Source organism: Deinococcus sp. YIM 77859 (assembly GCF_000745175.1).
In the GTDB taxonomy this organism is placed as follows: Bacteria; Deinococcota; Deinococci; order Deinococcales; family Deinococcaceae; genus Deinococcus.
Genome location: NZ_JQNI01000002.1, coordinates 1 through 51721, shown reverse-complemented (window position 1 = coordinate 51721; position 51721 = coordinate 1). Strand labels below are relative to the sequence as shown.

76 protein-coding genes (1 of these 76 cut by a window edge) are annotated in these 51721 nt (G+C 69.7%); 13 read left to right on the top strand and 63 right to left on the bottom strand.

Features of this window, described 5'->3' with window-relative positions; all coding sequences use genetic code 11:
- Positions 1–338: the start of a DNA mismatch repair endonuclease MutL gene (gene mutL / locus EI73_RS00415; RefSeq protein WP_034383040.1), read on the bottom strand. Its footprint begins 1321 nt before the window's first position; only the first 338 of its 1659 coding nucleotides appear in the window; the start codon lies at positions 336–338; the stop codon falls past the left edge of the window.
- Positions 335–2806, bottom strand: coding sequence for a DNA mismatch repair protein MutS (gene mutS, locus EI73_RS00410; protein WP_051935537.1), 2472 nt, complete (start codon positions 2804–2806; stop codon positions 335–337). Before mutS ends, mutL begins: the two co-directional genes overlap by 4 nt.
- A gap of 15 nt (positions 2807–2821) precedes the next feature.
- Here mutS and EI73_RS16160 point away from each other — a divergent pair, with 15 nt between their 5' ends.
- On the top strand, positions 2822–3127 hold the full coding sequence (locus EI73_RS16160) for a hypothetical protein (RefSeq protein ID WP_156103421.1): 306 nt from the start codon (positions 2822–2824) through the stop codon (positions 3125–3127).
- Positions 3124–3360: a hypothetical protein gene (locus tag EI73_RS16155; RefSeq protein WP_156103418.1), complete on the top strand. Its 237-nt coding sequence runs from the start codon at positions 3124–3126 to the stop codon at positions 3358–3360. The genes EI73_RS16160 and EI73_RS16155 overlap by 4 nt, the downstream gene beginning before the upstream one ends.
- On the opposite strand, the gene EI73_RS00405 is transcribed toward EI73_RS16155, so the two are convergent.
- The 7 genes from EI73_RS00405 to EI73_RS00375 form a co-directional block, all read right to left on the bottom strand.
- A complete protein-coding gene (locus EI73_RS00405; protein ID WP_034382952.1) occupies positions 3332–3871 on the bottom strand; it encodes a hypothetical protein in 540 nt (179 codons plus the stop codon). The two genes, EI73_RS16155 and EI73_RS00405, sit on opposite strands and share 29 nt — an antisense overlap.
- Positions 3872–3934: 63 nt before the next feature.
- Positions 3935–4123, bottom strand: coding sequence for a hypothetical protein (locus EI73_RS00400; RefSeq protein ID WP_034383039.1), 189 nt, complete (start codon positions 4121–4123; stop codon positions 3935–3937).
- Positions 4124–4352: 229 nt separating this feature from the next.
- Complete coding sequence (locus tag EI73_RS15515) at positions 4353–5114, bottom strand: M23 family metallopeptidase (protein WP_051935336.1); 762 nt, start codon at positions 5112–5114, stop codon at positions 4353–4355.
- Positions 5111–5494, bottom strand: a complete 384-nt coding sequence (locus tag EI73_RS00390; RefSeq protein ID WP_034382947.1) for a hypothetical protein — start codon at positions 5492–5494, stop codon at positions 5111–5113. The genes EI73_RS15515 and EI73_RS00390 overlap by 4 nt, the downstream gene beginning before the upstream one ends.
- The gene (locus EI73_RS00385) at positions 5487–5954 is read right to left on the bottom strand and encodes a hypothetical protein (RefSeq protein ID WP_034382944.1); all 468 of its coding nucleotides are present in this window, start codon (positions 5952–5954) and stop codon (positions 5487–5489) included. Before EI73_RS00385 ends, EI73_RS00390 begins: the two co-directional genes overlap by 8 nt.
- Positions 5954–6271 (bottom strand): hypothetical protein, encoded by a 318-nt coding sequence (locus tag EI73_RS00380; protein WP_034382941.1) that lies wholly within the window; start codon positions 6269–6271, stop codon positions 5954–5956. Before EI73_RS00380 ends, EI73_RS00385 begins: the two co-directional genes overlap by 1 nt.
- A 9-nt stretch (positions 6272–6280) precedes the next feature.
- A complete protein-coding gene (locus EI73_RS00375) occupies positions 6281–6607 on the bottom strand; it encodes a hypothetical protein (protein ID WP_034382938.1) in 327 nt (108 codons plus the stop codon).
- Between the two features lie 213 nt (positions 6608–6820).
- Between EI73_RS00375 and EI73_RS00370 the strand changes: the two genes are divergently transcribed.
- Together EI73_RS00370 and EI73_RS00365 are read left to right on the top strand one after the other, a co-directional pair.
- Positions 6821–7111 (top strand): hypothetical protein, encoded by a 291-nt coding sequence (locus tag EI73_RS00370; RefSeq protein ID WP_034382935.1) that lies wholly within the window; start codon positions 6821–6823, stop codon positions 7109–7111.
- Positions 7111–7350 (top strand): hypothetical protein, encoded by a 240-nt coding sequence (locus tag EI73_RS00365; protein ID WP_034382932.1) that lies wholly within the window; start codon positions 7111–7113, stop codon positions 7348–7350. Before EI73_RS00370 ends, EI73_RS00365 begins: the two co-directional genes overlap by 1 nt.
- 161 nt (positions 7351–7511) lie before the next feature.
- On the opposite strand, the gene EI73_RS00360 is transcribed toward EI73_RS00365, so the two are convergent.
- The 5 genes from EI73_RS00360 to EI73_RS16915 form a co-directional block, all read right to left on the bottom strand.
- Positions 7512–8285 (bottom strand): hypothetical protein, encoded by a 774-nt coding sequence (locus EI73_RS00360; RefSeq protein WP_034382929.1) that lies wholly within the window; start codon positions 8283–8285, stop codon positions 7512–7514.
- 1 nt (position 8286) lies between these two features.
- Entirely contained in the window at positions 8287–9090 is an 804-nt protein-coding gene (locus tag EI73_RS00355) for a hypothetical protein (RefSeq protein WP_034383036.1), read from the bottom strand.
- Positions 9091–9152: 62 nt separating this feature from the next.
- Positions 9153–9863 carry a hypothetical protein gene (locus EI73_RS00350; RefSeq protein WP_156103420.1) on the bottom strand — a complete coding sequence of 237 codons (711 nt, stop codon included), beginning with the start codon at positions 9861–9863 and terminating at the stop codon, positions 9153–9155.
- Positions 9860–10318: a hypothetical protein gene (locus EI73_RS00345; RefSeq protein ID WP_034383030.1), complete on the bottom strand. Its 459-nt coding sequence runs from the start codon at positions 10316–10318 to the stop codon at positions 9860–9862. Before EI73_RS00345 ends, EI73_RS00350 begins: the two co-directional genes overlap by 4 nt.
- A gap of 44 nt (positions 10319–10362) precedes the next feature.
- Complete coding sequence (locus EI73_RS16915; RefSeq protein WP_369699468.1) at positions 10363–10791, bottom strand: zinc ribbon domain-containing protein; 429 nt, start codon at positions 10789–10791, stop codon at positions 10363–10365.
- Here EI73_RS16915 and EI73_RS16635 point away from each other — a divergent pair.
- Positions 10783–11025, top strand: coding sequence for a hypothetical protein (locus EI73_RS16635; RefSeq protein ID WP_051935342.1), 243 nt, complete (start codon positions 10783–10785; stop codon positions 11023–11025). The two genes, EI73_RS16915 and EI73_RS16635, sit on opposite strands and share 9 nt — an antisense overlap.
- Here EI73_RS16635 and EI73_RS00335 read toward each other — a convergent pair.
- Genes EI73_RS00335 through EI73_RS16900 form a run of 6 tightly spaced genes read right to left on the bottom strand, consistent with a single transcriptional unit; the run spans position 11012 to position 22629 of the window.
- Positions 11012–13096 (bottom strand): hypothetical protein, encoded by a 2085-nt coding sequence (locus tag EI73_RS00335; RefSeq protein ID WP_034383027.1) that lies wholly within the window; start codon positions 13094–13096, stop codon positions 11012–11014. The genes EI73_RS16635 and EI73_RS00335 overlap by 14 nt on opposite strands.
- Positions 13087–13260: a hypothetical protein gene (locus EI73_RS16475; RefSeq protein WP_197050726.1), complete on the bottom strand. Its 174-nt coding sequence runs from the start codon at positions 13258–13260 to the stop codon at positions 13087–13089. The genes EI73_RS00335 and EI73_RS16475 overlap by 10 nt, the downstream gene beginning before the upstream one ends.
- A gap of 26 nt (positions 13261–13286) precedes the next feature.
- The gene (locus tag EI73_RS00330; RefSeq protein WP_034383025.1) at positions 13287–16514 is read right to left on the bottom strand and encodes a fibronectin type III domain-containing protein; all 3228 of its coding nucleotides are present in this window, start codon (positions 16512–16514) and stop codon (positions 13287–13289) included.
- Positions 16515–16526: 12 nt separating this feature from the next.
- The gene (locus EI73_RS00325; protein ID WP_034383022.1) at positions 16527–16859 is read right to left on the bottom strand and encodes a hypothetical protein; all 333 of its coding nucleotides are present in this window, start codon (positions 16857–16859) and stop codon (positions 16527–16529) included.
- Positions 16856–17233 carry a hypothetical protein gene (locus EI73_RS00320; RefSeq protein ID WP_034383019.1) on the bottom strand — a complete coding sequence of 126 codons (378 nt, stop codon included), beginning with the start codon at positions 17231–17233 and terminating at the stop codon, positions 16856–16858. Before EI73_RS00320 ends, EI73_RS00325 begins: the two co-directional genes overlap by 4 nt.
- On the bottom strand, positions 17233–22629 hold the full coding sequence (locus EI73_RS16900; RefSeq protein ID WP_034383016.1) for a phage tail tape measure protein: 5397 nt from the start codon (positions 22627–22629) through the stop codon (positions 17233–17235). The genes EI73_RS00320 and EI73_RS16900 overlap by 1 nt, the downstream gene beginning before the upstream one ends.
- A 41-nt stretch (positions 22630–22670) precedes the next feature.
- On the opposite strand from EI73_RS16900, the gene EI73_RS00310 reads away from it, so the two are divergent.
- Complete coding sequence (locus tag EI73_RS00310) at positions 22671–23327, top strand: hypothetical protein (RefSeq protein WP_034383013.1); 657 nt, start codon at positions 22671–22673, stop codon at positions 23325–23327.
- Here the strand turns inward: EI73_RS00310 and EI73_RS00305 are convergent.
- The 30 genes from EI73_RS00305 to EI73_RS00160 form a co-directional block, all read right to left on the bottom strand.
- A complete protein-coding gene (locus EI73_RS00305) occupies positions 23324–23791 on the bottom strand; it encodes a hypothetical protein (RefSeq protein WP_231557243.1) in 468 nt (155 codons plus the stop codon). The genes EI73_RS00310 and EI73_RS00305 overlap by 4 nt on opposite strands.
- Positions 23792–23800: 9 nt before the next feature.
- On the bottom strand, positions 23801–24154 hold the full coding sequence (locus EI73_RS00300) for a hypothetical protein (protein ID WP_231557242.1): 354 nt from the start codon (positions 24152–24154) through the stop codon (positions 23801–23803).
- Positions 24151–24477 carry a hypothetical protein gene (locus tag EI73_RS00295; RefSeq protein ID WP_231557241.1) on the bottom strand — a complete coding sequence of 109 codons (327 nt, stop codon included), beginning with the start codon at positions 24475–24477 and terminating at the stop codon, positions 24151–24153. The genes EI73_RS00300 and EI73_RS00295 overlap by 4 nt, the downstream gene beginning before the upstream one ends.
- 149 nt (positions 24478–24626) lie before the next feature.
- Positions 24627–25292 (bottom strand): hypothetical protein, encoded by a 666-nt coding sequence (locus tag EI73_RS00290; RefSeq protein ID WP_034383007.1) that lies wholly within the window; start codon positions 25290–25292, stop codon positions 24627–24629.
- 9 nt (positions 25293–25301) lie between these two features.
- The gene (locus EI73_RS00285; RefSeq protein WP_034383006.1) at positions 25302–25742 is read right to left on the bottom strand and encodes a hypothetical protein; all 441 of its coding nucleotides are present in this window, start codon (positions 25740–25742) and stop codon (positions 25302–25304) included.
- Between the two features lie 3 nt (positions 25743–25745).
- On the bottom strand, positions 25746–26111 hold the full coding sequence (locus EI73_RS00280; protein ID WP_034383003.1) for a hypothetical protein: 366 nt from the start codon (positions 26109–26111) through the stop codon (positions 25746–25748).
- Positions 26108–26488, bottom strand: coding sequence for a hypothetical protein (locus EI73_RS00275; RefSeq protein WP_034383002.1), 381 nt, complete (start codon positions 26486–26488; stop codon positions 26108–26110). Before EI73_RS00275 ends, EI73_RS00280 begins: the two co-directional genes overlap by 4 nt.
- A gap of 2 nt (positions 26489–26490) precedes the next feature.
- Complete coding sequence (locus tag EI73_RS00270) at positions 26491–26739, bottom strand: hypothetical protein (RefSeq protein WP_034383001.1); 249 nt, start codon at positions 26737–26739, stop codon at positions 26491–26493.
- Between the two features lie 2 nt (positions 26740–26741).
- The gene (locus EI73_RS00265) at positions 26742–27815 is read right to left on the bottom strand and encodes a hypothetical protein (RefSeq protein WP_034383000.1); all 1074 of its coding nucleotides are present in this window, start codon (positions 27813–27815) and stop codon (positions 26742–26744) included.
- The gene (locus tag EI73_RS00260; protein ID WP_034382999.1) at positions 27815–28213 is read right to left on the bottom strand and encodes a hypothetical protein; all 399 of its coding nucleotides are present in this window, start codon (positions 28211–28213) and stop codon (positions 27815–27817) included. Before EI73_RS00260 ends, EI73_RS00265 begins: the two co-directional genes overlap by 1 nt.
- A gap of 9 nt (positions 28214–28222) precedes the next feature.
- Positions 28223–28876, bottom strand: a complete 654-nt coding sequence (locus EI73_RS00255; protein WP_034382998.1) for a hypothetical protein — start codon at positions 28874–28876, stop codon at positions 28223–28225.
- Between the two features lie 105 nt (positions 28877–28981).
- The gene (locus tag EI73_RS00250; protein WP_034382997.1) at positions 28982–30433 is read right to left on the bottom strand and encodes a hypothetical protein; all 1452 of its coding nucleotides are present in this window, start codon (positions 30431–30433) and stop codon (positions 28982–28984) included.
- A gap of 11 nt (positions 30434–30444) precedes the next feature.
- Entirely contained in the window at positions 30445–31809 is a 1365-nt protein-coding gene (locus tag EI73_RS00245) for a DNA-packaging protein (RefSeq protein WP_081908924.1), read from the bottom strand.
- Positions 31806–32231 carry a hypothetical protein gene (locus EI73_RS00240; RefSeq protein ID WP_051935341.1) on the bottom strand — a complete coding sequence of 142 codons (426 nt, stop codon included), beginning with the start codon at positions 32229–32231 and terminating at the stop codon, positions 31806–31808. The genes EI73_RS00245 and EI73_RS00240 overlap by 4 nt, the downstream gene beginning before the upstream one ends.
- Positions 32232–32447, bottom strand: a complete 216-nt coding sequence (locus EI73_RS00235; protein ID WP_034382994.1) for a hypothetical protein — start codon at positions 32445–32447, stop codon at positions 32232–32234.
- A gap of 103 nt (positions 32448–32550) precedes the next feature.
- Positions 32551–33201: a hypothetical protein gene (locus EI73_RS00230; RefSeq protein ID WP_034382991.1), complete on the bottom strand. Its 651-nt coding sequence runs from the start codon at positions 33199–33201 to the stop codon at positions 32551–32553.
- Between the two features lie 69 nt (positions 33202–33270).
- Positions 33271–34194, bottom strand: a complete 924-nt coding sequence (locus tag EI73_RS00225) for an ATP-binding protein (RefSeq protein ID WP_034382988.1) — start codon at positions 34192–34194, stop codon at positions 33271–33273.
- A complete protein-coding gene (locus EI73_RS16150; protein WP_051935340.1) occupies positions 34191–35165 on the bottom strand; it encodes a hypothetical protein in 975 nt (324 codons plus the stop codon). The genes EI73_RS00225 and EI73_RS16150 overlap by 4 nt, the downstream gene beginning before the upstream one ends.
- Entirely contained in the window at positions 35162–35440 is a 279-nt protein-coding gene (locus EI73_RS00215) for a hypothetical protein (protein ID WP_034382986.1), read from the bottom strand. The genes EI73_RS16150 and EI73_RS00215 overlap by 4 nt, the downstream gene beginning before the upstream one ends.
- Positions 35437–36105: a hypothetical protein gene (locus tag EI73_RS00210; protein WP_034382983.1), complete on the bottom strand. Its 669-nt coding sequence runs from the start codon at positions 36103–36105 to the stop codon at positions 35437–35439. The genes EI73_RS00215 and EI73_RS00210 overlap by 4 nt, the downstream gene beginning before the upstream one ends.
- Positions 36105–36788 (bottom strand): Rha family transcriptional regulator, encoded by a 684-nt coding sequence (locus tag EI73_RS15495; RefSeq protein ID WP_051935339.1) that lies wholly within the window; start codon positions 36786–36788, stop codon positions 36105–36107. Before EI73_RS15495 ends, EI73_RS00210 begins: the two co-directional genes overlap by 1 nt.
- Before the next feature lie 51 nt (positions 36789–36839).
- On the bottom strand, positions 36840–37619 hold the full coding sequence (locus tag EI73_RS00200; protein ID WP_034382981.1) for a hypothetical protein: 780 nt from the start codon (positions 37617–37619) through the stop codon (positions 36840–36842).
- The gene (locus EI73_RS00195) at positions 37619–37984 is read right to left on the bottom strand and encodes a hypothetical protein (protein ID WP_034382980.1); all 366 of its coding nucleotides are present in this window, start codon (positions 37982–37984) and stop codon (positions 37619–37621) included. The genes EI73_RS00200 and EI73_RS00195 overlap by 1 nt, the downstream gene beginning before the upstream one ends.
- Positions 37985–37987: 3 nt before the next feature.
- Complete coding sequence (locus EI73_RS00190; protein WP_034382978.1) at positions 37988–38167, bottom strand: hypothetical protein; 180 nt, start codon at positions 38165–38167, stop codon at positions 37988–37990.
- Positions 38168–38267: 100 nt separating this feature from the next.
- Positions 38268–38486 carry a hypothetical protein gene (locus EI73_RS00185; RefSeq protein ID WP_034382975.1) on the bottom strand — a complete coding sequence of 73 codons (219 nt, stop codon included), beginning with the start codon at positions 38484–38486 and terminating at the stop codon, positions 38268–38270.
- Positions 38486–38680 (bottom strand): hypothetical protein, encoded by a 195-nt coding sequence (locus EI73_RS00180; RefSeq protein WP_034382972.1) that lies wholly within the window; start codon positions 38678–38680, stop codon positions 38486–38488. Before EI73_RS00180 ends, EI73_RS00185 begins: the two co-directional genes overlap by 1 nt.
- Positions 38677–38916 carry a hypothetical protein gene (locus EI73_RS00175; RefSeq protein ID WP_034382970.1) on the bottom strand — a complete coding sequence of 80 codons (240 nt, stop codon included), beginning with the start codon at positions 38914–38916 and terminating at the stop codon, positions 38677–38679. The genes EI73_RS00180 and EI73_RS00175 overlap by 4 nt, the downstream gene beginning before the upstream one ends.
- The gene (locus EI73_RS00170; RefSeq protein WP_034382967.1) at positions 38913–39344 is read right to left on the bottom strand and encodes a hypothetical protein; all 432 of its coding nucleotides are present in this window, start codon (positions 39342–39344) and stop codon (positions 38913–38915) included. The genes EI73_RS00175 and EI73_RS00170 overlap by 4 nt, the downstream gene beginning before the upstream one ends.
- A gap of 65 nt (positions 39345–39409) precedes the next feature.
- Positions 39410–39610 (bottom strand): hypothetical protein, encoded by a 201-nt coding sequence (locus EI73_RS00165; protein WP_034382964.1) that lies wholly within the window; start codon positions 39608–39610, stop codon positions 39410–39412.
- A complete protein-coding gene (locus EI73_RS00160) occupies positions 39607–39849 on the bottom strand; it encodes a helix-turn-helix transcriptional regulator (RefSeq protein ID WP_034382961.1) in 243 nt (80 codons plus the stop codon). The genes EI73_RS00165 and EI73_RS00160 overlap by 4 nt, the downstream gene beginning before the upstream one ends.
- Positions 39850–39988: 139 nt before the next feature.
- Between EI73_RS00160 and EI73_RS15490 the strand changes: the two genes are divergently transcribed.
- The 4 genes from EI73_RS15490 to EI73_RS00140 are packed head-to-tail and all read left to right on the top strand — an operon-like array spanning position 39989 to position 43818.
- Positions 39989–40666: a S24 family peptidase gene (locus tag EI73_RS15490; protein WP_156103419.1), complete on the top strand. Its 678-nt coding sequence runs from the start codon at positions 39989–39991 to the stop codon at positions 40664–40666.
- 14 nt (positions 40667–40680) lie between these two features.
- A complete protein-coding gene (locus tag EI73_RS15485; RefSeq protein WP_051935337.1) occupies positions 40681–41142 on the top strand; it encodes a S24 family peptidase in 462 nt (153 codons plus the stop codon).
- Positions 41143–41151: 9 nt separating this feature from the next.
- Positions 41152–42360, top strand: coding sequence for a stalk domain-containing protein (locus tag EI73_RS00145; RefSeq protein WP_034382959.1), 1209 nt, complete (start codon positions 41152–41154; stop codon positions 42358–42360).
- Between the two features lie 42 nt (positions 42361–42402).
- The gene (locus EI73_RS00140; RefSeq protein ID WP_034382894.1) at positions 42403–43818 is read left to right on the top strand and encodes a recombinase family protein; all 1416 of its coding nucleotides are present in this window, start codon (positions 42403–42405) and stop codon (positions 43816–43818) included.
- A 235-nt stretch (positions 43819–44053) separates the two neighbouring features.
- Here EI73_RS00140 and EI73_RS00130 read toward each other — a convergent pair whose 3' ends face one another.
- Positions 44054–44350, bottom strand: a complete 297-nt coding sequence (locus tag EI73_RS00130) for a hypothetical protein (protein ID WP_034382955.1) — start codon at positions 44348–44350, stop codon at positions 44054–44056.
- 128 nt (positions 44351–44478) lie between these two features.
- Here EI73_RS00130 and EI73_RS16145 point away from each other — a divergent pair, with 128 nt between their 5' ends.
- Positions 44479–44715: a hypothetical protein gene (locus tag EI73_RS16145; RefSeq protein ID WP_156103418.1), complete on the top strand. Its 237-nt coding sequence runs from the start codon at positions 44479–44481 to the stop codon at positions 44713–44715.
- Here the strand turns inward: EI73_RS16145 and EI73_RS00125 are convergent.
- From EI73_RS00125 to EI73_RS00095, 7 genes are all read right to left on the bottom strand, one after another.
- Positions 44687–45226, bottom strand: coding sequence for a hypothetical protein (locus tag EI73_RS00125; RefSeq protein WP_034382952.1), 540 nt, complete (start codon positions 45224–45226; stop codon positions 44687–44689). The two genes, EI73_RS16145 and EI73_RS00125, sit on opposite strands and share 29 nt — an antisense overlap.
- A gap of 65 nt (positions 45227–45291) precedes the next feature.
- On the bottom strand, positions 45292–45711 hold the full coding sequence (locus EI73_RS00120) for a hypothetical protein (protein ID WP_034382950.1): 420 nt from the start codon (positions 45709–45711) through the stop codon (positions 45292–45294).
- Positions 45711–46472, bottom strand: coding sequence for a M23 family metallopeptidase (locus EI73_RS15480; protein WP_051935336.1), 762 nt, complete (start codon positions 46470–46472; stop codon positions 45711–45713). Before EI73_RS15480 ends, EI73_RS00120 begins: the two co-directional genes overlap by 1 nt.
- Positions 46469–46852, bottom strand: a complete 384-nt coding sequence (locus EI73_RS00110; RefSeq protein ID WP_034382947.1) for a hypothetical protein — start codon at positions 46850–46852, stop codon at positions 46469–46471. Before EI73_RS00110 ends, EI73_RS15480 begins: the two co-directional genes overlap by 4 nt.
- A complete protein-coding gene (locus EI73_RS00105; RefSeq protein ID WP_034382944.1) occupies positions 46845–47312 on the bottom strand; it encodes a hypothetical protein in 468 nt (155 codons plus the stop codon). Before EI73_RS00105 ends, EI73_RS00110 begins: the two co-directional genes overlap by 8 nt.
- On the bottom strand, positions 47312–47629 hold the full coding sequence (locus EI73_RS00100; protein ID WP_034382941.1) for a hypothetical protein: 318 nt from the start codon (positions 47627–47629) through the stop codon (positions 47312–47314). The genes EI73_RS00105 and EI73_RS00100 overlap by 1 nt, the downstream gene beginning before the upstream one ends.
- 9 nt (positions 47630–47638) lie before the next feature.
- Positions 47639–47965 carry a hypothetical protein gene (locus EI73_RS00095; RefSeq protein WP_034382938.1) on the bottom strand — a complete coding sequence of 109 codons (327 nt, stop codon included), beginning with the start codon at positions 47963–47965 and terminating at the stop codon, positions 47639–47641.
- A 213-nt stretch (positions 47966–48178) separates the two neighbouring features.
- Between EI73_RS00095 and EI73_RS00090 the strand changes: the two genes are divergently transcribed.
- Together EI73_RS00090 and EI73_RS00085 are read left to right on the top strand one after the other, a co-directional pair.
- Positions 48179–48469 (top strand): hypothetical protein, encoded by a 291-nt coding sequence (locus EI73_RS00090; RefSeq protein WP_034382935.1) that lies wholly within the window; start codon positions 48179–48181, stop codon positions 48467–48469.
- The gene (locus tag EI73_RS00085) at positions 48469–48708 is read left to right on the top strand and encodes a hypothetical protein (RefSeq protein WP_034382932.1); all 240 of its coding nucleotides are present in this window, start codon (positions 48469–48471) and stop codon (positions 48706–48708) included. The genes EI73_RS00090 and EI73_RS00085 overlap by 1 nt, the downstream gene beginning before the upstream one ends.
- Before the next feature lie 160 nt (positions 48709–48868).
- On the opposite strand, the gene EI73_RS00080 is transcribed toward EI73_RS00085, so the two are convergent.
- The 5 genes from EI73_RS00080 to EI73_RS16140 all read right to left on the bottom strand — a co-directional run bounded on the left by EI73_RS00080 (position 48869) and on the right by EI73_RS16140 (position 51608).
- Complete coding sequence (locus tag EI73_RS00080) at positions 48869–49642, bottom strand: hypothetical protein (protein WP_034382929.1); 774 nt, start codon at positions 49640–49642, stop codon at positions 48869–48871.
- Between the two features lie 27 nt (positions 49643–49669).
- Positions 49670–50149 carry a hypothetical protein gene (locus EI73_RS00075; RefSeq protein ID WP_034382927.1) on the bottom strand — a complete coding sequence of 160 codons (480 nt, stop codon included), beginning with the start codon at positions 50147–50149 and terminating at the stop codon, positions 49670–49672.
- Between the two features lie 162 nt (positions 50150–50311).
- A complete protein-coding gene (locus EI73_RS16810; RefSeq protein ID WP_255344487.1) occupies positions 50312–50443 on the bottom strand; it encodes a hypothetical protein in 132 nt (43 codons plus the stop codon).
- Positions 50444–50525: 82 nt separating this feature from the next.
- Positions 50526–51161, bottom strand: a complete 636-nt coding sequence (locus EI73_RS00070; protein ID WP_156103417.1) for a hypothetical protein — start codon at positions 51159–51161, stop codon at positions 50526–50528.
- Positions 51162–51209: 48 nt separating this feature from the next.
- Positions 51210–51608 carry a hypothetical protein gene (locus tag EI73_RS16140; protein WP_156103416.1) on the bottom strand — a complete coding sequence of 133 codons (399 nt, stop codon included), beginning with the start codon at positions 51606–51608 and terminating at the stop codon, positions 51210–51212.
- Between the last annotated feature and the right edge of the window lie 113 nt (positions 51609–51721).

The window sequence follows — 51721 nt, the reverse complement described above, 5'->3', positions numbered from 1 at the left end:
GTGATGATGTGCAGCTCTCCGGCCTGCGCGGCGGCCCAGAGCGCCTCTCCTCGAAAGCCCAGGGTGGTGACCCGCTCGACCGCGCCCGTCTCCGGCGCGAGCTTACTGGTGGCGTGCCGCAGGGGAGCAAGGCCCGCCACCTCTGCCGGAATCCCCGCCCCGTTGTCGCGCACTCGGGTCAGACGGAGGCCGCCCTCCTCCAGCTCCACCTCGATGCGGGTAGCACCCGCGTCCAGAGCGTTCTCCAGCAGCTCACGCACCACGTCAAGCGGCCGCGAGACCACCTCTCCGGCGGCAATCAGCCGAGCGACGTGGGGGGGCAGAAGCCGAATGGTCACTGCTCCTCCACCAGGTTCCGCTGCCAGCGGTGCAGCAGCTCCAGGGCCTGAAGCGGTGTGAGCCGGCCCAGGTCCAGGGCGGCAAGCTCACGGGTCACCTGCTGGTCATCTCCCCTGGCCTGGAGGGCGGTCAGCAGCCGCGCGGCGCGGCCCGTGACCGAGGCGGGCAGCCCCGCCAGACGAGCGACCTCCACCCCGTAGCTCTGGCGGGCTGCACCGGGAATCACCTGGTGGTAAAAGGTCAGGCCGCCGGTCTCCTCCTCCTCGGCGGCAACATGCAGGTTCACCAGGCCCGGCAGGTCCGCTTCCAGGCGGGTGAGCTCGAAGTAGTGGGTGGCAAAGAGGGTATGGGCTCCCGCCGCGTGCAGGTGCTCGAGGGCCGCCTGCGCGATGGCCAGGCCGTCCAGGGTGGAGGTGCCGCGCCCCACCTCGTCAAGAATCACCAGGCTGCGGGGGGTCACCCCGTGCAGAATGGCGGCGAGTTCGCTCATCTCGACCATAAAGGTGGAGCGTCCTCCGGCGAGGTCGTCGCTGGCCCCGATGCGGGTGTGAATGGCGTCGTAGATGGGAAGCTCGGCGTGGTCGGCGGGCACAAAAGAACCCATCTGGTGCAGGAGAGCGCAGAGGGCCACCGTCCGCAGGTAGGTGCTTTTGCCCGCCATATTGGGTCCGGTCAGCAGCAGGGTATGCCGGTGCGGGCCAAGTTCAGCGTCGTTGGGCACGAACCTCCCGCCCGCCGCCCGCTCCACCACGGGATGCCGGGCCTGTACCAGCCGCGCCGTGCTCGGGGCGGTGCTGGGCCGCACCCAGCCGCTCTCCACCGCGATCTCGGCCAGCGCCGCCAGCACGTCGAGTTCGGCAAGCGCTCCAGCCGCCTCCGCGAGGGCTTCGGCGTGTCCTGCCAGGCCGTCACGCAGCTCGGTAAACACCTCGAGTTCGAGCCTTTGAGCGGCAGCCTCCAGCCGGACGATCTCGCGTTCGCGCTCGCGCAGATCGGGGCGGGTAAACCGGGCGCGGTCCTTGAGGGTGGCGATCTGGCGGTAGTCGGCCGGAACCCGGCCCAGGTTGGCGCCACTCACCTCCAGGTAGTAGCCGAACACGTTATTAAACCCCACCTTGAGGCTGCTGATCCCGGTGCGTTCGCGTTCGCGAACCTCCAGCTCGGCCAGCCAGGCGCGGTGCCCCAGGGCCTCGGCTCGCAGGGCGTCGAGCTCGGCATGAAAGCCGTCGCGAATCAGGCCGCCCTCGCCGAGGCGCAAGGGCGGGTCGTCCACCAGCGCGGCCCGGATCTGCGTGACCACCTGGGGCAGGCCCGCCAGACGGGCACGGATGCCCGCGAGCAGGCCGTCTTGGTCGCCCAGCAGCGCGGCGGTCTCGGGCAGCAGTTCCAGGGTGCGGGCCAGGGCCGCGACCTCACGGGGGGTGGCCCGGCGGGTGGCCACCCGCGCGGCAAGCCGTTCGAGGTCATGGGCGCGGTACAGCAGGGCCCGCACCGCTCCGCGCAGGTCGGCCCCACGGGTAAGCGTCTCCACGGCGTCGAGCCTGGAACGAATGCTGAGTTCGTCCAACAGGGGCGCCCGCAGCCAGGCGCGCAACCGCCGCCGTCCACCGGCCGTGCGCGTTTCGGCCAGCACGTCCATCAGGGTCATGCCCTGGGGAGACTGCGGGGTAAACACTTCCAGCGCCCGCACCGCCGCGTCGCTCAGGCGCATATGGGCCCCGGGTTCAAAGCGCACCACCCGCCGGACCATCTCCAGCCGGCCCTGCTGGGTGCGGCGGGCGTACCCCAGCACCGCGCCGCAGGCCCGCACCAGCGCGGCCGTCGTCAGCGAGCCGGGCACCTCGGCCAGGGTCTGCACGAGTTCTTGCCGGGCCGTCTCCGCCTCAAAGTTGGCGGGCGAGAGCATCACCGGAAAGCGGGCCTGAAAGTCGGCGAGCAGGGCCCCGTTGCTGGCGAGTTCGGGGGCGAGCAGCACCTCGCGCGCGCGGTGCCGAGCGAGTTCATCGTAGAGGGCCGCACGAGTATGAAAGGCCGCGCAGCGAAACTCGCCGGTCGAGACGTCAAGGAGGGCGAGCCCGTAGCCGTCCCCGGTCGCCACCGCCGCGAGATAATTCTCGTCGGCCGTGAGGAGCCGCTCTTCGGTCACCGTGCCGGGCGTGAGCAGTTGGGTCACCTTGCGGTCAACCAGGCCGCCGCCCGGCTCTTCCAGTTGGTCGGCGACGGCCACGCGCACGCCCGCCGCAAGCAGCCGCTCGACATTCTGGTCCAGCGCCCGCACCGGAATGCCCGCCATCGGCGTCGAGAAATCCTTGCTGCTCTTGTGGGTGAGGGCGATCCCCAGCAACCGCGAGAGCCGCTCGGCGTCCTCGCCAAAGGTCTCGTAGAAGTCTCCCACCTGAAACAGGAGGATGGTGTTAGGAAGTTCCGCCTCCACCTCATCCCTCATCCGGACGTACTGTTCCAGCATCGGCGGGAGCGGGCCGTGGCCGATGCCCTTCAGGATGCTCACGATCTCCAGGCCGAGGGCGTCGAGGATGGCCTGCCAGTCGCTCCGCGGGTCAACCGGAGAGCGGGCCAGTGTGCGGCTGATGCTGGCCCGCTCTTTGCCGAGCTGCACCGCGAGCTGGGCCGCCTGGGCTACCGCAGCGGCACGCACTACGCCCTAGCGGAGCAGGCCCTGGAGCGCCCGGTGAGCAGCCTGGCCGCCCTGAGTGCGGAGGAGGCGGCCACGGTTCGCAGCTACGCGTACGGCCAGCTCGGGCTAGCGACGGGGAGCGTGGCGGCGTGAGCGCCCTTCCCCGTCACCCCCCCACCGCCTCCACCCTCGACAGCGCGCGCAACCTGCGCGACCGCTACATGGCCTCCGATGAACGCCGCGCCGGGTACGTGATCGTGCTGGGCGAATGCGCCGGGGACCGCCAGACATACTACGTCTGTACCCGCCGCGAGGCCCCCCCGTCCCAGCCGAAGCCGAGGGGGAGGGGGCGTGCTCTCAGACCTGCGGATGACCCGTCAGTCTAGCCCCCGAACCGCGCAGCCTGGGGCGCACCCACTGGTCGTAGGCCCACTCCAGCCCCCGCACCAGCGTCCGCAGCGTCTGCGCCGTCAGGTAGGGCCGCACGAGGGCCGGGAGGTGCGGGCTGACGTACTGGCGCAGCAGCACGCTCAACACCAGGATGACCAGCTCGCGGGCGGACGTGCCCTTCACCTGCGGCAGCATCTCGCCTACCACCAGGGACACGATGTTGCGGATCTCCGGCGCGAGGGCCAGCGCCTCGGCCAGGCTGAGCCGGCCGTCCCCCCGGATGTTGGTGATGGCCTGACGGACCAGCGCGTCGATGCGCGGCAGGATGCCGTCCAGCAGTGCGGCCAGCTCGGAGTCGTCGAGGGGCACCTCGGCGGGGGTGGTCGGGAGGTCGAGTTGGGGGACCGTGGGCGTGGACTGTGCGCGGACCTGCGCCGTGCGGGTGATCGTCACGCCCTGCTGGGCACGCTGGCGCAGAATCTCTGCAATTCGGGGATCAACGGGCATACGGCACCTCCAAAGGGCGCGGCCCGGCCGGTGCAGGCGCGGGGCGGGGAGAGGGCGGTCGGCTCAGAGCGGCCGGGAGGGGGCCAGGTCCTCCAGCCCGGCCGGTTCCCACTCATCGGCAGGTGCCGAGGTGGGGGCGGGGGGCGCGTACTCCGCCTGCGCCCTGGCCTGGGCCTTCGCGCCGTCCATCTGCACGCCAGTGACCAGGGCCTTGCCGCCGGACGCCAGCAGGCCCGCCAGCAGCCCCAGCACGGCCCCGGACCCGGTGGGGGATAATCCGCCAGGACCCGCAGCTCTCCGATGCCCCCCTGCGCGAACACCGCGCCGAGAATCATCCCCAGAACGGCAGACAGGATGATGGTGGCCCAGCCTTTGAGACGGCTCGGTGCGCCCGGCTTGGGGCGCGTCCGGTCCTTGACGAGTTGCACGAGGGCGGCCACGAATGCGGCCAGCGCCCCCACGGTCAGAAACAGTTCTGCCATCAGGCCAACCCCTTTTCCCGGAGCTTCCGCGCCCCGACCTTCACGATCCGCTTCTCGCCCGTGCGCGTGTTCTCGACGATGCTGACCCACTCGCCGGGGAGGGGCCGCATGGCTTCGTCGTGCAGTTGGTACCAGTTCAGCGGCGCGGCCCGCGTTCCCACGTCCACCGCGACCCCGCCGCCCCGCCGCTCGCCCCGCGCGGCCTCCACCTCGGCCAGGGTCCGCAGGGCCTGATGCTCGGCCAGCCACGCCTCTGGGTCGAGGTAGTGCTCGCGGATGTAGGCCTCGGCCAGCCGCCGCGTCTGCGCTGCCGCGCGCCCCTTCGCGTTGAAGCGGTTGGAGGCCCAGAAGTCAGGCGGGAGCAGTGAGCGCCGGACCTCGAAGTGCAGGTGCGCCCAGTACTGATTCCGCGCCCCCTTGCCGATGTGCCCCACCAGGTCGCCCATCGTCACCTGCTGCCCGGCCTGCACGGGAATACCAGTCAGGTGCGCGTACTGGGTCCACACGCCGAGCTGCGGGTGATGGACGAGCACGATGCCGCCCCAGTCGGGGTAGTGACCGGCAGCTACAACCGTGCCGTCGGCCACGGCGCGCACCCGGTTGCCGAGGTCCGAGTCCCCCCCGCGAACGTCGTTGAGGTCAATGCCGGGGTGCGCGTGCCGAGTGCCGGGCATGTAGCGCGGGTCGAGAAACCCGCCGCCGGGCTGCACGCTGTAGCGGATGGTGGGGGTTTCGAGGACGGGATTGCAAACGCGGCTCATGGGTGCTCCTTCCCGCCGGGCGACGGCAGTTGCCCGCCCGGCTCCGGGGGCCAGACGGTGCGGGGGCTGACACTGTGCAGTTGCTCCAGGAACTCCACCCGGATGCGGGCCTGGTCGCGCTGGTAGCGCATGGAATGGACCAAATCCAGCGCCCGCTCCAACTCGTTTTCCAGCCGCAGCATCCCCTCGTTGAGCGTGGCGACCTGCGCCTCCAGCGCGGCGACTTTCGCGGTCAGCCCCGCTTTTTCGGCCTCCCCGACCTTCCCGCCACGCACCTCCCGCACGAGCATGGCGAGGCCGTACGTGACGGCGAGGATGATGGCCGCCGGTCCGCCCTTCGTGACGATGCCGATGAGGCTGGAGAGGTCCACGTCAGCCACGTCCGTCCCCGTACTCACCGACTCCAGCGAGCCACCTCAGCCACCGTGGCGGGTGTTCCACCAGCCGCCGCCACCACCCCCGCCCGGATTGCCAGTACACGGCGGACCGGACGAGCAGCAGCAGCGACACCCACGACAGGATGCTGTAGGTGGTCGTGGCGCTGGTGATGCCCGCCCCCATCCCGAAGGCCGCGGCGAGCGCGGCGAGATAGAGCGCACTCGCGGCGTGCCCCGCTATCCGCAGCAGGCTCTCCCTCGGCGAGAGCAGCAACCACAGCGCGATGACGAGCGCCCCCCACCCCCACGCGGACCAGGGGACGATGTCGTCAAACCGCGAGTACGGGGGCAACACCTCCGGCAGGTAGGGGCGGTGATAGACGCTCAACGCCCAGCCCAGCAGCACGGCGGCGATGATGTTGGTGGGGCTGAGCGGGTCCCAGCGATTCCAGCCGGGGGCCATCAATGCACCTCCAGCCGCCGCCAAATGCGGTCGTCGAGCGTGTAGTAGAGGCGGTGAGTGAACACCCACACGCGCTCGGCACTGCCGGGCGGCACGAGGCTGGGTTGGCCGATGATTGATTTGGTGAACAGATTTTCCTTCCGCACCTTTGCGGCCTTGCGGCAGCCCGGCGCGGCGCGGATGACGGCCTCATAGCCGACCGGGGTCACGCGGTCGCGGTAGGCCACGGGCTGGCAGTAGCGGGCTGGAGCGCCCTGGGGAGCGCTGACCCCCGCCCCCAGCGTCAGCGCGAGGGCCAGCAGGGTGGATAGATGCATAGGGCCTCCTCAGCGGCAGCGGACGAACCCGCCAGGCCGCCGCTCCTCGACCTGCACGGTGCCCGCGAGGTTGAGGCCCTGGGGGGGGATGGCGACGCCGCCCTCTCCGCCCAGGCCGTAGCCCCCGCCGGGCAGGATGACGCGGATGGTGGGTCGCTCGCCCTCAGTGACGGGGGTAATCAGGGTGCTGCCCCCCAGCGCCCGCACGGTGACGAGCTGGCAGGCGGGCAGGGTGGGGGCGACGACGACGGGCGGCTGAGCCGGGGACTGGGGCACATGGGTCGAGCAGGCGGCGAGGGTGAGGGTGAGGGCGGGCAGGGTGAGCAGGTGACGCATGGTGTACCTCCGGGGGCACCGGCTGGCAGAGCGCGGCTCCAGCACGCCGAGGGATGCTGGGGCCAATGGGAAACCCCCGCGCGGGGCGGGGGCTGGGCTTTGCATCAGGTGTGTCGCAGGGGGTGGGCGATTACGGGGCCGATTCCGGCACGTATCGGGGAGTTATCGCGTTTCAAAGTTGACAGATTCCAAAAAAGGGAGTAACCTCTGGGTATGGACACGCACGCCTTCACCGCTCAGATCGAACTCGGCTACAACCTCGCCACTTACCTGCGCGAAGACGCCGAAGAACTTGGTCTGGTGCTGGAGCAGAAGGGGAACGCCTGCGGCATCATCAGCATCATCCGCAACAGCAGCGAGCTGGACGCACGCGGCAACGGCGAGCCGTATCTAACCATCTACACCTGCGAAGACGCGCAGGCGTGGGGCACGGTGAGCGCGTTCAAGACGCTGGAAGACGCGCGGGCGCACATGCAGCACGTCTGGGAAGCCATCAGCGCCTGATGGCAAACCCCAACCCCCCCAAACGGCAGCCCGGCGAGGGCGAACCGTGGCGTCCCAGCATCTACCTCCCCCGCGAGGTGGGCGAGGCCATCCGCGCCGCCACCGAGGGCATGACCACGCAGGAGCGCAGCCGCGCCCTAGGGCGGTGGCTCATGCTCGGCTGGGAGATGGAGCGGCAGTTTGAAGGAACAAGTCAAAGGAATAGCCCTGCGCAAACAGCCAAAAAACTCCGCAAGTAGCCTGCGGAGCCTTTCGCCAGTCGCACGTAAGTACGCCTAAGAGTGGACGCCTCAACCCTACCATCTGGCCGCCCAAAAAGCAACCCCCGCTCAGGCGGGGGTTTCTGGTGGCCGCTAATGTGTGCTTTATGGCGTGCGGGTGCGGGTGCGGGGAGAGGGGGCTACTGGGGCGGCAGGCCGGGAGTCAGGGGCAGGTGGTATTCCACGCCGTTCCCGTTCCCCTCGCTGCCCTGCCGGAAGACGTGCAGGTAGGGGGTGCCGTTCGGTGGCCACACGATTTCCATGCCCTGCACCGGCCCCACGGCGCTCAGGTTGTTGTTGCCCTGCACACGAGTGGGTGCCGGGACGAGCGGCATATTGCCCGCTTCCAGAAAGCCGAACGTCCCCGATGCGCGGCGGCCCATCGTGGTGATGGCGAGCATGGTGTCGATCACCTGCCCCGCCGCGTCCTTCGCCGTGAGGGTCACGCCGGGATGACTGGTGGTCGTGAAACGGGTTCCCGCCTGAAGCTTGGTGGTGCCATTGCCGCTGAACGTCAGGCGGACGGTATGCCCGGTGAGGGGGAGAGCCTGAAACGCCTCGGAAAGGGCGATGACGGTGTTTCCGATACCGCCCGCGTTGTTGCGGAGCCGGCTCACCCATTCTGGGAGCGGGTCAGGCCCGTTCTCCGGGAACACCAGGATTTGCCAGCCCTGCCGGGGCAGCCACGGGGTGTAGGGTCGCGCGGGACTGTCCGGGCCATTCGGGAGAATGTCCAGGCTCTCGATGTCGTCGGACGTGAGGGTTTCGCCTGCCCGCACCTTCAGCGCCAGCGCCTCGAACATCACCGGAATGCTCTCCCAGCGCAGTTCCAGCGTCTTCACCGGGGCCGGGGTGGTGGTGCCGTCTGTCACGACAGCGTTCTGGAGTTCAATGCCGATCTTCTGGATACCCATGTCAGACCCCCTTCGTGTAGGTGATGCTTACCCCCTTCGTGTAGGTGATGCTTAGCTTCGGAGCGCCGGAGGCGGTGACTGCCCGCAGCGCCAATAGGTCGTCCCGGCCACTGATCTGCCACACGCTGCCGTCGCCCCACCGCTCGCCGTCGTTGGCGGTCGGCTCAGGCGCGGCGGTGGCGACGCGGGCCACGCCGCCCTCGACGGCGATCCGGGCAGCGGTCGCCCCCTCGGGAATGTCCGGCAGACCCTGGGCCTGGTCGGTCAGGACGAGGCTGGTGCGGGCAGGCAGCCCGGCCACGCTCTCCGGGTGCCTTGGCATCGGCCCCCCAGCGAGGTCGGTCACGCCGGGCAGGACATGCAAGCGGACCTCGTGGAAATGGGGGGCAGCGACGTACCCGTGCATCACGAGCGAGAGAGTCTGCCCCGCCTGTACTGGGACCCTGGCCCAGCTCTCTGGAGCCACCGAGATCACCGGGGTCGTGCCCTCGGGCGGATCAGCCAGCATGGGGGGCTGATCCGTGTACGCCTCGAAGTAGCAGTCGCGGCACAGGTTCTGGATCAGCAGCGTCCCGTCCTGCGCGGGGGTGTACCCCGTGTTCCAGAGCGCTTCGGGGTCGAGCGGAACGCCCGCATGGGTCGCGCCGCCGCCACCGCCCACGCTGCCGCCAATCACCTCGACCGGGAGGGGGGCGGCGCGGCTGACCGGCACGGCGAACTCGGGGTCGCTCGGGTCCTGCACGCCGAGGAGGGCGCGGTTGTAGCGCCAGAGGTTGAGCAGGCTGACTCGGAGATTGGTGAGCATAGGCACCTCCAAAGCGTCGCCCCAGCCGGGTGCAGGGGCTGGGGCGGGGAGAGGGCAGGGGGTTATTGCGGCTCGCCCGGCGTCAGAACGAGGTGGAAGGGGTTGCCGTCCGAGTCCCGGTACAGCAGGTACGGGGCCTGGGGCGTGGCCCGCGTCACCAGCGCCAGCCCCTCGGGGAGCACGTCGCCGGGAGAGGCGACCACCGGCAGGTTGCTGGACAGGAGCTGCCCCAGGGTCATGACCGGGTCCGGGTACCACAGCTCCAGATCAGGCACCCAGTCCGCGATGATTTGGTTGCTGCTGTCCCTGGCACTCAGGGTCCCGAATTGCGGGTCGATGGTGGCCGCCGCCCGCGCACTGCCGGTCCAGCGGACCGGCGTGCTGAACTCCAGCGTCAGGGCGCCGTAGGGCAGCATCGGCATCGGCCCCGGAAACTCCAGCGCGTACCCATCGGCGGCGAGCGTGGGTTTGGCCCCCGAACTCCCCCCCCCGTACTCGTAGTAGGGTTCGCCACTGGGCAGCAGCACCACGGCGGAGGTCAGGCGCTCGTGGAGTTGCGTGAGGTTGACGGCCCCCAACAGGCGGATGAAGGCCGCGCCCCCGCCCCGCCCCGAGAACTCGACATACAGGCGGCTCACGTCCTGCTGCGGGCTGGGGTAGCCCGCGATGACGCGGGCGCTGCGGGCGCCCCCCCGGCCCAGGAAGAGGGGGCCGCCCACACGCTGCTCCAGCCGCTTGAACATCTGCTTGGTCGGGTATGGTCCTGCGGTCATGGCGTGGTCCTTTCAACGGTCTCGAAGCCCTCGGCGTCTGCCGTGGCCGTGCCGTTCTCGATGGTCTGAAAGCCCTCGGCGTCGGTGCTGATGGCGGCGCCCTCAATGGTCTGGAAGCCCTCAGCGTCGGTGCCGACCGTGAACGCCCCGCCGATGGGCAGCTCGGGCTCCGGCTCCGGTTCGGGGGCCTCATCCACCGGGGCCAGAGCGGTGATGGTGGTGGCCGTGGCGGAGGGGTCGGTGCGGGTCAGGCCGAGCTGCTCGCCGGGCTGGAGGGTGTGGGGGTAGGTCACGGCCTGCCAGGTCGCGCCGTCCGCGCTGACCTCCACCGTGCAGGGTGGGCCGGTCTGCCCGGTCAGGATGTAGCCGTTCAGGCCGCCCCTCGCGGCCGTCACGGGCAGGACGAGGCGGCCCCCGGTGGCGTACGCCACCAGCAGCGGGTTGGGAATGAGCATCGGGCCTGTTCCTTTCTTCCTACTCATTCCTGAGCAGGTCGAGGTTATTCGCTCTCCGTTGATAGGGGTCGACCCTGCAACTGGAGTCCGGGCTGGACAGTCTCAGCCACACGGCGGGCTCGTTCGAGCAGGATGGACTTGACCTGTTCGGCCTTCATCCAGAGGGGTATCTCGGTATCCTCATCCCGGTCCCGAACGTTCCTCGCAGCGTTCACGTCTGCCTGCAATACGACCCCGTCGAAACAGTGAAACGAATCCCCGACACGCTGACCCAGAAGGGCGCAGTCGTGCCTTGAATCCCCTTGCGACGTATATGCGGCGTTGACGGCACGCAGCGGCACACCGTACCGCTGAGACACACTTTCTAGAGCTTCCTGAATCATCCCCTTGACCCAGCCCGCAAGGCGGCGATTGGTATTCTTGCCGCGCTGCTTCTTGGATTTGATGGAGATCTTCAGATCTTCGTGAACGATGACCGACGCCTTACGAGCGACGCCGTGCGCCGCCTCGTGGACGATGGTCTTGACGACTTGCGTATGCTTGGACTTACGGCGATCAGCTTTCTTCCTGCCAAGGTTGTGCTTCTGAATACGGGCAGCTTTACTGGCTTGCTTTTTGGCGAGGGCCTTCTCTGCAACGGCGCGAATCTTATTCCGCCGACCATTCTTAGCCTTCAGAAAATCGGACTCTCCTTCAGGCTTCGATGAGGTCGGGGGCGTCCAGGCGCAGGACGCGACTCAGGGGGGCGTTGGCGGTCAGGACCAGGGTCGGGTCCCGCTCGCGCGTCTCCACGAGATAGGGATGCCAACCGCGCTTCTCCAGCGCGTTGTGGCCGAGCCGCCGGGCTGGGTAGACGGCGCCGTTGACGCTTACCTCCAACGGCCGTCCTGCCTGGGGTTTGGCCCGCAGTAGCAGGACGGCCTCCCCGGCGCTGCCCTCCCAGGTCAGGCGCACGGGGCCGCGCACGTGGGTGCGGTCGTCGAGTTCCTCGGGCCACCCGGCAGGGGCGTAGAGGACCCGCTTGGCGAGGGCGGCCAGGGCACCGGGGGACGCCTCCCACTGGCCGCCCCGCTGCACCTCGGCCGCCACCGGCACGCGCAGCGGGGCCGCCCCGCGCGGCAGGGGCTCGTCGCGGGGCACTGGCCCCAGCACGTCCGCGAGGGTGACTCCCAGGGGAGCGCGGGGAGCGGAGGCGGGCAGCGTGCGGGGGCGCTTGGCCGGGCGAGCGGGCCAGGACCAGGACGCGGGCTGATCGTCTCCCCGCCGCTTTCTCGCGTCCCGCCAGGGGTCCCAGGCGACCAGAGCGCGAGTGTCCTGCTCGCACAGCGCAAAAGCCCACGGCGGCGGCCAGGAGTGGTGCCCCAGGCCGACCGGAGAGAAGCGGCTCAGCAGCGCCCCCCGCAGCGCCTCAGCCTCGAACACGGCGCGGCGACAGGACTCGGCGCGGCCGTCCGACCGCACGGCGGTGACTGTGCCCCCGGCCTCGTGGAGGACGACCACACGGTCAAAATCCCAGGTGCCGTCCTCGCGCTGGACAGGGTGGTCGCGCAGTCCGGCCCAGGTGCCGCCCTGGAGCACCACTCCGTAGGCGGTGAGGGTGGCATTCGTGAGGTCCGCAGGGTCGTCGATCAGCGGGCCTTCCACCGTGACCTCTCCGTCGGGGCTGCGCCAGCGGAGGCCGGGGGGAGGCTCGCTCCCGGCCCAGTCCGAAACGAACGTCTGGGCTTCCAGGGGGCCAGTCCTGTCCTCGAACGTTTCTGACCCCGCCGGTTGCAGCTCGTCGCCCCAGTCCACGTTCGGGCGGGTCACGCTGCTGAGGAGCATCAGGGTTTGCCACTCGGGAAAGTCCGGTACGCGGCGGCCCTGGAGGTAGCGCACGCGGGTCCGGCTGGAGGCCGCCGCGCCGCCCCCGCCGAATGGCTGCGTCCAGGCGGTCCACACCCGATAGTCGGTGAGGAGCAGGCCGGGCGCCTCCGGCCCCATCCCCACCTTTGCGCTCACCACGGTGCCGGGCTGGACCTGGGTGTCAGTGACCTCCTCGGCACGGTGGCCGTCCCAGCCCAGCGTGACGCGCAGGGTGTCCCGCGACTGCTGCCCGCCGGGGCGCTCCACGAAATCGCGCAGCCAGTACGGCCGCCCCTGGAAAGTGAAAGGATACGGGGATAGGCGGTCCTGATCACTGCGGCTGTCCACCGCCGTAGCAATCAAGGGGACGTATGTGCTGTCAACGGACAGTCCCGTCACCACTCGGACACCAGAAAATTCGGAACTCACCACGACCCGCTCGCTGTGGTCGATGAACGGGGAGGGCGGCAGAAACGCTAAGCGCCCGTCGTCGAGGAGCAGCGTGCCCTCTGGAGGAGCCGTACCTATCTCGCCGATGAACTCGCCGTCCTCGTCAGCGTCGGGGAGGCGCAACAGGCCGCCAAACAGGGCGGGCCGCTGCGGGGAGTCGTAGGAGGGGGTGGGGGGCACGAAGACCGTTTCCTCCCCGTGCGTCCCTCGCGGCTGATGGGTCTGCCCGTGCCACACGATGCCGGGCCGGGGGTCGATCACCACCGTCTGCCCAGGCCGGGGGGCGCCGCCGGGAGGCCTGCGGAACACCCGCCCGTCGGTCAGCACCACCCGCTCGGGCGTGACCCGCAGCACTGTCCCCTCGCTGTACCCGCTGTCCCCCGCGTCCCGGCAGGGCTCGCACAGCTGCCCGCACAGGCAGCCGTCACAGCCCCCCCGCAGGAAGCGCAGCACGGTCGAGGCGGGGCCAGGACTCAGCCCCACGACACCACCCACCAGCCCTGCCCAGGGTTGACCACCAGGGCCTCAGTGCGGGGACGCGGCGTGATGCCGGGGCACCTCGCGGTCACGTCCTGGCCGTTCACGCGCACGACGACCCGCTGGCCGGGCAGCACGCGCAGCACCCGGCCCACCTTTTCATTCGCCATCTGCTACCTCGTTTCGGTCACGACCGTCATGGAGAATTGCCCGTTGCTGCCGCTCGCGCTGATGCTCTGCACGGCGTCGAGGGAGGGCGGCGTGGTCGGGAGGATGTAGGTCCGGGTGATGCGGAGGCGCGGCCCGCCCTGCTGCGCCATGTAGGCGGCGTAGCGGGCCAGGCCCTCCGCCGTGCGGACCCAGGGCAGGGTCGCGGAAAGGACCGCGCCGTTGCTGCCTGCTCCCGGCGCGGGTGCCCGGTACTTGACCGGCTCGGTCTCCGTCCAGCTCCGGGGTTTCTCCGGCTCCGGCTGGCCGCTGGGGTCGCCGCTGCCGCCGGGCGTGGAGATGGGGTCCTCCGGCCCGCCCGGCGCCCGCTTGGGGGGGGTGGGCCGTCGTCCCGGTCGTCGCCCTCGCTGTCCTCGTCCCCCTCGCCGCCGCCTCCGGGACCGGAACTGGGGGGCGTCTCAAACCAGGGCTTGTCGAGCGGGTAGCTCTCCAGGGCTGGGCTGGAGGTGTTGCGGGGCAGAGGCGGCGGGGCCTTCTTCCGGTCGCGCTCGGAGGGCATGGTCGCCTGGGGCGGGGCCTGCTCGCTGACGCTGGTCTCGGAGGGGGTCGCTTTGAATCCTGCCTCCACGTCTTCCCACTCGTCGTCCACCAGGGTGGGCAGCAGGGTCGTCATCACGCCGCTGCGGTTGTAGTACCAGAGACCGTCCCCGATCGGCTGCCACTGCTCGCGCACGGTTTCGTGCATGTTGCCGTATTTGCGCTCCGTGACCTCCCCGTCATCGTCCTTCTTCACCTTCACGACCGAGGCCTTGCTGCGCCAGGTCGTGCGGCGATTCAGCCAGCCCTGGGGGGACCACTCCTGGTGGACTTTCTCCTGCTCGCGCCCGATCTCGATGTCGCTCCGCCCCTTGATCGCCTCGGTGTTGTAGAGCACCGTTTCCTCCACGGAGGCCGTGAGAGTCCGCGGCCAGCCGGGGATCTCGTACAGGTAGCGGGCTGTGGTCGTTTTCAGCCGCCCCCAGAGGTTGCGCTCGACGACGCGCTCGCCCCTTTCGTCCTTCTCCCGGCGGTAGATCGGCACATCCCCCCACAAATCGACCTGCGTGGCGTCCACCCGGCTCCCGGTTTTCCAGATGGTGGTGTACTCGGTCTGAGTTTTTGTGCTGCGGTAGAGGCGCAGCACGCGCTTCTTCCCCGATTCGAACTCGTCGGCCTCGGGGTCCGGCTCCGGCTGCGGCGGCTCGGAGTCGGTGAGTTCGTAGGCGGCGTCCGACCACACGCCCGCCCCCACGTCGTTCGTGCCGCGCACCTGCACGGCGTATCGGGTGGCCCAGTCCAGCCCCGTCAGGGCCACACTGGGGCGCACGCGCTCGCCGTCCTGGGGCACGGTGGGGACAGGCACAGGCGGGAGGAGTTTCCAGTCCAGCCCCGCCTCTGCCGCCCCCACCGGGGCCAGCGCCCAGCGCACCTCGAAGCCGGTCGCGCCGCTGGCCCGCTCCCACTCGGCGGTGAGGGTGCGGTCTTCCGCCTTCAGGCTCAGCCCCTCCACCGGCCCCGGCGGGAGGTTGACGAGCTGCACGTCCAGCAGCGCGGGCTCGCTGTCCCCCTGCTCGTTGATCGCGTAGACCTGTACCCGCACCTGCCCGCCCACCGGGAGGCCGTCCGGCACCGCCCAGGTCTGCGCGGTCTCCACCCGCCGCAGCAGCGTGGCGTCCGGGGTCAGGGTCCGCACGTCCACCCGGTAGCGGTCGGCGGGGCCGCGCCGGGGGGACTCGGCCTCCTCGGGGTCCGCCTTCGGCGCTTCCCACTTCACACCCACGGCCGTGCTGCTGCGGGCGTAGGCGGTGAGGTTCTCGGGCGGGTGCGGCGGCGCGTCCACGTCTGCGGGCGGCGTCACCACGAGGGCCCACTCGCTGGGCTGCCAGATGGTATTCCGCCGCTCATCCCCCGCGATGGCCGTCGCGTTGACCCGGAGCCGATACGTGTAGGTCGTCAGGGGCCGCACCGTGTCGTCGGTGTAGCGGGTCGCGGTGGTGATGGCGACCCGGCTCCAGAGGGTGTACGGCGTGGCCTGTCCCTCCACCCGCTCCAGCACGTACTGGCTGGCGTGCGGCACCGCCTCCCAGGAGAGGGGCACGGCGGTGGCCGCCACCTCGCCCGGCTGGGGCGTGGGACTGATGCCCTCCTCGAAGCCGCTGCTGCCGTTGCCGTCCCGCTCGTCGGGGTCGGGGGAGTTCTCCGGGCGGTCGGGGTCAGTGGGGTCGGTGGGGTCCCGGTCCCAGTCGGGGTCCTCGCCGTTGGGAATGCCGTCGCCGTCGTCGTCCCCGTTCGGATCGGCACCTGCAGGCTCGCCGCCCTCCAGCTCGATCACGGGCGCGTCCAGGGTGATGCGCTCGATGCGCTCGGACTCGACCGGCGCGGGCAGCAGCACGTCCCCGGTGGGGCCGGGGGCGCGGATGGTCAGCAGGCCGTCTTCCCAGCCCGCCGTGATGCCGATGCGCCCCCAGATGTCGGCCACGACCTCCTGCGCCGTTTTGCCCGCCGTGGAGTAGGTCGGCCCGCCGTCCGCCCGGAAGTCGTAGCCGGGAAAAGGGGCGGGGATCAGCAGCCGGTGCGGCACCGTGGCGAGCGCGGCCAGCACCACCGCGTCCACCGCCATGCGCCGCCCGTCGCGCAGCGCCGCCGCCCGCTGCGCTTCCGGCACTTTCGCCGCCCGCAGCGCCTGCTCCTGCGCCCTTCTCGCGTCCTTGGCCTCCTGGGTTTCCCAGGGCACCAGCTCCGGGAGGGTGGTCTGCGGGATGAGGGCGCGGTCGGTGGCGTGCAGGGTGGTCGTCCAGCCCGCCGCCGTGCGCTCGGCCTCCCACTCCGGGAGGGTGCCGGGCACCGCGAAAACCGCTCCCAAACCGCCCGCCATGACGCTAATGGGCGGGACTGACGCACCCCGCGCGTCCCCAATCACGGTCACGTCCAGGCGAGCGCCCTGGCCTCGCTCGGCGCTGTACTGGAAGGACTCCACAGCCATCCCGCCCGCCGTCATGACGAGGTCGAGCACCTGGCCGACATGGGCCGCGCTGGGGGCGCCGGGCACCTGGCCGGTGAGATAGGTGTCGAGCACCAGTTCGCGCTCTGGCACCCGCCCGGTGAGCATCTGGGAGAGTTCGAGGAAGCCCCCGACCCGGCCGGTCAGGGCCTCGTTCATTTCCAGCGCGACGGGGCGCTCAGCGGCGGGCTGGGACGCCATCAGAATGATCGGCAAGGTCTCACCTCCTCAGGTCAGGGCGCGGATGCGAAGGAAGGCCCGGAACACGCCCGGCTCGGCGTCCGGCGGCACGGTCCGGGAGTAGGTCACGTCCAGGCTCTCGCCGGGCGCCAGGCCGGGGGCGGCGTGCATCTGGCCGGGGGTCAGGGGCGTGTCGCCCACCGTGACCGTGACGCCGGGGAGGTCGTCCACCAGCGTGATCTGCACGGCGCTGAGAGGCTGATCCCCGATGTTCTTGAGCTTGCGGCTGACGGTCTTCGTCTCGCCCGGCTTGACCTCGCCCAGGTCGGGGCCGGGGGCGGGGGTGCCGTCGGGGAGCGTCCAGGCAGCGCGGTAGGTCATGTGCCCCCCGCCTGCGGGATGTAAATCGTCATGGCATACCTCCGGTAAAGGGGGTCCGAGGTGGGCGGGAAGCGGGGCGGTTCCTCAAAGGTGCAGCCGCTGAACACACCGGACGGCTCGTAGCCCTCCAGCGTGACCGTGAACGGTCCGTCCCCCAGGGCGCGGATGGCTTCGGCGTCGGCGGCGCTGATAACGAACCCATCGGGGGCGTTGATGACGAGGCGGCGTGAGGTGGGGAGTGGGGGCCTAGTGGCGACGACCCGCCCGTCGAGGGCGACCCGCTCATTGATGGCGCGTGCGCCCCCCTCGGCGCTCACCGCGTCCGGGGGCGGGAGATAGCGGAGGGTCACCCCGCCGATGGTCAGGCTGTACATCAGGCGTTCCTCCGGCGGCACTCAGCCTCGGCTTCGTTAGCAAGCGCCCGAAGCAAGGTTTTCATGTTGCCCCCTACCTGCCCAGTAATGTCCTTGTTATTGAAGACAAAGGTCTGGGTGATGTTGGTGACCGCTGGACGGGTGGCGGGCAGGCTGGGTGTGCCGGGGGTGGTGATGCCCGGCAGCTTCACGGCCTTGAGTTGCTTCTGGAGCTGAGCCATGAACTGCTTGCCCGCGTCGGCCCCCGCCTTCCCGGCCAGCGCGGGAACGCCCTTGAACGCCCCTTCCAGGCTCTGGCGCATCCGGTCGGCGCTGCTCCGCACCTCCTTCTCGGATTTCTGGACCTGCTGCCCCAGCTCGTCCACCTGACGCCCGGCGGTGGCCGCCCCGCGCCCCACCCCCTGGAGGAGCTGCTGGAGGCCCTTCGTTCGCTCTGAGAGGGCATCCTGGGCAGCCTTGCGAGCGGCCTCAGCACGGCCTTCCAGTTCGGCCACCCGGCGCTCGGTGTCGCGGACGATGGTGTCGCGCTCGCGCTCCAGCGCCGAGGTGTCCAGGCCGGACCTTTTGGCGGCCTCAATCTGCTCATCGAGGCTTTTGAGCCGGGCATCCGACTCCTTTTTGATGCGGTCGCGCTCGCGTTCGTATTCGCGGGCGCGGGCCTCGCCCAGGGCGACGACGGCGTCCTTGAGGCCGCCGTAACTCTGCTGGAGGTTGCGGGTTGCCTCGGCGAGCTGCGCGGCGTCGTATTTCCCCCCCTTCAGCAGCGTGTCCAGGGCCGTTTTTGCCTGGTCGTAGGTCGATTGATTGAAGGCGATGGCGTTGTTCAGCAGGCTCTCGTCGCCGAACTCCTGCCCGAACCCCTTGAGCACGTCCTGCACGGATTGCAGGGCGTCGCGCTGGCGGGTGTACTCGCCCCGGAGCTGCTCCAGTTTCTGCCGCTGTTCCTCCAGGGCGGTGATGAGGCCGCCCAGGGCGTCCTTCGCCCGGTTGAAATCCTCCGGCTTGAGGCTCTGGTCGCGGAACTGCTGGAGGTACGGCAGCGCCCGGCTGTAGGCGTCGCCCACTCCAGCCGTTGCCTCTGCCAGCTCGCGCTGCGCGGCGGCGACACCCGTTTCCGTCCCCGTCAGCCGGAGGAACTGGCCGTAGAGGTTGACAATCTCGCGGGCCTCTCCGGTGAGTTGGTCCTGGAGTTTGACCTGCTCGCGTTGGGAGAGGGTGACCTCGTGCTGCGCATCTTCGAGGCGGCGGGTGAGGTCGCGCCGCTCATCCTCGGTCAGTTTGAGGCGGTCTGCTCTCGCGAGGGCCACGCCGAGGGCCGCCGCCTCTTCCTGACGCCGACCGGTGATTTTTCCCTGGAGTGCCAGGCGCTGGGCAGTGCTCTCAGCCAGTTGCTGCTCTCGCTGCAGGGCCGTGACCGCCTCCGCCGCGTCCTCGGCGGGGCGGAGGGCCGTTTTCAGGCGGGCCTGCCGGATGCGTTCGGCGGCCTCGCGCTCGGCCTGCTCGCGGGCGGCGATGCGCCCCAGTTCGTCCGCCTGGTAGCGGCGAGCGAGGGCCTGCACCTGGGCGAAATGCCTGGCCTGGAGAGCGCTGCGCCGCTCGGCGCTGACCCCCTCTGCGCTGAGGGCCTCCGCGAGGGACGCGTCCAGAGCCGCCCGCTCCTGGCGGAAGCGCTCGCGGGCCACCCGGTCCGCGTGGGCCGCCCGGTCCCGGATGGCCTGGGCCTCCAGGCGGGCGACGGTCTCAGCGTTGTCGCGGGCGGCGGCGAGGTTGCGCGAGAGGTTGAGTTCGTATTGGGCGGCCTCCTCATCGAGGGCGGCGAGGCGGGCCTGTCCCTGGGCCTCTCGCGCGTCGCGCCACGCCTGGGCGATGCGCAGGGCGGCCTCCCGCGCGGCGCGGGCGTCATCCTCTGCGCGTTTGCGCCGCTCTTCACTCGCCCGCCGCTCCGCATCGGCATCCTCGCGGCGATAGCGGGCCAGCACGGCGGCCACCTGGCGCTGTCCCTCCTCGTAAATCCGCCGCTGAGCCTCTGGGAAGGCGGCCAGCGTCCGGATTCTCTCGTTGATGCCGCGCACCAGCTCGTCGAGTTCGAGCTGCCGCTGGGCGCGGAGTTTCTCCTTCCCGTCGGCCATCGCCTCGATTTCCGCTCGCCGGGCGGAGAGGGTCGCGTCCCGGATGGCGTCGACCTGCTCGCGTTGCTGGCGCTCCAGTTCCTCGCGGCGCTCGCGAGCTTCCTCGGCCTGCCGCTGGAGGTCCTCGCGGTGCCAGCTCGCCCGCAGCGCGGCAAGCTCCCGGCGGCCCAACTCCTCGATTCGGCGCTGCTCGGCGGGGAAGCCCTTCGCGGCCTCGACCTTCTCGCGGATGCTGCGCTGGAGGTCGGCCAGTTCGAGCTGCCGCTGGGCGCGGACTTTCGCCGCACCTTCGGCCATCGCCTCTACCTCGGCCCGCTGGACCTCCAGCGCATAATCGCGGGCGGATTTGGCGGCCTCCTGAGCCTGCTCCCGGCGCTCGCGGGCGGCCTCTGCCGCGTGACGGCGGCGGATGGCGGCGCTCTCCCGGCCAAACTGCTCGTCCAGCTCGCGCAGGGCGGCCTGGAGCTGGGGGTTATTCAGGTCCAGCTTCCCCTTGACGATAAACGGCTCTTTGACTTTCTCCCGGAGCTGGTCAAACTCGTCCTGGAGAGAGGCCAGGTCGCGGCCCAGTTCGGAGAGGCCCTCCACCTGGAGCCGCCGCGCCCGTCCGCCCAGTTCGCGGCGCAGCTCCCGGAGCGCCTTGGTCTGGTCTTCAGTGAGGCGGGTTTCGGCCACGGTGGCCGCCGTCCCTGCTGTCGTCGCCCTGGCGCGGGCCTGCTGAGCGGCACGAACACGGCCCAGTTCCTCGCGCTGGCGCTTGTACTCGGCGGTTGCGCGGGCGACAGCGGCCTCATCGACCTCGTACTCGCCCGTCCAGAACGTTTTCCAGGTGCGCTTGCCCTGTTGGGCGCGGGTGAGTTCATCGAGGGCGGCCAGGGTGCGGGCCTGCTGGCGACTGAGTTCGTCCCCTTCCTTCCGCAGGGCGGCCACCCGGTCCATGATGGCCCGCGAGCTGGCGGCATTGGCCTCGTCGATGCGGTTGTAGGTGGTGGTAATGTCGCTCGACAGTTTGGTCACGGCCACCCCCGCCGCCGTGACCCCCGCGATGACGAGCAGCCACGGGTTGGCAGCGATGAACGCGGCGCTCGCGGCGGCGGCGGACCCCAGGGCGGGGATGAGCTTGGTGGTGATGGCCGCTGCCGCCGTGGTCGGGAACGCGGCCAGGGCGGCCCAGGTGTTGACCGCGAGCATCCCGACCTGCGCCCGCTTCACGTACAGAATGGCCGTGCCGACGCCCGTGAGGGCGACCCCCAGGGGCACCAGGTACCCCCGGAGGGTCTGGGCGTTGTTACCCATATCGCCCAGGGCCTCCACCGCAGCACTGACGCCCCTCACAATCTCCGTGAGAGCAGGCAGCAGCGCGAGGCCAATCTGGGCCGTGAACCGTTCCCAGTTGGCCCGCAGCACCTGCACCTGTCCGGCGAAGGACTCCATGCGCTCGCGGGCCACGCGGGCCGCCTCACCTTGCAGGCCCATCGCCTTGATGTTCTCGTCGATGGCGGCAGCAGACGCCTTGTAGAGGATGGTCGCGGCGCGGATGCCGTCGGAGCCAAAAATGTCCTTGAGGTACCCGTTGCGCTGCTCTTCCGTCAGCCCCGCCAGCTTGGCCCGCAGGTCGGCCAGCACGTCCGCGAGCGGGCGCATGGCCCCGGAGGCGTCGTACACATCGAGGCCGAGTTGCTCCAGCGCTGCCGCCGCCGTGGTGCTGGGGGCCTGGAGCGAGAGCAGCATGGTTTTCAGCGACGTGCCCGCGTCGGACATGTTTTTGAAGCCGCCCTGCGCCAGGGTCGCCATGTAGCCGGAGAACTCGTTGAGGTCCAGCCCCGCCGATTTCGCCACGGGGCCGACGGCGGCGATGGCCTGCGCGAGGTCATCCGCGCCGAGGGTGGTTTTGTTGGCGAAATTCGCGAAGGTGTCCGCCACGCCGGGGAGGTCCTTCGCGCTCAGGCCGAACGCGGTCATGGCGGACACGGCGAGGTTGGTCGCCTGACCCGCCTCTATCCCGGCGGCCTTCGCCAGGTTCAGGGCACCCGCCAGCCCGCCCCCGATGGCGTCTGAGGCGGAGAGGCCCGCTTTGTTCAGCTCCAGGATAGCGGCAGCGGCCTCACGCGGCCCGACCCCGATGTCGGTCCCCAGGTTGAGGGCCGCCTCCTGGAGCTGCTCCAGTTCCTGGGCCGTCGGTTGGGTCAGGGCTTTGATATTGACGAGCTGTTCCTCGAACGCGGCCCCGGAGCGCACGGCGGCGGCCAGCCCGGCCCCCAGGGCGACCACGGCCCCCGTGGCCGCACCCGCCGCGAAGGTGATGGCCTCGGCGGAGAGGGCGAAACGGCTCGCCTGGGCGGCTCCATTGTTTGCCTCGCGGGCGAACCCCCCGAACGCGCCCCCGCTCACGCGCAGGCTCTCGCTCAGTTTCTGCCCGAAGTTGCCGCCCAGCCCAGCCGAGATGCCGTTTTCCGCCGATTTGCCGAGGTCAAACCCGGCTTTAGCGACCTGCGCTTGGCCCGATTTCATCCCAATGGCCAGGCCATCGGCGGCGTACTGCCCGAACCGGGCGGTGACGCGGGAGGGAGAGCGGATTTCCAGCTTGGTTTTCAGGCTGTTGATGACGGCCTCACCGATGTCCTCCGCGCCCTTCCCGACCTGGGGCTTGCTCGCCCGCAGGCCGGAGAGGATGCCGGAGTTGACCATCTGCCCGATGCCCGCCGCCGCCGCCCCCACCGGGCCAGCGACGCGGCTCAGGGCGTCGAGGATGCCCACGCTCGCGGACGCGGCGAAACCTCCCTTGGTCAGGGTGCCCCGCGCCGCGTCGAGTGTGCGCTGGGCGCTGGCGGCGGCCTGGGTGGCCTTGACCACCGCGTCGGCACTCGCGCCCTCAGCGGCGGCCAGTTTGAGGAGTTTGTCGCGGAGCTGCTCGGCGCTGCGGGCGGCCTGACCGTCGGTGATGATCTGCGTCTGCCACAGGTTGCGGGTGGCCCGCACGGTGCCGGACAGCTCGCGGATGGCGGCGTCGATGGCGTTGATTTCCCGCGTGCCGCGCCCCACCTTGACGGGGACCTCGATGGGCTTGCTCGTTTTGCCGCGCAGGTCATCGAACTCGCTCCGCAGTTTGCGGGTGGCCGAAAGGTCCGCCGTGACGCGCACGGTGCCCACCTTTTTGCTGAGTTCTTGGATAGAGCGCAGGTCCGCGAGGATTTCCTGCGCCCCTTTGCGGAACGGCGCGGTGTCGAGGGTGGCGGTCCCCTTCAGGGGCGGCAGGCTGTCAGACATATGTGCAACTCCTGAAAGGCGGTACCGGGTAGGGTGGGGGCATGGGCGACAACAAGCGGCCCCTCGGTCGGCACGAGTTGACCGAGGAAGAAAAAGCTCGGCTCAGGGCAGAGGCAGAAGCCCGTTACCGCGAGGAAGTGGAAGCGGAGCTGCGCCAGCGGCAGGGAGCGCCCTCCGCAGCCCCCGAAGAGGGACCCCCAGGGGCCGCCCCCGCCAAGCCGAAAAGTGCAGGGCAGATTGCCGCTGAGAAGGAGGCAGCCCGCCGAGCTGCGCTCACTCCCGAAGAGAGGGCGAGGGAGGACCGGAAAAATCGCATCGGGTGCCTGGTGTTCACCATCGTGATGATTCCGGTGGCGCTCATCATCCTGCGGTCCTGTGGCGGTGCTTACCTGCAATCCAGGGCCGCAGAGAAGGCCCAGCGTGAGGCGGCGGCGGCGCGGGCGCTGACTCTGGAGGGGCAAGACCCCTACCTGATTCGCGAGGCGTGTCTCACGAGCGTTCGCAACAAACTCAAATCCCCTACCAGCGCGAAGTTCTATGACGACGCGCTCCCCAGCTACAGCGGCTCCGCTTGGAACTGGAGCAGCTATGTCGATGCCCAGAACAGCTTCGGGGCCATGATTCGCACGCCCTTCTTATGCACCGTGACGGGCACCTCTAGGGAGGATGCACGGGTCGCCACTGTGTTGCTGGATTAAAGGACCCCCCGCACCTTCTCCACGAACAGCTCCCGCATCCGGTACAGGGCGAACGCCTGCGCCCCGGTGAGGATGGGGCCAGGCAAAAACCACCGCTGCCCGCTGCGGCCCAGCGTGAGGGGGCTACCGGGGTCCGGCTGGGCGAGGGCGAGGGCCTGAAGCGCCTCGTACCCCAGACCTGTGCGCCCCAGCTCCACATAGGGGGCATAGGGCGTGCTGTTGCTGACCGTCACCGTCGCCGTGGTGCGGCCCGCGCGGCCCTGGGCGTCCAGCCCCCGCAGGTACTCCTGGGTGCGCTGGTAGGCCCCCGGCGTGGTGTTGTAGATGTTCGCCCGTGCCCCCAGGATGGCGTGTCCCAGCGCCTCAGCGCGTGCCCGCTCAGCCACCTCACTGAGGTCATCGCAGGCGGCCAGCAGTCGGGTGAGGGCGTCGGTCGTGGCCCGTCCGTCTATCGTGATGCCCACAGCCACCCCCTAGGCCTGGAGCGCTCCGAACAGGCGTGCATATGCCTGGTCCTGCTCCCAGTCGAGCCGGGCCTGCACCGCCTCCGGGGTGTGCACCCAGGGTCGAGCCGCGCGGTCCAGCGCCGCCTCTATCTGCTCCAGCGGTTTCAGGGTGTAGTAGGGGTCGTCCGGCTTGCGGCTCTTCGCCTTCGGGTCCACGTACTCCTGGCCCAGCTTCAGCCCGGCGGCGAGCTTCAGGTCCGCGAGGCGGTCCAGCCGGGCCTGCGCTTCCCGCTCCCGTCCGATTTGCGCGGCACGGAGGATGAGGCGGCGGGGCCAGGTCATCACCTCGGCATAGAGAGCCGGGCCAAACTCGCGAATCACGAACTCGTCGAGGGTGTCGTCTGGAGGCCCTGGCTCAGGCGGGCCGTCATCCGCGCCACTCGCTGCGCCAGGGCCGTCAGTTTTGGGTCGGCGTCCTCCAGGTCGTTCAGGTCCCACAGGGCGGTGAGGAGGGTCAATCGGTCATCCCAGGTCAGCGGACGCGGGAGCACGCTGCCGCGCTCCAGGCTGGCATGTACGAGCCGCCAGAACGCGGCCCACACGCCCGGCTCGGCGTCAGTGCGGTCAAACTCGTGCCACGCCTCGCGCATGGCTCCCAGGGTGGCGGTGAGCGTGAGCAGGTCGGTGAGATGGGCCTCTGCCACAGACTCCCCCCACGCCCGCAGGGTGACGCTGCCGGAACTCAGTCGGACGGTCTGGCGAATGGGGAGCAAGGGGGGACCTCCAGGGTCAAAGGGAAATCTGCTGTTGCGAGAAGGAAAGCCCGCCCCCAAACGGGAAGCGGGCCGGGGGGTTATTCGGGCAGCGCCTCGTCGTCCAGTGCCGTGAGCAGCGCGTCGAGGGTGGCCGCGTCGGGCACCTCGAAGGCCACGCCGTACTGCCCGATGGCGGTCGCCATGCCCGCAAAGGCGGTGCCCGACTCGTAGCTGTACGCCTGCACGGTCGCCACGAAATTCAGCACCTCGCTGCCCGCGTCGCCGCCCTCGCTGCCGTTGCTGGAGAGCTGCACGCGCGGGTGCCAGATGACGGTGGCGCTCCCATTGGGGCGGCGCTTGACGAACACCCAGCGCCCGGTGACCGCCGCCTCCGGGTTGATTTGGTAGGCCTGGACCCCGGTGAGGTCCACGTCCGTGGCCGTGGCGGCCCCCGCACCCGTGTGGAGCGCCCGCACGCTGGCATCCGGGGTGAGTACCCCAAACTCATAGGTGATGCTCGCCGAGGTCACGGGGTTGGCCAGCAGCACGGTGGCCGAGGAATCGCGCCCCGCCGCCCGCAGCTCCTCGCGGTTGACCTCGAAACTGGGGCTGATGCGGGTGTCGGCGGGGAAATACCCCATGTCAATGAACCCATCGCCAGGGACAATGTTAGAGGGGCTAATGGGGTCGAAATAGAGAATCTGGCCACTGCCCGCCGCGTTGGCGGCGAGGGTGGCAGTGGCGGTGTTAACGACGGTGAGCATGCGTGCCTCCTAGAGTTGACCGCCCAGCGCCGTGCGGGAGACGGTCGGGCGGGTGAGATAGGCCCCGCCCGCGAAGGCGCGGGGCGAGTCGGGAATGGCGAGGGTGTAGTAGCCCGGCTCACGGGTAGCGAGGCCGCAGGTCACGCGCAGGGCCTCGCGGGCCAGGGCCTCGGATGCCGCCGCGCTGGGGGCGACGCAACCGATGGGTACCCAGTAGGTCTCCGCCGCGCCACTGGCCGTAATCCCCTGCGGCTCCTCCAGTTGCACGTATCCCTGGGGATGCTGCCGCAGATATGCCCCCAGCCCCCGCTCACCGCCCCCGACCATCGGGCGGCCCTGCGCGTCCAGGGGCGCGGCCTGAGCAGGCACGTCCCGCTCCTCCGGCAGCAGCACGGGCACGCTGAGGGCGGCAGTGAGGCGGGCGTGGAGGTCGGTCACGATGGCCCGCACGGCTCAGGGCCTCCGCAGTACGGCGGTGCCGAGGCGCGTGCCGGTGAAATCCGAGGCCTGCGACCACTCCAGCACCTCCAGCGTCCCGTCATCCCAGGCACAGGTGGCACCGGGCACAGGCACGGGGTCGTCGGGATGATGACGGATGACCCGGAGGTCGGTGTAGGCGAGGCCGCGGGCGTCCGCCGTCGCCTGGACCTGGGCGAGGGCGTCCGGGCGCAGGCGCTGGGGGTCGGTGACCGAACAGCGCAGGGACCACTGGTGAGGGCCGAGAGTGAAAATGAGGGTGTGGCGGTACCGCAGCGCGTTCAGCTCCGGGTCGGTCTGAACCTCCTGCACGGCGGCCAGCACCTCGTCGAGCAGGGTCACCAGGCCACCTCTACCGGCACGCTGCGGCTCATCGCCCGCGCTGCCCGCCGCTTCTCCGCCGCAACCCCTGCCCGCAGCCCGCCCGCGAGGGCGGCCCAGGCGTCGGCGTCGGCGGCGAGGGAACTGCCGGGCGCGAACCGCTCGATTTCGATTTCTCCTTCCACCCGCATCCGCTTCAGGGCGGCGGGGGCAGAGGCGGCCTGACTGCGGGCGTGCGCAGCCACCACATCGAGCAGGTAGGCCGCCACCAGCCGGGGGTCACTCCCCAGCACGGCGGCAGCGGCCTCCAGGTCCACCTGCTGCTCCTCCGGGAGCGCCTCGTGGTAGGCCCAGGCCCCTGGCGTCACGAGGACCGCGACCTGCGCGGCGAAATCCATGGTTACCCCCTCAGCGCGGCGAGGATTTCGTCAGCGAGTTTCTCCCCCACGCCCTTCACGGCGACGAGGCGCTCGCGGGCGTCGGCGGGGAGACTGGCAGCCTGGGCCGCGCGGGCGGCGGCAAGGTCGCGGGCGAGTTGCTCGTTGGCCGCGATGAGCCGCGCCACATCCTGCGTGTCGGGGGCGGGAGTGCTCCCCACCGGCTTCCCGTTGGCGTCCACCTCCACGCCGTTCACGATGTATTTCTGCACGGTCAGCCTCCAATGGAGGGCGCGACGTACTGCGCCCCACCGATGTACAGCGCGGCGGCGGCGTCGCGGTTATGCGCCCCGAAGCCGAAATAATCCTGCCAGTAGCGGGCCTCCAGCGGGTGCGCCATGCTGCCACCGGCCAGGCGCAGGCCGCGCTGCGCGGCGAGGTCGCTCTGCCGCATCCGCAGCGGCTTGGCCGTCGCGTTCACGTCCAGCGCGAGCACATACCCGGCGGGGACATACGGCTTCACGAAAATCTCGGCCCCGTCGTAGATGCCGATGACCCGGTTACCGGGGTTGCTGGTATCCAGGCCCTGATTGCCGACGAGGGACTGAGTGTTGGCGAGCAGCGCCGCCGGAATCACCCGGCTGTCCAGGTAGGCCGAGAACCCGGAGAGGCCCCGCACCGCCGCCTCCTGCGCCCGGCTCAGCCACACCTGCACGTTGCCGTTGTCGGTGTGCTCGGCCACGGTGCCAATCAGCCCGGACAGCGCCGCCTCGGTGAGGCTGGGGGCCGCGAGGTAGTGGGTGTGGGTGCCGTCGAACACCTCGCCGTTCGGCCCGCCGTAGGGCACGCTGCCGTCGCCGTTGCGCAGCGCCTTGATGTTGAGCAGCATCCCGTCGCGGAACCGGTCGCGCTCCTGGCGGTTGGTGGGAACCAGCAGGGCGCGGAGCAGCTCCAGCCGCACCGAGTTGATGTGCGCCCGCTGCGCCGTCTGCTGCCGGATGGCCAGGTCATGCGGCGTCGCCCGCATCAGGTAGTCCTCGGTGAATCCCTCGCCGTGCTGGAACTTGTACAGCGGGTAGTTCTGCTGGTCGGGGGTCGGCGTCTTGCGGGTCGGCACCGCGCCGTCCTCATTGACCCGAATCATGGACCCGGTGCCGGGCACGGGCACGCCACCGACGCGCTCGGTGGTGAGTTCGGCGAAGGCGGCGAGCATCGCCTGCACGTTGCGGTTGTGCGAGGCATTGTCCTCGGCGAGCGCGTTGGCAATCGCCTGGGGGTCGTACTGCGCGACCGGAGACTGGTTGAAGCTCAGCAGGTCGCGGATGGAATAGGTGCCGGTTTGCAGCATCAGAACGCCTCCCCGACCGCAGCAGGCCCCAGCACGCCGTAGAGCATCACGTCGGTTTCGGTCACCGCGAAACCGACGGGGTCGCCGAGCGGGTCAGTGCTGAGTTCGTAGGTATTGGCTTCGCGGTAGATGCGCTCACCAGGCACCAGGCCGCCGTCGGCGTAGTGGGCACGCATGAATAGGAACAGGGTCACGGGTTCACCGGGCAGCGCGTCGCGGCTGCTCCAGCCGTGCAGGGGGTCGTAGCCGCTGGCCGGGCGCACCCCAAGGGACGAGATGGTGCAGGGCACGCACGCGCCGGGGATGGCGGCTGCTGCTTTCAGGTCGGCGATGATGGGGCTGCGGATGGCATTCGTCGTGTCGTAATCCGCTCGCGAGCTGCGGGGGATGGTGGGCATGAACTCCTCCTAGAGGGTGTAGAGGCCAGACCCAGCGCGCTCGGCATCGAGCTGCTGGGGCGTGGCGGGGGCGGGGCCACCAACCGGGTCCTGACGCGGCCAGGACGGGGCGGGGGGCGGGGTAGGGGTGAGCGACAGGGCGGGCGCGAACTCGGCGAACTCCTGCACGGCAGGGGTGAACGTCTCGCCGCTCACCAGGCCAATCACGCGGGTGGGCGGGCCACCCTCCGGGGTGACCTCGCGCTCATCGAGGGTGCGGCCCGCGAGCAGCTTTGCGAGCCGCTCCGGACTCCAGCCCCGCTCGGCGGCGAGGCGGGTGAGCAGGGCCTCCTGGCGGAACTGCTGGCCCTGTTGCGCTCCCTCGCGGTCGGCATCCCAGGCGGCGAGGCCGCCGCGCTCCTGTACGGCCTGCCACTGCTGCGCCTGCTCCGGCGTCAGGGTCACCGACCCCTCGGCGGGCACGCGGGCACTGAGTTCCTGTACCTGCTCGTCGAGCTGCTGGGCGCGGGCGCGGGCCTCGTCCCGCTCACGGCGGGCGCGGGCGGCGGCCTGGCCTTCACGGTCGCGTTCAGCCTGCTGGGTGTCGCGCTCGGCGGCGAGGGCACGGAGGGCGGCGAGGGGGTCGCCGCCGTGCTGGTCGAGGTACTGCTGCGGGTCAAACATGTCCTACCTCCACGGGAGGGGAAGAAAGCGACGGCCCCCGCCGGGGGCCTGGACTTGGACTTACGCGCTCCCGCCGGGAACGCCGCCGCGAACGGTGGAGACGCCCTAATCGGGCGGCGTCTCTGAAGTGGAGGGAGCGGGTATCTGCTCGTCGAGGCCCCGCCGGGCGCGAATCTCAGTCACGGTCATCACGCCCGCCGCGAGGTCAGCGAGGTCGGCCGCCCGCTCATCCGCTGCCTGCGGAATCATCCGCTCCCGCACCTGCCCGGTCACGCGCACCTGGGGGCGCGGCTGCCCGGCGAGGGCGTACATCAGCGCCAGGGCCGTCTCGCCCACCTCGGTGATGAGGGCGCGGGCGGCGTCGCGCACCTCCTCGCGGCGGGCGTCGAAATCGCTCATGGCAATCTCGCGGCTGCGGCCCGAGGTGGTCGCGTCGCCGCTCATCAACACGAACATCTGCCCGGCCTCCGAGTAGATGTTGCGCCGGAACAGCTCGGCAGCGGCCATCAGCGGCTCCGCGCTCGTCGGCTCCAGCCGCCCGTATTCCCCGCCGCCGGGCGTCGGCTCCTCGCCGAGGTAGTTGCCCTGCGCGTCCGTTTTGTCGTAGGTGGACCGCGCCCAGAGATTCATGCGCCCGCCGCCGACCCTGACCGGCAGGTATTTGCGGCGCATTCGCCCCGGTGCGTCGGGGTCCGGCTCCATCACGTACGGCGGTTCGATGCCGATGCCGTAGCGCTCAACAAATCCGGCGAGTTCGGTGTTCCGCAGCGCCAGAGTGGTCACGGTGTTGTAGCCCATCTGGTTCTGGAGGATTTGCGGCGTGATGAGGGGCGGGAGGGCTACCTCCAGCAGGGTGAGCCGACCGCCGAGGTCGAGGGGGTCCGAGAGCGTCTCCGGTTGCCCAGCCCGCAGCACCCGCAGCACGGTGCGGCCCCCGGCGTCGAGGTAGCAGACCTCGGCGGCATCCTGGCCCTGCACCTGATAGGCGTAGACGCCGGTGCGTTCCAGGGTGTCGGGGTGCAGGATGATGCGGGCCTGCTCCGGGGGGAGGAGTTCCAGGTGCACGCGCTGGGCGGCGGCTGCGGGCGTGGCCGACGCGCCGGGCAGCACCCGGAAGCGCAGCACCCCGCGCCCCTCCCGCCGGGCCGCGTACACGGCCTCGCGCACGGTGCGCTCGACGTGGCCGCCAGCAGGTCCCCACCATTCGGAGAGCAGCGCGTCATCCTCAGCCTCCGCTCGCCAGGTCATGCGGGCGACCGAGGCCCCCACCTCGCGGCTGAGCAGCTCACGGATGAAGTTGGTGGAGGTGAAAGAGCGGGTGAGGGCCTGCTGGAAATCGCGCACGAACGCGGCGGCCTGTTTGTCCCCCGCTGAGGCGTCATCCAGCGTGAACACCGGGCCGCGCCAGTAGGCGAACATCCCGCCCGCGCTCAGGCTGCCGAGGTGCTCTCCGGCGTCCATGTCGCGGGCCATGCGCTGAGTGACCGTGAGGGGCGTGATGGCCAGCGTCCGCAGGTCGCCCAGCGTGGCGGAGGCGGGGTCGAATGTGGGGTCCATGTCATGACCTCCTAGCCGGTGGGGGCGGAGTAGCCGCGCGGGCGGGGAGTGGTGGGGGCCGCCGCCCGCGCCTCGCCGAGCATGAGTTCGGTCAGCGCCCACACCAGCGCGTCGAGGCGGTCAGGCGACGCGCCCCCGTCGGGCGTCCAGCCCGTGAGCTGGGTTTCCAACTCCGGGAAGGAGCCGACGTGTGAGACGCGGCCCTGCTCGTAAAGGGCCGCGACGGGTTCGGCGCGGGCCTGCTTGCCCCGGCTGGCCCAGACGGTGGTGATGGGGAGGGTGGGGGCGACTGTCCGCAGCACGTACTCGACCATCTGCCCGCCGTTGTTGCGCTCGGCGACCACCCGGTCGGCCTGCCACGCGCCCACCGCTCCAGCCACCGCTCGCCCCCACTCGTTCGGAGTGCCGCGCAGGGAAGCGTCGGCGAGCACGTACCCGCGCCCGTCCTGGCCCAGCCCGGCCACGATGATGCCCGTCTCGTCGCTCTCGTCGGTGCTGGAGGCCGCCGGGTCCACCCCGACCACGATGCGGCGCAGGGGGGGCGCTTCGGCGAGGCGGAACCCCTCGGCCCCGAACATACCCCAGGTCCACAGCGCACCGGGTGTGTCCTCCAGCAGTTCGCCGCTCAGTTCCTGGCGGCCTAGGCGCGTGCCTTCGTAGCGGCTGAGGATGGCCTCGCGGAACGTGGGCGCGAGGTTGGCGAGGTTGTCGTAGGTGCTGCCGCGCGTGACGACCGTGTTGGGCGCGGCCAGGATGTCGCGCACCAGGCGCACAGGCCGGGGCGTCCCCGTCACCACGATGCGGGGGCGGGTGCCCAGGCGCAGCCCGAAGAGCAGGTTGCTGTAGGTCGTGTCCTCCCCCGTGCCCCGGTGGGCATCGGCGAACGTGGCGGGTTCGTCGAGCCAGGCCCCGTGGTGCTGCGGGCCGCGCAACTGGCGGGGTTTTTCCGCCGTGTAGAGTTTGAACTTCCCCCCGTCCGCGAGGTGCAGCTCTCCTAGCGAGCGGTTGTAGGCGCTGTCGTAGGTGCCGCCGCGCAGTTCCGAGGGAGCCAGCACGCGCAGCAATCCCGACTCGCCCTCCAGCATCACGTCGCGCCCGTCGGCTGCCGACTGCGCGACCAGTGCCCAGCGGCCTCCCGGCTGCTCCCTGGCCCACTGGGCGATGGTCTCGGCCCCGGTGCGGCTTTTCCCCCAGCCCCGCCCCGCGAGGATGAGCCAGGTCAGCCACTCGCCTGGCGGGGGGAGCTGCTCAGGGCGGGCCGTCGCCAGCCACAGACTGCGGGGGTCCGGCTCGTCGGCGCTGGGCGGGGGCGCGGGCGCGGGCGCGTGCTTGAGGTAGGCATTGACCTCACGCTCGATTTGGGCGAGGAAACTCATGCCTGGGCCTGCCGGGGCGGGACGAGCTGACTGCGGGGGCTGAGCGGCGCGCCCTCACCCTTCATGCGGGCCTGGAGCAGCTCACGGGTCAGGGCAATCTTGGCCAGCCCGGTCACGCCTTCCAGCACCGCCCGGATGGTTTCGGGGTCGCTGGACTGCGCCCCCAGAATCAGGGCCTGGAGCTTCTGAGCGGCGGCGCTGAGGGTGCGGCTCACCTCATCCCCCCAGTCGCGGCGCTCCAGCTCCGCGTGCGCTTCGGCGAAAAGTCGCGACAGTTCGGGGTCGCTCTTTAGGGCCTCGCGCCACCTTTGCAGCGTCCTGATCGAGATTCCGTACTCGTCGCAAACTGTCGCATCCGTGCTAAAGGCCGCCTCCGCGAGGGCGCGGGCCGCCTTCGGGTTGTCTCTGCGGGCCACTTGCATTCACCTCCTCCTGCGCACGACCGGCGGCAGTTCCCCCCGCGCCGGGCAGGTCTGCCAGCAGTCGCGGGTCAGGCCCAGTTCGGGGAGGTACCACGGCTGCGGATCACGCTGGGACTGCTTCCGTGTCCTGGCCCTTGCCTGGTGTTCCTGGTGGGCACGGTAGTCGCGTCGGGCGACGGCAAGACCGCAGTCCTGCCGCTGACGGCGGCGGCTCATGTTGAAAGCACCTCCGGGAACGGGCAATAAAAAAGCGCCCCGGAGGGCGCAGAGAAACAGTTCTTAGAGCGTAATGGAATTATGAAAAAAGGTGCCCAGCCTGTCAAGTGAAAAGGTGCGGCAGCAGGTCAGCGCACAGAGTGCGTTCCGTCTCCTCCGCCTTAGGGTTGTCCACGTACCGCTCCCGGTCTTGGCGGTAGCGGTGTGGCATGGCGCGGGTGCCGCCGTGCAGGTAGGCCGTCACTCTCGCGCGCAGCTCGCCGGGCAGCCCCCAGAGGTCCAACGCGCGGCGCAGTTCCGGGGCGGGCAGTGCACCGGGGCCGTCGAGTTCCACCTCTGGCACGGTCACGAGGTACAGGCCGGACATGCCAGGGCGGGCGGCGGGTGCAGCACGCTCAATCACCTCTTTGTAGTCGCGGATGACGCGCTCCAGGTCCGCGAGCTTCGCCTCGGCACGGGCCTCTTCTGCCGCTGTCCCGAAGGAGCGTGCCCAGTCCAGCTCCACCTCGTACCGCTCACGGACGCCCCACGCCTGGGTCAGGGAGTGGACGGCCACGCTCTCGGCGATGCTGGCCGCGCGGGCTGGCGCGTAGGGGTTGCGGGCCGGGGCGCGGAGCGGTAGCGGGGCGAGGGTGGTCCGCTGGAGCGCGGTGGCGATGGCGTTGGCGACGTGGCGCTCGTACTGATCACGGGCGTCCTTAGGACCGCGCACACGCAGGAGGCGGGGGGTGGTGGCCTGGGGAGCAGTGGACAAGGGGGAGACCTCCGGGGGGGCGCGTGAGGATAAGGAGGGCGGCGAGGGCCAGGGCCTGCTCTTGCGCGCTCACCACAGGCTCTTCCTCCCCTCCTGAAGCCGGAAGTTGCGCCCGTGCCGCATCTCCACGATCTCCAGCGGTTGCAGCCGCCCCAGGTTCCGCGCGCCCAGGTGTCCGGCCAGTTCGGTGGGGTTGAGGTTCGTGGTGATGATGCACGGCTTGCGCGCGTTCTGGCGGTCCTCCAGCGCCAGGTACAGCAGGCGGCGCTCGACAGCGGCAGTGTCCGTCTCCCCGGCTCCCAGGTCGTCGAGGACCAGCAGGTCCGGCGCGATGAGCATCTGGAGGGCCTGCCGTTCCGTCGTACCCTCTCCCCCACCCCGGTAGCTCTCCCGTACGTCCAGCGCGAGGCGGCCCAGGTTGACCACCAGGGCGCTGTGCCCGGCGGCGAGCGCGGCCTTCGCAGCCAGGACGGCGGTCTGCGTCTTGCCGCTGCCCGGAGGGCCGATCAGGGCCAGGCTGTCGTTCGCGGCGATGACGTCGCTGATGCACCCGGTGGCGGCGCGCAGGCGGGGGAAGGGGTCGGCAGCCGTGTCGAGGTTGCTCCAGTCCAGGTCCAGGTAGCGCAGGGCGATCCCGGAGGCGGTGAGGCGGTTGCGCAGGTTGGCGTCGCGGCGGGCGGCGGTGCAGCGGGGGCAGGGGACGGCGGCGGTGCGTCCGGGTTCGACCTGCACCTCGATCAGGCCACCGGCGCAACTGCGGACATGCAGCTCGTCGGTGAGGCCAGCAGGGTCCGCCTGCCAGCGGGCGAGATCGGCGGACGTGGGGAGGGCGGGGGCGGCCTGGCCCTGCTCGCGGAGCTTGCCCAGCATCCGGTCCAGGCTGGTGGGTTCGCGGCGCGCGGGCGTCTGGGTGGCGGCGTTGGCGCGGGCCTGGTCGAGGTAGGCATGGGCAGCCTGCGCCAGGTCGTCGGGCAGAGGGGCGGATGTGGTCACGAGGGCCTCCGGGCAGGGTTGAGGGGCGCGCTGGCGAGCAGGTCGGCCATGCTGGGGGTTGGGGCGTCGAGGGTGGGGTCGCTTGTGTTGGCAGGTGCCTGTTGCCGGGCACGCCATGCCTCGGCGCGGGCGATCACCTTGCCGGGCACGAGGTTGTCGAAGCCGTAGCGGCGCTCGATCCAGAAGGGGTCCAGCGCCACTTCGCGGGTCGCGTCGGTCAGGGCCTGCACGGCCCGCTCCACGTCCCCCCCGCAATCGGCCAGCAGCTTGCGGACGGCCTTCTTGCGGCCCTCGGTGACGCTCTCGGCGGCGGGGAGGGGGCCGCGGTGGTCGTTGTAGGCGGCGACCACGCGGGCGAAGTTGGTCGGCTTGCCGCGTGGCGCGGCGGGCGGAAGCTCTTCAAGGCTGGCGGCGCTGCCCTGCCCCGCGCTCGCTTCCGTCTGGGCCTGACCGGACTGCCGATGGAGGCCAGTGGGGTCAGAGGCAACGTCCAAGTCTGCTTGCGGGGTGCGCGCCGCCGCGTCAGCGGCGAGAGTGTTTTCTTCAGTTCTTGGTTCTTCAGTTCTTACTTGTAGTTCTTTATTACTTGTGTCGGATTTGCCGGATACGGTTTTGCCGGATGCGGCTTTACCGGATACGGAAATCCAGGAAGCGGCTCGCTCTTCACAGGCCACCTCGTGGATGACGTACTCGTAGCCCTTGATGCGGCCCTTCTCGCGCTGTTCGTGGCGTTCCAGGTAGCCCGCGCGCCCCAGTTCATCGAGGGCCTTGTAGCAGGCGTCTCGTCCATCGGTGCTGCGCTTCTGGAGGTCGGCAACGTACACCTTCCAGCCGTCCTTCCGGCTCAGCAGGTACCCCATCAGACCTTTGGCGCGCCAGGAGAGGCGCTCGTCCTCGAACAGAGCGCGGGCAATCTGGGCATAGGGATTCTCGCTGTTGCGCGCTGCGCGAATGATTGTTCCTCCACTCATGGCTGGGCCTCCGTCACCAGCAGGCACGGCAGCCCCGTGCGGGTCTCCCCTACCTCGATGCTCGCCAGCGCCCATCCGGCGTGATCCCGGCAGACCTCCGCCTCCTTCACGCTGGGCTTCTGGGTTGCGGTGCGCGTCAGGCTCATCTGCCGCTGCCCGCTCGCCAGCACGCGGACGCTCACGCGCAGGCCGGAGGGGAGCTTGGTGGTCGGGATGGGCTGGCCGGGATGGGCTTGGGTAATCAGGTGGGCGAGGATGGTGGCGAGTCGGCTCACAGGGCACCGCCGAAGAGGGGGCCGTAGTCAGGCGTGGGTTCAACCACGGGAGCGGGCGGAGGCTCTACCGCCAGGACGGGCACCGGAGCTTCCCGCAGCGGCGCAGCGCTGTCCAGCTCAAGGAATGCGGTGGGTACGGCCAGCATCCGGCGGCCCTCGTGGTGTCGGGGTTCCACCCACAACTCAGCCAGGTCATGTCGGAAGGCGAGGTCGGGCCAGCGGGAGGAGAAGTCGTGCCGGTCCACCCGGTAGAAGCCAGTGATGGTCGCGCGGTACTCGCCCGCGGCAATCCCGTACTTCCCGGCCCGCTCGCCCTCGGCCATGAACCGCACCTTGTCGCCCAGATGCCAGGTTCGGCCCCGCGCGTCGGTGATGCTCGGCGGTTCGCGGCCCTCTAAGCGCACCATCATGCTCAGGGCACCCCCGCAGCCCACGAGGCCAGCGTTGTAGAGCGGGCCATGCACGTAAGGCTGGTTGGGGTACATGGTCGAGAACGCGGTACGGATGGCAGCCACAGCCGCCGCGTCGGTGGTGACGGCGCGCACCTCAGTCAGCGAGATGCAGTGCGGGTAGTGGGTCACGACCAGCTCGCCGGCCTGGGGCAGGTCTGGGCGCGCGCCCAGGTCGGCGGCAACTACCACGCAGGACGTACCTTTCCGGTTCATCAGTCGCCCGCCTGCTCCAGTAGGGGCCGCTGCGCCCGGAAGGTGCGGGTCTGCACGTCCAGCCAGGTCATGGCCTCGTCGAAGCGGTGCTGCGGCAGATCGTCGTAGGCAGCCAGCGGCGCACCGGCGAAGCCAAACGCCTCCTTGAAGGCCCGGTACGCACCGGGAAAGCTGCGCGGGTGGACCTTACCGAACGCCTGGCAGCCCGCGTGCAGCCGGGCGCGCAGCTCGCTGCTCACGCGCACGGGCGCGGTGTTCAGGCGGTGCTCGATGGCGGTGATCTGCTCGCGATGCTGCTGCAATCCCTGGAGGCTCAGGGCCAGCAGTTCTAGCGGGTCAGTGGGCAGGGCGAGGGGCGCGGGCCGAACGGCCTGCTCGCGGGCGGCCCGGAACGCCTGCACGAGGCGGCGCTTCAGCGGCACCACCTGTTCACTGTTGCGGACCAGGGTCAGCAGGAAGTAGCAGTGGTCTTCCGCCAGGAAGGCGAAGCGTTCAGGCTTCCCACCGCCGGGGAGCGGTCGCGTTTCAAACGCGACCGCTCCAAGGGCCTGAAAATCGCTCAGGTAGTCGTCGATCAGGCTGAGCAGGTTCTTGTGCTGGTTGCCCAGAGCGCGAGCCAGGTCGCGGCTGTCGGCGCGGGCTTCACCCTGTACGGTCTGGATGGTTACAATGTCCGCAGTCATCTCAAACGCCTTTCTGCCCCCGGCCTGTACCTCCGGGGGCCTTGTCCTGGGTCAGCTCGGCTTGCCGTAGTACACGGGGTAGCGGTCCTCGGCGCTGTCCTTAAGGTTGTTGATGATCTTGTGGACGGCGCTTTCCTGGGCGGCCCGCAGGTCGTTATGGACCGCGAGCAGCAGGAACGCCTCGGCGTCGTGGTCGTATTCGACGTACACCGTCACCGGGTAGCTGTCTGCCCGCGCCTCGGGGATGTCGTAGACCGGCACGTGGAGGGTGATGGTGTCCGGCACGTCCTGCCCCGCGTCCGCCCGCACCTGCCGCACGATCCGCGAGTCGAGCGCCGTGCTGGCAGGCTTCACGCTGCTGGTGCCGTCGCTGCTGCTCGTAAAGCGCAAGGTGGCGAAGGTGCTGATGACCGTCGCCTGCACGTGCTCGCCGAGCTCCGTCCGCAGCAGGCGCACCAGCGTCTTCTGGTCGAGCTTCGTGAGCTGCGCGAAGGACTGCACGCGCTTGAACGCCGGGTGCAGGGGCAGGGCCAACGTGGTCGTCCAGCGATCTGTGGGGCTGCTGGCCTGCACAACCACTGCCGAGTCCGTCACGAACACGGCTTCGAGGTCCCCCGCGGTATGTTCGCGGTCTGCCCGGCGTTGCACCGTGTCCAGGTCGTAGGCGGTGACGTCCTGTATGTCCAGCTCGGCCGCGTGGCGCGTCAACGAACCGTCCGCCTCCCGCAGGTAGTACACGCCGCGCGCCTCGCCGGGCACGGTGATCACGGGGTCGGCTTCACGGGTCAGGCGTTCCACTTCACGGATGGCGCTGCTGTCGAGGGTGGTCATCAGTTCCCTTCCTTCAGGGCCACGAACAGGTCCTCCTGCGAGAAGACGGCGGCAATTTCGGGTTCACCGTCCGCGGTGACGCCGGGCGAGACGTGCAGGAACTCCGCGTCGGCAGCCTGCAGCGGCACCTTCACCGCCACCTTCGGCGTGACGCCCACGGTGCTGAAGGCGTCGCTCTTGCCGTCAAGGCCCTGGGCGACGACGGGCGTGAACTCGATCTGGATGTTCACCACGCGGGCCTTCTTCAGACCCGGGCGGCGCTCGCAGTCCTGCATGGCGCGGTTGATGGCGTCGTCGATCACGTAGCCGATGCCCCCGCCTTGCAGGTTGCCGATGGTGCTGTGGGTGAGCTTGGTGCTTTCCATGGGTCAGACCTCCGGGTTGATGGCGCGTGCGAGCGCGGTGATGAGCGAGCCGAACCCGCCGGTGAAGGCGAGGGCGAGCGTGACGTTGACGAGCGGAGCCCCCAGCGCGGCGTGGGGCGTTAGCCACCACGCCACGGCCAGCAGCACGGCGGCCAGCAGCGCAGGGAGAAGGGCGCGGATCACTCCTCGCTCCCTTCCGGGGCGTTCAGCAGCAGCCCCAGGACAAAGCCGGCGCAGAAGGCCAGGAACACGGCGCACCCGGCGGCAGTCAGGGTGACGAGCATCAGCGGACCTCCCGGTGGTACTCGGTGCGGACGTAGGGACGGCGCTGGCTGTACCGTTCGGCGCGCAGCACCCGCCCCTCGCTCGCCAGTTGGCTGAGGATGGCGCTGGCCGTCTCCCGTCTGATGCCCAGGGCGCGGGAAACCAGCACGATGTCGAGCGAGCTAAACGTGCGGTACAGGCGCAGGACGCGGGCACGGGTGCCGTTGGGGGCGGCCATCAGCGGCTCCTCCGGTGGTAGCGAGTGGGCAAGCGGCTCAGCTCTCGCTGGAGCATCTGCGCGCGCACACGCTCCCTGCGCCGTTCCGCCCGCGCGTCCAGCCAGGCAGTGAGGGTGAGCAGGGCGAGGGCCACGAATGCCAGCACGGCGACAGCCGCGGCGATGATGAGGAGGTCGTGGTCGGCGGAGGTCACTGAGCACCGCCCTTCTCGGCCCGATCAGCCATCTCGTTCAGGTAGCGGGCAATCTCACGGGCCTCCTCTGGAGTGAACCAGCCGTACACGATGGCCGCTCCACCATCGGCAGAGTCAACGTCAATGCCCTCCGCCTGGACACGTACCCGCCCCACCCCTCCTTCGCGCTCGTCAGAGAAATCGGCATTCATGGTGAGCATGAGGTCGCCCTCGCCCTCGAAGCTGACGCGCTTCACGCCGCCACCGCCTTCAGCCCCGCGCTTACCTTCAGCGCGTCCAGCGTCCATCCCTCGCGCGCCGTCTCCGGCCACCACCAGTTGCCGCGCGGCCAGGTGAGCGGGAGCCGCAGCGGACGCAGCCACAGGTGGACGCCGTGCCGGGCCTGGATGCGCTCGAGGGCCTCGTGCAGCTTGTCCTCCGCGCACAGCTCGTGGATCACCAGGCAGGGCCGCCCGCTGGCAGTGCGCCCGATCCAGCCGGGCCAGAACGTCAGGCGCAGCTCACCGTCGCCCGCCGGGGCGTACCACACGCTGTGGCGGAAGAGGCGGCGGGTGCTGTCCACCAGGGTGGACACGGGCAATTTCAGGGACGGGAGGGGGGCGGCGCTCAGGAACTTGGGGTCTGCGCTCGCGCTCTTCTCATTGGAGGGGGCGGCGTGTATCATTCGTGCACCTCGTCGGCAAAAACGGGTTGGGCGCGTAGTTCGGGACGCGCCCGCTTTTCTTGGCTTCAGGCGGGGCGGGCTGCCTTCGCCTGCTCGTCACGCGCCTGGGGCGCGGAGTGAGTGATGGGGTGGGGCGCGAGGCCGCGCACGTCGAAACCGGCCGCTGCTGCCTGTTCCAGAACCCACGCGCCGAAGTGGTGCGCGGTCACGGCGCAGGGTTCGCGCCGGACGACGACGCTGGTGATGGCGTTCTGGCGGCGGGTCATGCGGGAACTCTTTCTTGGTTTTCTCCATCTTTCTTGGGTTTATCCAAGTCAACAGGAAAAAAAAGAGCTTGCACGGGAACGCCCAGTGCGGCCGCAACCGCCTCAGCGGTTTTGGTTTCCGTGCCGTTGACAGTGCCGAGCTCATGCGCGCGGATCGTCAGCGACGACACGCCCGATTTGGCCGCCAATTCGTCACGCGACAGGTTGCGCTCTTCGCGCAACCGCCTGATCTCGCTCATTCGCATGCCTCAGTTTATGGGCAGGTCCATACATTGTCAATATACGGCTCGGACACATACTTTTGTTCTGGGGGAACCCAGGATGTACAGTCAGCGTAGTAGCGCCCAAATGTACGCATCTATGACCCCTATGCCCAGAGTGACTCGTAAACAAAAAGATCGCCCCGCCTGGGCACAGGCGCTTGTGCAGCGACGGACGCAACTCGGGAAGCGTCAGGAGGACGTTGCGGCGGCTGGCGGGTACGACGATGAGGGCAAAGAGGTGCTCACCACATCGAATGTTGCCGATGTGGAAACTGGGCGCGTCCACCTCCTAAATGTGGGCCTGGGAAAGGCTGTGGCCCTAGCAAAAGGTCTGGAGTGGTCGTGGTCGGAGATGCAGCAAGCGACCGGCATTGACCTGGGGATCGCTGGGCTCTCCCTGGCGGGTGAGGGTAGTGCCGATGTTTACCCGCTCGCGGCAGCTCTGACTCCCCACAGGCCCGGTCGCCCGGTGGATCACGAGGCAGTGACGCCCGGCATAGCCCGTCCCCTGCTGCTGCGGGCAGACACGGACGAGATGGTCGGCACCAGTCCGGCGAGCATCCGCCCCGGCAGCTACCTGCACGTCGATCTCGAAAAAACCACGCCGGAGGAGGGGCGCGTGTACGTCGTCACGGACAACGATGGCGTACACGTCCGCCTCTACACCCCCACGCGGTTCGGTCCGGCGTTCCGGGCTGAGAACCGCGCCTACGAAGACATCCCCGCCGCAGAAGCCCATGTGGTCGGCCTGGTCGCCGGCGTCACCAGCGACTACGACCCCCAGATGAACTAGGAGACCGCCACTTCATGCAGCCCCTCTTCCTTCCCCGCCGTTCTGTTCCTCACAAAGCCCCGTTGCTGGGCTTCATCAGTGCAGGAAATCCCCTTGACCCGACGCCCTTCACGACCCGCCGCCGCATTCCCATCCCGCCCGGATTCCGCCGGTTCGGGATGTTCGTTTTCCAGGTGGACGGTAACAGCATGACCCTCCCCGACGGCAGTGGCCTGCCTCACGGGTCCTTCCTGCTGGTGGACAGCCACGACGTGATCTCCCAGGAGGGGCACGTCTACGCCTTCCGCCTGGCCGACGGCTCACTGGTGGCCAAGCGGCTGCGGCTGCGCGCGGGGCGTCCGGCCATGTACAGCGACAACCCCAGCTACTCGCCCATCGTGCTCGACCGCGAGGTCCGGCGGTGCGGACGGGTCTACGCCTTCAGCCTAGACGGTCGGACCTGGGAGTACGCGGGATACCGGCCCTGGAGTCATTGAGGAGATGCCATGAAGAGACTGCTGCTCCTTTCGGCCCTCACGTTCTCTGCTACGGCTGGTGCCCAGCCCAGCTATTTTTCACGCGACACCGTACGCGATGACATCGCTCGCCGGATCGGCGCTTACGAGATTTCATGTGACCGAACGCCGGTACACCGAGAGGACGTCGCCTACTCCTCCTGCATGGTGCGCGAAGGTGGCGGTGCGTACCCCAAGAGCGTCATTGATATTTGGTACAGCGAGTATATGGATGGGGGCTGGCGTTTCATTGATACGGTCAGTGCCGATACCTGGATTCGCAACACACTCAGAAAAGACGGAAGATCACTTTCGATTAATGTCATTGAGTCCAATGACATTACATACGTCACGGTATACGACATCTCTCTCGCCGTCGCGGTTGAGGATTCTCTTGCAAAAGCCGCGTTGAACCGGAAGGCAGGGCCCCTCGGGGCGACGCCGAATACGACCTATGTGACGCTCGGCCAACTCAAGCCCGCGATTGCATCGTCCACGAAGGGCAAGAATTACACCCTCAGTGTGAACGGGCAGAAATTGGAGTTCACCCTGGGCGGCAGAACAGCGAAACTCAATGGCAAGCCCGCCAGACTGAATGCCACACCCTTCTTTATGGACGGCGCAACGTATTTCCCGCTCGCCGCTGTACAGCTCCTCGGCTGCAAGATGCAGCCGCCGGACGGCCTGTTTGCCAGCGTGACCTGTGGCAACAATTTCACCCTGGTCGAGTACAACATTTTCAGCACTGACAACCCGCCCGCCACCGCCCTTCAGCCTTCCCTGGCATCACTTCAGGCGGCCGCTCGCCCTGCCGCCACCCCACGCCCCGCAGCAACAGCAGCCGCTGGAGCAGGTTCGATTGCCGGAACGCCTGAGCCTTTCGTGAAACCAGCCGGAGCAGTGACCGGCGTCCCTTACACCGTCATCACGTCTGTGGCGGGGGCGGGCACGCTCGACGTGCTCGCCAACGAATCCTACCGGCTGAACGTCGCGGGGCAGCGCTTGACCTTTGAGGAAGGCAAGAAGGTGACGGCAGAGGGCGTCACGTTGCCCGCCGCGCCCTATGTGGACAACGACGTGATGTTCGTGCCGGTGAACAGCCTCAAGAGCCTGGGGTGCACGGTGACGATCACCAGCACGCAATTCAGGGCAGAGTGCCCAGGCGGAACCAGCATCGATGGAACGCAAATCTCCTGGTAAGTTCCTGCCCCTGCCCCAGGGGTTGAGGATGGAGGTGGCCGGGTGACCCGTCCCGCGGCCCTCTACATTCGCGTCTCGAATCACCTCCTTGCCCGCGATGACCGCTACGGCTTGGCTCGCCAGGAGGCCGAGGGCCGGGCCTACGCTGCCCGCCAGGGCTTCACCATCCCGGAGGGGGCGCTCTACACCGACATCATCACCGGGCGCAGCGAGACGCGCAAAGGTCTGGAGCAGCTTAAGGCGGAGGCTGGCCGCTACAGCGCCATCATCACCAGCGAGGCGGACCGCCTGGGCCGTACACCCCTCGCCGGGCACAAAATCCTCGACGAGCTGCTGGGCCTGGGCCTCCAGGTCCACAACGCCGTGGACGGCTGGTACAACCCGGAGGACGATTCCAGCGTCCTGACCTACGACGTGCGGATGCTGCTCGCTCATCAGGAGCTGCGGCAGATCAAGCGCCGCATGCTCGGCGGCAAACTGGCCGCGGCCGAGAAGGGCGGGATCATCCCCCACCACTGGCGCTGCTACGGCTACCGCGAGGTGTTCACCCTCGAAGGCGGGCGGCCCGTCCGGCGCATCGAAGTGGACGAGGCCGAGGCGGAGATCGTGCGCGAGATTTTCCGCCGCCTCGTGGGGGGCGAGACGACCGGCAAGATCGCCGACGACCTGAACGCCCGCGGGGTGCCCAGCCCCATGAATGCCATCTGGCACCTGCAACGGGTCTGGTATATCGCGCAGAACACGGCGTACAAGGGCGAGGCCAGGATGACCCTCCGGCACGCGAAACGGGAGTTCATCTTCGCCGTGCCCGCCCTGGTGGACGCCGACACCTGGCAGCTCGCCCGCGACAGCCTGCGCCGCAAGCCGAAGAAGCACACGGACATCTTCTGGCTGAACGGCATCCTGCGCTGCGCGGAGTGCGGCGGGGCGATGAGCGGCACGAACACGCAGTCGAACCGCACCAGCTACCGGCATTACCGCTGCTCCCGGGCGTTCAAACACCGCCACTACGGGGACACACCCACCTGCTCCCAGCGCACCCACTACCGCATGAACGACCTGCACGCGCACGCCGAGCGGATCGTGCGGGAGATCGCCGAACACCCCGAGCGGTACATGACCGCCGCCGCGCCGCCCGTGCCCGACCACAGCCGCACCCTGCGGGAGATTGAGCGCCTGGAGGGGCAACTGAAGCGCTACCTCGCGGACTATCAGCGGGAGCTGCTGACCGGCGACGAGTACGCGGGACTGCGTGACGCGGCCCGGCAGCAGATCGAGGCGCTTCGGGCACAGATGGCCCCGCCGCCCGTGGTCACACTGCCGAACATGGCGGCGACACTGGAGGCGATTGGGCGGCTGGTGCGGGAGGGGGTGCCGACGCGGGAGGTGCTGCTGCGCTCGGGCACGCGCCTGAGCATCGCGCCGGGCGGGGTGCTGGAGGTGGTGCTGCGGGTCTAGCGGGAGGCTGGCCGACAGCAGAACGAATCGGGGGGTACGCTAGGGCATGAACCCCGACAGCGACCCCGGATTGCCAGATGGAGAGGATCGCCAGCGCGTCCTGCGGGCATGGCAGATCATTGGCGAACTCCTGCGAACCGAACGGGACCCGCAACGTAGAGCGGAATTGCGGCAGGCCGTCCGGCTCCTCGATGAGGCACTGGACGGCCCTCTCCCCGCGGGCAGGTAATGTGTGCTATCGGCGGGAGTTTCCGAACTCCATCTCGCCGACCTGAAACAGGAGGATGGTGTTAGGAAGTTCCGCCTCCACCTCATCCCTCATCCGGACGTACTGTTCCAGCATCGGCGGGAGCGGGCCGTGGCCGATGCCCTTCAGGATGCTCACGATCTCCAGGCCGAGGGCGTCGAGGATGGCCTGCCAGTCGCTCCGCGGGTCAACCGGAGAGCGGGCCAGTGTGCGGCTGATGCTGGCCCGCTCTTTGCCGAGCTGCACCGCGAGCTGGGCCGCCTGGGCTACCGCAGCGGCACGCACTACGCCCTAGCGGAGCAGGCCCTGGAGCGCCCGGTGAGCAGCCTGGCCGCCCTGAGTGCGGAGGAGGCGGCCACGGTTCGCAGCTACGCGTACGGCCAGCTCGGGCTAGCGACGGGGAGCGTGGCGGCGTGAGCGCCCTTCCCCGTCACCCCCCCACCGCCTCCACCCTCGACAGCGCGCGCAACCTGCGCGACCGCTACATGGCCTCCGATGAACGCCGCGCCGGGTACGTGATCGTGCTGGGCGAATGCGCCGGGGACCGCCAGACATACTACGTCTGTACCCGCCGCGAGGCCCCCCCGTCCCAGCCGAAGCCGAGGGGGAGGGGGCGTGCTCTCAGACCTGCGGATGACCCGTCAGTCTAGCCCCCGAACCGCGCAGCCTGGGGCGCACCCACTGGTCGTAGGCCCACTCCAGCCCCCGCACCAGCGTCCGCAGCGTCTGCGCCGTCAGGTAGGGCCGCACGAGGGCCGGGAGGTGCGGGCTGACGTACTGGCGCAGCAGCACGCTCAACACCAGGATGACCAGCTCGCGGGCGGACGTGCCCTTCACCTGCGGCAGCATCTCGCCTACCACCAGGGACACGATGTTGCGGATCTCCGGCGCGAGGGCCAGCGCCTCGGCCAGGCTGAGCCGGCCGTCCCCCCGGATGTTGGTGATGGCCTGACGGACCAGCGCGTCGATGCGCGGCAGGATGCCGTCCAGCAGTGCGGCCAGCTCGGAGTCGTCGAGGGGCACCTCGGCGGGGGTGGTCGGGAGGTCGAGTTGGGGGACCGTGGGCGTGGACTGTGCGCGGACCTGCGCCGTGCGGGTGATCGTCACGCCCTGCTGGGCACGCTGGCGCAGAATCTCTGCAATTCGGGGATCAACGGGCATACGGCACCTCCAAAGGGCGCGGCCCCGGCCGGTGCAGGCGCGGGGGCGGGGAGAGGGCGGTCGGCTCAGAGCGGCCGGGAGGGGGCCAGGTCCTCCAGCCCGGCCGGTTCCCACTCATCGGCAGGTGCCGAGGTGGGGGCGGGGGGCGCGTACTCCGCCTGCGCCCTGGCCTGGGCCTTCGCGCCGTCCATCTGCACGCCAGTGACCAGGGCCTTGCCGCCGGACGCCAGCAGGCCCGCCAGCAGCCCCAGCACGGCCCCGGACCCGGTGGGGGGATAATCCGCCAGGACCCGCAGCTCTCCGATGCCCCCCTGCGCGAACACCGCGCCGAGAATCATCCCCAGAACGGCAGACAGGATGATGGTGGCCCAGCCTTTGAGACGGCTCGGTGCGCCCGGCTTGGGGCGCGTCCGGTCCTTGACGAGTTGCACGAGGGCGGCCACGAATGCGGCCAGCGCCCCCACGGTCAGAAACAGTTCTGCCATCAGGCCAACCCCTTTTCCCGGAGCTTCCGCGCCCCGACCTTCACGATCCGCTTCTCGCCCGTGCGCGTGTTCTCGACGATGCTGACCCACTCGCCGGGGAGGGGCCGCATGGCTTCGTCGTGCAGTTGGTACCAGTTCAGCGGCGCGGCCCGCGTTCCCACGTCCACCGCGACCCCGCCGCCCCGCCGCTCGCCCCGCGCGGCCTCCACCTCGGCCAGGGTCCGCAGGGCCTGATGCTCGGCCAGCCACGCCTCTGGGTCGAGGTAGTGCTCGCGGATGTAGGCCTCGGCCAGCCGCCGCGTCTGCGCTGCCGCGCGCCCCTTCGCGTTGAAGCGGTTGGAGGCCCAGAAGTCAGGCGGGAGCAGTGAGCGCCGGACCTCGAAGTGCAGGTGCGCCCAGTACTGATTCCGCGCCCCCTTGCCGATGTGCCCCACCAGGTCGCCCATCGTCACCTGCTGCCCGGCCTGCACGGGAATACCAGTCAGGTGCGCGTACTGGGTCCACACGCCGAGCTGCGGGTGATGGACGAGCACGATGCCGCCCCAGTCGGGGTAGTGACCGGCAGCTACAACCGTGCCGTCGGCCACGGCGCGCACCCGGTTGCCGAGGTCCGAGTCCCCCCCGCGAACGTCGTTGAGGTCAATGCCGGGGTGCGCGTGCCGAGTGCCGGGCATGTAGCGCGGGTCGAGAAACCCGCCGCCGGGCTGCACGCTGTAGCGGATGGTGGGGGTTTCGAGGACGGGATTGCAAACGCGGCTCATGGGTGCTCCTTCCCGCCGGGCGACGGCAGTTGCCCGCCCGGCTCCGGGGGCCAGACGGTGCGGGGGCTGACACTGTGCAGTTGCTCCAGGAACTCCACCCGGATGCGGGCCTGGTCGCGCTGGTAGCGCATGGAATGGACCAAATCCAGCGCCCGCTCCAACTCGTTTTCCAGCCGCAGCATCCCCTCGTTGAGCGTGGCGACCTGCGCCTCCAGCGCGGCGACTTTCGCGGTCAGCCCCGCTTTTTCGGCCTCCCCGACCTTCCCGCCACGCACCTCCCGCACGAGCATGGCGAGGCCGTACGTGACGGCGAGGATGATGGCCGCCGGTCCGCCCTTCGTGACGATGCCGATGAGGCTGGAGAGGTCCACGTCAGCCACGTCCGTCCCCGTACTCACCGACTCCAGCGAGCCACCTCAGCCACCGTGGCGGGTGTTCCACCAGCCGCCGCCACCACCCCCGCCCGGATTGCCAGTACACGGCGGACCGGACGAGCAGCAGCAGCGACACCCACGACAGGATGCTGTAGGTGGTCGTGGCGCTGGTGATGCCCGCCCCCATCCCGAAGGCCGCGGCGAGCGCGGCGAGATAGAGCGCACTCGCGGCGTGCCCCGCTATCCGCAGCAGGCTCTCCCTCGGCGAGAGCAGCAACCACAGCGCGATGACGAGCGCCCCCCACCCCCACGCGGACCAGGGGACGATGTCGTCAAACCGCGAGTACGGGGGCAACACCTCCGGCAGGTAGGGGCGGTGATAGACGCTCAACGCCCAGCCCAGCAGCACGGCGGCGATGATGTTGGTGGGGCTGAGCGGGTCCCAGCGATTCCAGCCGGGGGCCATCAATGCACCTCCAGCCGCCGCCAAATGCGGTCGTCGAGCGTGTAGTAGAGGCGGTGAGTGAACACCCACACGCGCTCGGCACTGCCGGGCGGCACGAGGCTGGGTTGGCCGATGATTGATTTGGTGAACAGATTTTCCTTCCGCACCTTTGCGGCCTTGCGGCAGCCCGGCGCGGCGCGGATGACGGCCTCATAGCCGACCGGGGTCACGCGGTCGCGGTAGGCCACGGGCTGGCAGTAGCGGGCTGGAGCGCCCTGGGGAGCGCTGACCCCCGCCCCCAGCGTCAGCGCGAGGGCCAGCAGGGTGGATAGATGCATAGGGCCTCCTCAGCGGCAGCGGACGAACCCGCCAGGCCGCCGCTCCTCGACCTGCACGGTGCCCGCGAGGTTGAGGCCCTGGGGGGGGATGGCGACGCCGCCCTCTCCGCCCAGGCCGTAGCCCCCGCCGGGCAGGATGACGCGGATGGTGGGTCGCTCGCCCTCAGTGACGGGGGTAATCAGGGTGCTGCCCCCCAGCGCCCGCACGGTGACGAGCTGGCAGGCGGGCAGGGTGGGGGCGACGACGACGGGCGGCTGAGCCGGGGACTGGGGCACATGGGTCGAGCAGGCGGCGAGGGTGAGGGTGAGGGCGGGCAGGGTGAGCAGGTGACGCATGGTGTACCTCCGGGGGCACCGGCTGGCAGAGCGCGGCTCCAGCACGCCGAGGGATGCTGGGGCCAATGGGAAACCCCCGCGCGGGGCGGGGGCTGGGCTTTGCATCAGGTGTGTCGCAGGGGGTGGGCGATTACGGGGCCGATTCCGGCACGTATCGGGGAGTTATCGCGTTTCAAAGTTGACAGATTCCAAAAAAGGGAGTAACCTCTGGGTATGGACACGCACGCCTTCACCGCTCAGATCGAACTCGGCTACAACCTCGCCACTTACCTGCGCGAAGACGCCGAAGAACTTGGTCTGGTGCTGGAGCAGAAGGGGAACGCCTGCGGCATCATCAGCATCATCCGCAACAGCAGCGAGCTGGACGCACGCGGCAACGGCGAGCCGTATCTAACCATCTACACCTGCGAAGACGCGCAGGCGTGGGGCACGGTGAGCGCGTTCAAGACGCTGGAAGACGCGCGGGCGCACATGCAGCACGTCTGGGAAGCCATCAGCGCCTGATGGCAAACCCCAACCCCCCCAAACGGCAGCCCGGCGAGGGCGAACCGTGGCGTCCCAGCATCTACCTCCCCCGCGAGGTGGGCGAGGCCATCCGCGCCGCCACCGAGGGCATGACCACGCAGGAGCGCAGCCGCGCCCTAGGGCGGTGGCTCATGCTCGGCTGGGAGATGGAGCGGCAGTTTGAAGGAACAAGTCAAAGGAATAGCCCTGCGCAAACAGCCAAAAAACTCCGCAAGTAGCCTGCGGAGCCTTTCGCCAGTCGCACGTAAGTACGCCTAAGAGTGGACGCCTCAACCCTACCATCTGGCCGCCCAAAAAGCAACCCCCGCTCAGGCGGGGGTTTCTGGTGGCCGCTAATGTGTGCTTTATGGCGTGCGGGTGCGGGTGCGGGGAGAGGGGCTACTGGGGCGGCAGGCCGGGAGTCAGGGGCAGGTGGTATTCCACGCCGTTCCCGTTCCCCTCGCTGCCCTGCCGGAAGACGTGCAGGTAGGGGGTGCCGTTCGGTGGCCACACGATTTCCATGCCCTGCACCGGCCCCACGGCGCTCAGGTTGTTGTTGCCCTGCACACGAGTGGGTGCCGGGACGAGCGGCATATTGCCCGCTTCCAGAAAGCCGAACGTCCCCGATGCGCGGCGGCCCATCGTGGTGATGGCGAGCATGGTGTCGATCACCTGCCCCGCCGCGTCCTTCGCCGTGAGGGTCACGCCGGGATGACTGGTGGTCGTGAAACGGGTTCCCGCCTGAAGCTTGGTGGTGCCATTGCCGCTGAACGTCAGGCGGACGGTATGCCCGGTGAGGGGGAGAGCCTGAAACGCCTCGGAAAGGGCGATGACGGTGTTTCCGATACCGCCCGCGTTGTTGCGGAGCCGGCTCACCCATTCTGGGAGCGGGTCAGGCCCGTTCTCCGGGAACACCAGGATTTGCCAGCCCTGCCGGGGCAGCCACGGGGTGTAGGGTCGCGCGGGACTGTCCGGGCCATTCGGGAGAATGTCCAGGCTCTCGATGTCGTCGGACGTGAGGGTTTCGCCTGCCCGCACCTTCAGCGCCAGCGCCTCGAACATCACCGGAATGCTCTCCCAGCGCAGTTCCAGCGTCTTCACCGGGGCCGGGGTGGTGGTGCCGTCTGTCACGACAGCGTTCTGGAGTTCAATGCCGATCTTCTGGATACCCATGTCAGACCCCCTTCGTGTAGGTGATGCTTACCCCTTCGTGTAGGTGATGCTTAGCTTCGGAGCGCCGGAGGCGGTGACTGCCCGCAGCGCCAATAGGTCGTCCCGGCCACTGATCTGCCACACGCTGCCGTCGCCCCACCGCTCGCCGTCGTTGGCGGTCGGCTCAGGCGCGGCGGTGGCGACGCGGGCCACGCCGCCCTCGACGGCGATCCGGGCAGCGGTCGCCCCCTCGGGAATGTCCGGCAGACCCTGGGCCTGGTCGGTCAGGACGAGGCTGGTGCGGGCAGGCAGCCCGGCCACGCTCTCCGGGTGCCTTGGCATCGGCCCCCCAGCGAGGTCGGTCACGCCGGGCAGGACATGCAAGCGGACCTCGTGGAAATGGGGGGCAGCGACGTACCCGTGCATCACGAGCGAGAGAGTCTGCCCCGCCTGTACTGGGACCCTGGCCCAGCTCTCTGGAGCCACCGAGATCACCGGGGTCGTGCCCTCGGGCGGATCAGCCAGCATGGGGGCTGATCCGTGTACGCCTCGAAGTAGCAGTCGCGGCACAGGTTCTGGATCAGCAGCGTCCCGTCCTGCGCGGGGTGTACCCCGTGTTCCAGAGCGCTTCGGGGTCGAGCGGAACGCCCGCATGGGTCGCGCCGCCGCCACCGCCCACGCTGCCGCCAATCACCTCGACCGGGAGGGGGCGGCGCGGCTGACCGGCACGGCGAACTCGGGGTCGCTCGGGTCCTGCACGCCGAGGAGGGCGCGGTTGTAGCGCCAGAGGTTGAGCAGGCTGACTCGGAGATTGGTGAGCATAGGCACCTCCAAAGCGTCGCCCCAGCCGGGTGCAGGGGCTGGGGCGGGGAGAGGGCAGGGGGTTATTGCGGCTCGCCCGGCGTCAGAACGAGGTGGAAGGGGTTGCCGTCCGAGTCCCGGTACAGCAGGTACGGGGCCTGGGGCGTGGCCGCGTCACCAGCGCCAGCCCCTCGGGGAGCACGTCGCCGGGAGAGGCGACCACCGGCAGGTTGCTGGACAGGAGCTGCCCCAGGGTCATGACCGGGTCCGGGTACCACAGCTCCAGATCAGGCACCCAGTCCGCGATGATTTGGTTGCTGCTGTCCCTGGCACTCAGGGTCCCGAATTGCGGGTCGATGGTGGCCGCCGCCCGCGCACTGCCGGTCCAGCGGACCGGCGTGCTGAACTCCAGCGTCAGGGCGCCGTAGGGCAGCATCGGCATCGGCCCCGGAAACTCCAGCGCGTACCCATCGGCGGCGAGCGTGGGTTTGGCCCCCGAACTCCCCCCCCCGTACTCGTAGTAGGGTTCGCCACTGGGCAGCAGCACCACGGCGGAGGTCAGGCGCTCGTGGAGTTGCGTGAGGTTGACGGCCCCAACAGGCGGATGAAGGCCGCGCCCCCGCCCCGCCCCGAGAACTCGACATACAGGCGGCTCACGTCCTGGCTGCGGGCTGGGGTAGCCCGCGATGACGCGGGCGCTGCGGGCGCCCCCCGCCCAGGAAGAGGGGGCCGCCCACACGCTGCTCCAGCCGCTTGAACATCTGCTTGGTCGGGTATGGTCCTGCGGTCATGGCGTGGTCCTTTCAACGGTCTCGAAGCCCTCGGCGTCTGCCGTGGCCGTGCCGTTCTCGATGGTCTGAAAGCCCTCGGCGTCGGTGCTGATGGCGGCGCCCTCAATGGTCTGGAAGCCCTCAGCGTCGGTGCCGACCGTGAACGCCCCGCCGATGGGCAGCTCGGGCTCCGGCTCCGGTTCGGGGGCCTCATCCACCGGGGCCAGAGCGGTGATGGTGGTGGCCGTGGCGGAGGGTCGGTGCGGGTCAGGCCGAGCTGCTCGCCGGGCTGGAGGGTGTGGGGGTAGGTCACGGCCTGCCAGGTCGCGCCGTCCGCGCTGACCTCCACCGTGCAGGGTGGGCCGGTCTGGCCCGGTCAGGATGTAGCCGTTCAGGCCGCCCCTCGCGGCCGTCACGGGCAGGACGAGGCGGCCCCGGTGGCGTACGCCACCAGCAGCGGGTTGGGAATGAGCATCGGGCCTGTTCCTTTCTTCCTACTCATTCCTGAGCAGGTCGAGGTTATTCGCTC

Coding starts and splice junctions, on each gene's coding strand:
- EI73_RS00185 (WP_034382975.1), bottom strand. CDS start 38,486: ATGGCCGCCCCCAACGGCACCCGTGCCCGCGTCCTGCGCCTGTACCGC.
- mutS (WP_051935537.1), bottom strand. CDS start 2,806: ATGCTGGAACAGTACGTCCGGATGAGGGATGAGGTGGAGGCGGAACTT.
- EI73_RS15495 (WP_051935339.1), bottom strand. CDS start 36,788: ATGACTGCGGACATTGTAACCATCCAGACCGTACAGGGTGAAGCCCGC.
- EI73_RS00160 (WP_034382961.1), bottom strand. CDS start 39,849: ATGAGCGAGATCAGGCGGTTGCGCGAAGAGCGCAACCTGTCGCGTGAC.
- EI73_RS00345 (WP_034383030.1), bottom strand. CDS start 10,318: ATGCTCATTCCCAACCCGCTGCTGGTGGCGTACGCCACCGGGGGCCGC.
- EI73_RS00235 (WP_034382994.1), bottom strand. CDS start 32,447: ATGAGCCGCCGCCGTCAGCGGCAGGACTGCGGTCTTGCCGTCGCCCGA.
- EI73_RS00255 (WP_034382998.1), bottom strand. CDS start 28,876: ATGTTTGACCCGCAGCAGTACCTCGACCAGCACGGCGGCGACCCCCTC.
- EI73_RS16810 (WP_255344487.1), bottom strand. CDS start 50,443: ATGCTCACCAATCTCCGAGTCAGCCTGCTCAACCTCTGGCGCTACAAC.
- EI73_RS00265 (WP_034383000.1), bottom strand. CDS start 27,815: ATGCTGCAAACCGGCACCTATTCCATCCGCGACCTGCTGAGCTTCAAC.
- EI73_RS00075 (WP_034382927.1), bottom strand. CDS start 50,149: ATGCTGGCTGATCCGCCCGAGGGCACGACCCCGGTGATCTCGGTGGCT.
- EI73_RS00145 (WP_034382959.1), top strand. CDS start 41,152: ATGAAGAGACTGCTGCTCCTTTCGGCCCTCACGTTCTCTGCTACGGCT.
- EI73_RS00375 (WP_034382938.1), bottom strand. CDS start 6,607: ATGCGTCACCTGCTCACCCTGCCCGCCCTCACCCTCACCCTCGCCGCC.
- EI73_RS00370 (WP_034382935.1), top strand. CDS start 6,821: ATGGACACGCACGCCTTCACCGCTCAGATCGAACTCGGCTACAACCTC.
- EI73_RS00325 (WP_034383022.1), bottom strand. CDS start 16,859: ATGACCTACCGCGCTGCCTGGACGCTCCCCGACGGCACCCCCGCCCCC.
- EI73_RS00360 (WP_034382929.1), bottom strand. CDS start 8,285: ATGGGTATCCAGAAGATCGGCATTGAACTCCAGAACGCTGTCGTGACA.
- EI73_RS00165 (WP_034382964.1), bottom strand. CDS start 39,610: ATGACCCGCCGCCAGAACGCCATCACCAGCGTCGTCGTCCGGCGCGAA.
- EI73_RS00405 (WP_034382952.1), bottom strand. CDS start 3,871: ATGCCCGTTGATCCCCGAATTGCAGAGATTCTGCGCCAGCGTGCCCAG.
- EI73_RS15485 (WP_051935337.1), top strand. CDS start 40,681: ATGCAGCCCCTCTTCCTTCCCCGCCGTTCTGTTCCTCACAAAGCCCCG.
- EI73_RS00125 (WP_034382952.1), bottom strand. CDS start 45,226: ATGCCCGTTGATCCCCGAATTGCAGAGATTCTGCGCCAGCGTGCCCAG.
- EI73_RS00210 (WP_034382983.1), bottom strand. CDS start 36,105: ATGAACCGGAAAGGTACGTCCTGCGTGGTAGTTGCCGCCGACCTGGGC.
- EI73_RS00080 (WP_034382929.1), bottom strand. CDS start 49,642: ATGGGTATCCAGAAGATCGGCATTGAACTCCAGAACGCTGTCGTGACA.
- EI73_RS00120 (WP_034382950.1), bottom strand. CDS start 45,711: ATGGCAGAACTGTTTCTGACCGTGGGGGCGCTGGCCGCATTCGTGGCC.
- EI73_RS16900 (WP_034383016.1), bottom strand. CDS start 22,629: ATGTCTGACAGCCTGCCGCCCCTGAAGGGGACCGCCACCCTCGACACC.
- EI73_RS00250 (WP_034382997.1), bottom strand. CDS start 30,433: ATGGACCCCACATTCGACCCCGCCTCCGCCACGCTGGGCGACCTGCGG.
- EI73_RS00275 (WP_034383002.1), bottom strand. CDS start 26,488: ATGGATTTCGCCGCGCAGGTCGCGGTCCTCGTGACGCCAGGGGCCTGG.
- EI73_RS16150 (WP_051935340.1), bottom strand. CDS start 35,165: ATGAGTGGAGGAACAATCATTCGCGCAGCGCGCAACAGCGAGAATCCC.
- EI73_RS16475 (WP_197050726.1), bottom strand. CDS start 13,260: ATGGCGAATGAAAAGGTGGGCCGGGTGCTGCGCGTGCTGCCCGGCCAG.
- EI73_RS00105 (WP_034382944.1), bottom strand. CDS start 47,312: ATGGCCCCCGGCTGGAATCGCTGGGACCCGCTCAGCCCCACCAACATC.
- EI73_RS00200 (WP_034382981.1), bottom strand. CDS start 37,619: ATGACCACCCTCGACAGCAGCGCCATCCGTGAAGTGGAACGCCTGACC.
- EI73_RS00195 (WP_034382980.1), bottom strand. CDS start 37,984: ATGGAAAGCACCAAGCTCACCCACAGCACCATCGGCAACCTGCAAGGC.
- EI73_RS00090 (WP_034382935.1), top strand. CDS start 48,179: ATGGACACGCACGCCTTCACCGCTCAGATCGAACTCGGCTACAACCTC.
- EI73_RS00085 (WP_034382932.1), top strand. CDS start 48,469: ATGGCAAACCCCAACCCCCCCAAACGGCAGCCCGGCGAGGGCGAACCG.
- EI73_RS00170 (WP_034382967.1), bottom strand. CDS start 39,344: ATGATACACGCCGCCCCCTCCAATGAGAAGAGCGCGAGCGCAGACCCC.
- EI73_RS00095 (WP_034382938.1), bottom strand. CDS start 47,965: ATGCGTCACCTGCTCACCCTGCCCGCCCTCACCCTCACCCTCGCCGCC.
- EI73_RS00290 (WP_034383007.1), bottom strand. CDS start 25,292: ATGCTCACCGTCGTTAACACCGCCACTGCCACCCTCGCCGCCAACGCG.
- EI73_RS00350 (WP_156103420.1), bottom strand. CDS start 9,863: ATGACCGCAGGACCATACCCGACCAAGCAGATGTTCAAGCGGCTGGAG.
- EI73_RS00240 (WP_051935341.1), bottom strand. CDS start 32,231: ATGCAAGTGGCCCGCAGAGACAACCCGAAGGCGGCCCGCGCCCTCGCG.
- EI73_RS00260 (WP_034382999.1), bottom strand. CDS start 28,213: ATGCCCACCATCCCCCGCAGCTCGCGAGCGGATTACGACACGACGAAT.
- EI73_RS00380 (WP_034382941.1), bottom strand. CDS start 6,271: ATGCATCTATCCACCCTGCTGGCCCTCGCGCTGACGCTGGGGGCGGGG.
- EI73_RS00365 (WP_034382932.1), top strand. CDS start 7,111: ATGGCAAACCCCAACCCCCCCAAACGGCAGCCCGGCGAGGGCGAACCG.
- EI73_RS15480 (WP_051935336.1), bottom strand. CDS start 46,472: ATGAGCCGCGTTTGCAATCCCGTCCTCGAAACCCCCACCATCCGCTAC.
- EI73_RS00355 (WP_034383036.1), bottom strand. CDS start 9,090: ATGCTCACCAATCTCCGAGTCAGCCTGCTCAACCTCTGGCGCTACAAC.
- EI73_RS00310 (WP_034383013.1), top strand. CDS start 22,671: ATGGGCGACAACAAGCGGCCCCTCGGTCGGCACGAGTTGACCGAGGAA.
- EI73_RS15515 (WP_051935336.1), bottom strand. CDS start 5,114: ATGAGCCGCGTTTGCAATCCCGTCCTCGAAACCCCCACCATCCGCTAC.
- EI73_RS00320 (WP_034383019.1), bottom strand. CDS start 17,233: ATGTACAGCCTGACCATCGGCGGGGTGACCCTCCGCTATCTCCCGCCC.
- EI73_RS00245 (WP_081908924.1), bottom strand. CDS start 31,809: ATGAGTTTCCTCGCCCAAATCGAGCGTGAGGTCAATGCCTACCTCAAG.
- EI73_RS00100 (WP_034382941.1), bottom strand. CDS start 47,629: ATGCATCTATCCACCCTGCTGGCCCTCGCGCTGACGCTGGGGGCGGGG.
- EI73_RS00385 (WP_034382944.1), bottom strand. CDS start 5,954: ATGGCCCCCGGCTGGAATCGCTGGGACCCGCTCAGCCCCACCAACATC.